General features: G+C 57.5%; 47 protein-coding genes (1 of these 47 cut by a window edge). 29 read left to right on the plus strand and 18 right to left on the minus strand.

Annotation, left to right across the window (positions count from 1 at the left end):
* The 9 genes from AC559G_RS01695 to AC559G_RS01735 form a co-directional block, all read right to left on the minus strand.
* Window positions 1-757, minus strand: the 5' portion of a protein-coding gene (locus tag AC559G_RS01695; RefSeq protein ID WP_498910815.1) for an ABC transporter ATP-binding protein. Its footprint begins 245 nt before the window's first position; the window shows 757 of its 1,002 coding nt (coding positions 1-757); the start codon lies at window positions 755-757; its stop codon lies beyond the left edge, outside the window.
* Complete coding sequence (locus tag AC559G_RS01700; RefSeq protein WP_498910817.1) at window positions 738-2,450, minus strand: ABC transporter permease subunit; 1,713 nt, start codon at window positions 2,448-2,450, stop codon at window positions 738-740. Before AC559G_RS01700 ends, AC559G_RS01695 begins: the two co-directional genes overlap by 20 nt.
* Window positions 2,451-2,526: 76 nt before the next feature.
* Window positions 2,527-3,579, minus strand: coding sequence for an ABC transporter substrate-binding protein (locus AC559G_RS01705; RefSeq protein WP_498910819.1), 1,053 nt, complete (start codon window positions 3,577-3,579; stop codon window positions 2,527-2,529).
* A 392-nt stretch (window positions 3,580-3,971) separates the two neighbouring features.
* Window positions 3,972-5,225 (minus strand): aspartate aminotransferase family protein, encoded by a 1,254-nt coding sequence (locus AC559G_RS01710; RefSeq protein WP_498910821.1) that lies wholly within the window; start codon window positions 5,223-5,225, stop codon window positions 3,972-3,974.
* Window positions 5,222-6,277 carry an aminotransferase class III-fold pyridoxal phosphate-dependent enzyme gene (locus AC559G_RS01715; RefSeq protein WP_498910823.1) on the minus strand — a complete coding sequence of 352 codons (1,056 nt, stop codon included), beginning with the start codon at window positions 6,275-6,277 and terminating at the stop codon, window positions 5,222-5,224. Before AC559G_RS01715 ends, AC559G_RS01710 begins: the two co-directional genes overlap by 4 nt.
* Window positions 6,270-7,007: an SDR family NAD(P)-dependent oxidoreductase gene (locus AC559G_RS01720; RefSeq protein WP_498910825.1), complete on the minus strand. Its 738-nt coding sequence runs from the start codon at window positions 7,005-7,007 to the stop codon at window positions 6,270-6,272. The genes AC559G_RS01715 and AC559G_RS01720 overlap by 8 nt, the downstream gene beginning before the upstream one ends.
* 92 nt (window positions 7,008-7,099) lie before the next feature.
* Window positions 7,100-7,927 carry an ABC transporter permease gene (locus tag AC559G_RS01725; RefSeq protein WP_438598688.1) on the minus strand — a complete coding sequence of 276 codons (828 nt, stop codon included), beginning with the start codon at window positions 7,925-7,927 and terminating at the stop codon, window positions 7,100-7,102.
* Window positions 7,928-7,943: 16 nt separating this feature from the next.
* Window positions 7,944-9,212: an ABC transporter permease gene (locus AC559G_RS01730; RefSeq protein WP_498910827.1), complete on the minus strand. Its 1,269-nt coding sequence runs from the start codon at window positions 9,210-9,212 to the stop codon at window positions 7,944-7,946.
* Between the two features lie 63 nt (window positions 9,213-9,275).
* On the minus strand, window positions 9,276-10,304 hold the full coding sequence (locus AC559G_RS01735) for an ABC transporter substrate-binding protein (RefSeq protein ID WP_498910829.1): 1,029 nt from the start codon (window positions 10,302-10,304) through the stop codon (window positions 9,276-9,278).
* A gap of 332 nt (window positions 10,305-10,636) precedes the next feature.
* Here AC559G_RS01735 and pdxR point away from each other — a divergent pair, with 332 nt between their 5' ends.
* From pdxR to AC559G_RS01800, 13 genes are all read left to right on the plus strand, one after another.
* Window positions 10,637-12,121, plus strand: a complete 1,485-nt coding sequence (pdxR, locus tag AC559G_RS01740; protein ID WP_498910831.1) for an aminotransferase-like domain-containing protein — start codon at window positions 10,637-10,639, stop codon at window positions 12,119-12,121.
* A gap of 280 nt (window positions 12,122-12,401) precedes the next feature.
* Window positions 12,402-13,487, plus strand: coding sequence for an ABC transporter ATP-binding protein (locus AC559G_RS01745; RefSeq protein WP_498910833.1), 1,086 nt, complete (start codon window positions 12,402-12,404; stop codon window positions 13,485-13,487).
* A gap of 369 nt (window positions 13,488-13,856) precedes the next feature.
* Window positions 13,857-15,563: a carbon-nitrogen hydrolase family protein gene (locus AC559G_RS01750; protein ID WP_498910835.1), complete on the plus strand. Its 1,707-nt coding sequence runs from the start codon at window positions 13,857-13,859 to the stop codon at window positions 15,561-15,563.
* An 11-nt stretch (window positions 15,564-15,574) separates the two neighbouring features.
* Window positions 15,575-16,738, plus strand: coding sequence for a transporter substrate-binding domain-containing protein (locus AC559G_RS01755; protein ID WP_346078700.1), 1,164 nt, complete (start codon window positions 15,575-15,577; stop codon window positions 16,736-16,738).
* Between the two features lie 20 nt (window positions 16,739-16,758).
* On the plus strand, window positions 16,759-17,364 hold the full coding sequence (locus tag AC559G_RS01760) for an ANTAR domain-containing response regulator (RefSeq protein ID WP_416261732.1): 606 nt from the start codon (window positions 16,759-16,761) through the stop codon (window positions 17,362-17,364).
* Window positions 17,365-17,770: 406 nt separating this feature from the next.
* Window positions 17,771-18,382 carry a nitrile hydratase subunit alpha gene (gene nthA / locus AC559G_RS01765; RefSeq protein WP_279028228.1) on the plus strand — a complete coding sequence of 204 codons (612 nt, stop codon included), beginning with the start codon at window positions 17,771-17,773 and terminating at the stop codon, window positions 18,380-18,382.
* Between the two features lie 13 nt (window positions 18,383-18,395).
* Complete coding sequence (locus AC559G_RS01770) at window positions 18,396-18,710, plus strand: hypothetical protein (protein ID WP_498910838.1); 315 nt, start codon at window positions 18,396-18,398, stop codon at window positions 18,708-18,710.
* Window positions 18,707-19,078 carry an SH3-like domain-containing protein gene (locus tag AC559G_RS01775; protein WP_498910840.1) on the plus strand — a complete coding sequence of 124 codons (372 nt, stop codon included), beginning with the start codon at window positions 18,707-18,709 and terminating at the stop codon, window positions 19,076-19,078. The genes AC559G_RS01770 and AC559G_RS01775 overlap by 4 nt, the downstream gene beginning before the upstream one ends.
* A 3-nt stretch (window positions 19,079-19,081) precedes the next feature.
* A complete protein-coding gene (locus AC559G_RS01780) occupies window positions 19,082-19,561 on the plus strand; it encodes a nitrile hydratase accessory protein (protein ID WP_498910842.1) in 480 nt (159 codons plus the stop codon).
* 49 nt (window positions 19,562-19,610) lie between these two features.
* Complete coding sequence (locus AC559G_RS01785; RefSeq protein ID WP_438598696.1) at window positions 19,611-20,621, plus strand: ABC transporter permease; 1,011 nt, start codon at window positions 19,611-19,613, stop codon at window positions 20,619-20,621.
* Entirely contained in the window at window positions 20,618-21,652 is a 1,035-nt protein-coding gene (locus AC559G_RS01790) for an ABC transporter permease (RefSeq protein WP_498910845.1), read from the plus strand. Before AC559G_RS01785 ends, AC559G_RS01790 begins: the two co-directional genes overlap by 4 nt.
* 245 nt (window positions 21,653-21,897) lie before the next feature.
* Window positions 21,898-23,121 (plus strand): sugar ABC transporter substrate-binding protein, encoded by a 1,224-nt coding sequence (locus AC559G_RS01795; protein ID WP_438598698.1) that lies wholly within the window; start codon window positions 21,898-21,900, stop codon window positions 23,119-23,121.
* Window positions 23,122-23,171: 50 nt separating this feature from the next.
* Window positions 23,172-24,683 (plus strand): sugar ABC transporter ATP-binding protein, encoded by a 1,512-nt coding sequence (locus AC559G_RS01800; protein WP_498910848.1) that lies wholly within the window; start codon window positions 23,172-23,174, stop codon window positions 24,681-24,683.
* A 45-nt stretch (window positions 24,684-24,728) separates the two neighbouring features.
* Here AC559G_RS01800 and tehB read toward each other — a convergent pair whose 3' ends face one another.
* A complete protein-coding gene (tehB, locus tag AC559G_RS01805; protein ID WP_498910850.1) occupies window positions 24,729-25,586 on the minus strand; it encodes an SAM-dependent methyltransferase TehB in 858 nt (285 codons plus the stop codon).
* Window positions 25,587-25,767: 181 nt separating this feature from the next.
* On the opposite strand from tehB, the gene AC559G_RS01810 reads away from it, so the two are divergent.
* Window positions 25,768-26,868, plus strand: a complete 1,101-nt coding sequence (locus AC559G_RS01810) for a DUF1615 domain-containing protein (RefSeq protein WP_498910852.1) — start codon at window positions 25,768-25,770, stop codon at window positions 26,866-26,868.
* Between the two features lie 4 nt (window positions 26,869-26,872).
* On the opposite strand, the gene AC559G_RS01815 is transcribed toward AC559G_RS01810, so the two are convergent.
* Window positions 26,873-27,592, minus strand: coding sequence for a DUF554 domain-containing protein (locus AC559G_RS01815; RefSeq protein ID WP_498910899.1), 720 nt, complete (start codon window positions 27,590-27,592; stop codon window positions 26,873-26,875).
* A 724-nt stretch (window positions 27,593-28,316) separates the two neighbouring features.
* Here AC559G_RS01815 and pagP point away from each other — a divergent pair.
* The 3 genes from pagP (at window position 28,317) to AC559G_RS01830 (ending at window position 29,970) form a co-directional block, all read left to right on the plus strand.
* On the plus strand, window positions 28,317-28,910 hold the full coding sequence (pagP, locus tag AC559G_RS01820; protein WP_498910854.1) for a lipid IV(A) palmitoyltransferase PagP: 594 nt from the start codon (window positions 28,317-28,319) through the stop codon (window positions 28,908-28,910).
* A 203-nt stretch (window positions 28,911-29,113) separates the two neighbouring features.
* On the plus strand, window positions 29,114-29,602 hold the full coding sequence (locus tag AC559G_RS01825) for a YjjA family protein (protein ID WP_498910856.1): 489 nt from the start codon (window positions 29,114-29,116) through the stop codon (window positions 29,600-29,602).
* Between the two features lie 59 nt (window positions 29,603-29,661).
* Window positions 29,662-29,970 carry a putative hemolysin gene (locus AC559G_RS01830; RefSeq protein ID WP_498910858.1) on the plus strand — a complete coding sequence of 103 codons (309 nt, stop codon included), beginning with the start codon at window positions 29,662-29,664 and terminating at the stop codon, window positions 29,968-29,970.
* 6 nt (window positions 29,971-29,976) lie between these two features.
* Here the strand turns inward: AC559G_RS01830 and AC559G_RS01835 are convergent, their stop codons facing one another.
* Window positions 29,977-30,588 (minus strand): hypothetical protein, encoded by a 612-nt coding sequence (locus AC559G_RS01835; RefSeq protein WP_498910860.1) that lies wholly within the window; start codon window positions 30,586-30,588, stop codon window positions 29,977-29,979.
* A gap of 271 nt (window positions 30,589-30,859) precedes the next feature.
* On the opposite strand from AC559G_RS01835, the gene AC559G_RS01840 reads away from it, so the two are divergent.
* The gene (locus AC559G_RS01840; protein WP_498910862.1) at window positions 30,860-31,123 is read left to right on the plus strand and encodes an ABC transporter ATP-binding protein; all 264 of its coding nucleotides are present in this window, start codon (window positions 30,860-30,862) and stop codon (window positions 31,121-31,123) included.
* Window positions 31,124-31,305: 182 nt separating this feature from the next.
* On the opposite strand, the gene AC559G_RS01845 is transcribed toward AC559G_RS01840, so the two are convergent.
* Complete coding sequence (locus AC559G_RS01845; protein ID WP_498910864.1) at window positions 31,306-31,986, minus strand: DUF2076 domain-containing protein; 681 nt, start codon at window positions 31,984-31,986, stop codon at window positions 31,306-31,308.
* Window positions 31,987-32,109: 123 nt separating this feature from the next.
* On the minus strand, window positions 32,110-32,895 hold the full coding sequence (locus AC559G_RS01850; protein WP_498910866.1) for a helix-turn-helix transcriptional regulator: 786 nt from the start codon (window positions 32,893-32,895) through the stop codon (window positions 32,110-32,112).
* A gap of 99 nt (window positions 32,896-32,994) precedes the next feature.
* Between AC559G_RS01850 and AC559G_RS01855 the strand changes: the two genes are divergently transcribed.
* From AC559G_RS01855 to AC559G_RS01865, 3 genes are all read left to right on the plus strand, one after another.
* On the plus strand, window positions 32,995-33,765 hold the full coding sequence (locus AC559G_RS01855) for a class I SAM-dependent methyltransferase (protein ID WP_498910868.1): 771 nt from the start codon (window positions 32,995-32,997) through the stop codon (window positions 33,763-33,765).
* A gap of 281 nt (window positions 33,766-34,046) precedes the next feature.
* On the plus strand, window positions 34,047-34,328 hold the full coding sequence (locus AC559G_RS01860; RefSeq protein ID WP_438599499.1) for a YdgH/BhsA/McbA-like domain containing protein: 282 nt from the start codon (window positions 34,047-34,049) through the stop codon (window positions 34,326-34,328).
* A gap of 470 nt (window positions 34,329-34,798) precedes the next feature.
* Complete coding sequence (locus AC559G_RS01865; protein WP_438599500.1) at window positions 34,799-35,365, plus strand: class I SAM-dependent methyltransferase; 567 nt, start codon at window positions 34,799-34,801, stop codon at window positions 35,363-35,365.
* Here AC559G_RS01865 and AC559G_RS01870 read toward each other — a convergent pair.
* Window positions 35,352-35,813: a GNAT family N-acetyltransferase gene (locus tag AC559G_RS01870; protein WP_498910871.1), complete on the minus strand. Its 462-nt coding sequence runs from the start codon at window positions 35,811-35,813 to the stop codon at window positions 35,352-35,354. The genes AC559G_RS01865 and AC559G_RS01870 overlap by 14 nt on opposite strands.
* A gap of 149 nt (window positions 35,814-35,962) precedes the next feature.
* Between AC559G_RS01870 and AC559G_RS01875 the strand changes: the two genes are divergently transcribed.
* The 4 genes from AC559G_RS01875 (at window position 35,963) to ppnP (ending at window position 40,761) form a co-directional block, all read left to right on the plus strand.
* Window positions 35,963-37,078: an ABC transporter substrate-binding protein gene (locus tag AC559G_RS01875; RefSeq protein ID WP_498910873.1), complete on the plus strand. Its 1,116-nt coding sequence runs from the start codon at window positions 35,963-35,965 to the stop codon at window positions 37,076-37,078.
* Window positions 37,071-39,188 carry a TonB-dependent siderophore receptor gene (locus tag AC559G_RS01880; RefSeq protein ID WP_438599503.1) on the plus strand — a complete coding sequence of 706 codons (2,118 nt, stop codon included), beginning with the start codon at window positions 37,071-37,073 and terminating at the stop codon, window positions 39,186-39,188. The genes AC559G_RS01875 and AC559G_RS01880 overlap by 8 nt, the downstream gene beginning before the upstream one ends.
* A 214-nt stretch (window positions 39,189-39,402) precedes the next feature.
* Entirely contained in the window at window positions 39,403-39,927 is a 525-nt protein-coding gene (gene aroL / locus AC559G_RS01885; protein ID WP_498910875.1) for a shikimate kinase, read from the plus strand.
* A gap of 543 nt (window positions 39,928-40,470) precedes the next feature.
* Complete coding sequence (ppnP, locus tag AC559G_RS01890; RefSeq protein ID WP_438599505.1) at window positions 40,471-40,761, plus strand: pyrimidine/purine nucleoside phosphorylase; 291 nt, start codon at window positions 40,471-40,473, stop codon at window positions 40,759-40,761.
* 64 nt (window positions 40,762-40,825) lie between these two features.
* Here the strand turns inward: ppnP and rdgC are convergent, their stop codons facing one another.
* The 3 genes from rdgC to eat all read right to left on the minus strand — a co-directional run bounded on the left by rdgC (window position 40,826) and on the right by eat (window position 44,381).
* Entirely contained in the window at window positions 40,826-41,737 is a 912-nt protein-coding gene (gene rdgC / locus AC559G_RS01895) for a recombination-associated protein RdgC (protein ID WP_438599506.1), read from the minus strand.
* 177 nt (window positions 41,738-41,914) lie between these two features.
* Window positions 41,915-42,772 carry a Bg1G family transcriptional antiterminator gene (gene licT / locus AC559G_RS01900; protein ID WP_498910878.1) on the minus strand — a complete coding sequence of 286 codons (858 nt, stop codon included), beginning with the start codon at window positions 42,770-42,772 and terminating at the stop codon, window positions 41,915-41,917.
* A gap of 241 nt (window positions 42,773-43,013) precedes the next feature.
* Entirely contained in the window at window positions 43,014-44,381 is a 1,368-nt protein-coding gene (eat, locus tag AC559G_RS01905; protein WP_095845647.1) for an ethanolamine permease, read from the minus strand.
* A gap of 402 nt (window positions 44,382-44,783) precedes the next feature.
* Here eat and AC559G_RS01910 point away from each other — a divergent pair, with 402 nt between their 5' ends.
* The 4 genes from AC559G_RS01910 (at window position 44,784) to AC559G_RS01925 (ending at window position 49,120) form a co-directional block, all read left to right on the plus strand.
* Window positions 44,784-45,794, plus strand: a complete 1,011-nt coding sequence (locus AC559G_RS01910) for a phosphotransferase enzyme family protein (protein WP_498910880.1) — start codon at window positions 44,784-44,786, stop codon at window positions 45,792-45,794.
* A gap of 225 nt (window positions 45,795-46,019) precedes the next feature.
* Window positions 46,020-47,084, plus strand: coding sequence for an AraC family transcriptional regulator (gene qhpR / locus AC559G_RS01915; RefSeq protein ID WP_498910882.1), 1,065 nt, complete (start codon window positions 46,020-46,022; stop codon window positions 47,082-47,084).
* A gap of 679 nt (window positions 47,085-47,763) precedes the next feature.
* A complete protein-coding gene (locus AC559G_RS01920) occupies window positions 47,764-48,519 on the plus strand; it encodes a DUF8812 domain-containing protein (protein ID WP_498910884.1) in 756 nt (251 codons plus the stop codon).
* A 148-nt stretch (window positions 48,520-48,667) separates the two neighbouring features.
* Window positions 48,668-49,120: a lysozyme inhibitor LprI family protein gene (locus AC559G_RS01925; RefSeq protein WP_498910886.1), complete on the plus strand. Its 453-nt coding sequence runs from the start codon at window positions 48,668-48,670 to the stop codon at window positions 49,118-49,120.
* Window positions 49,121-49,505 lie beyond the last annotated feature (385 nt).

Genomic DNA, 49,505 nt, shown 5'->3' on the forward strand with positions numbered 1-49,505 from the left:
GTGTTTTCCCGTCCGGTGTATCGATAAAGTTGCACTCGCCGAGAAAGCCGGCGATAAAACGGCTATCGGGCTGGCGATACAGCGCCTGCGGGCTACCGGCGCCGACGATTTGGCCTTTATCCATGATCACGATGCGATCCGACAGGTTCATCGCTTCTTCCTGATCGTGGGTGACGAACACCACTGTCAGCCCCAACTCCTGGTGCAACTGTTTGATTTGTAACTGGATGGATTGGCGCAGGTTTTTATCCAGCGCGCCGAGGGGTTCATCCATCAGCAGAATATCCGGGTTAAACACCAGCGCCCGGGCCAGCGCGGCACGCTGCTGTTGGCCGCCGGAAAGTTCGCCGGGCAGCCGCTGCGGGTAATCGCCCAGGCTGACCAGCGCCAGCGCATCAGCCACCCGGCGGTTGATGTCTTCTTTCGCCAGCCGGCGCATACGCAGCGGGAAGGCCACGTTCTCGAAAACCGACATGTGGGGGAACAGCGCGTAGTTCTGGAACACCATGCCGATGTTGCGATCGGCGATGCGATCGCGGGTGACGTTTTTGCCGGCGATGATCACGTTGCCGTCATCCGGCTGTTCAAAGCCGGCGATAATTTTTAGCAAGGTGGTTTTGCCGGAGCCCGAAGCCCCCAGCAGCGTGCAGAATTCCCCGCGCGCGACGGCCAGATTGAGCTGCGGGATCGCCACCGTTTGGCCGTAGGTTTTGCGGATGTTTGCCAACGCGACGTCTTTACCTTGCTGAATCTGCATGTTTGCCTCCGTGAGCGGTCAGCAGGCTCTGCAACAGCAGGATGCCCGCGGTGGCGGCGATCAGCACGCAGGAGGCGGCAATCACCGTCGGATCAAAATCAAACGCCAGCCCTTCATACATCAGTTTGGGCAGCGTGCGGTTGCGGATAGTGGTCAGGAACAGCGCCATGATCACGTCGTCAAACGAGGTGACGAAGGCGAAGATGGCGCCACTGATAAGCCCCGGCAGCAGTGCCGGCAGCATCACCCGGCGGAACATCTGCCACGGCGGCGCGCCCAGGCTGTAGGCGGCCAGCTCCAGGTTTTTATCAAAACTCTTCAGCGCGGCGCTGAGCGTAATGAAGGTGTAGGGGGTCGCCAGGACGGTATGGCCGATGATCAGCGCCACGGAGTTGTTAATCAGCCCCAACGGGCCGCACAGGTAATAGAGCGCCACGGCGATGATAATGGCGGGTACCGACATCGGGATGATAAACAGCGTTTCCAGCCAGCTGCGGCGCGGGCCGCTGAGTTTGTGCAGCCCCAGCGCCGCACTGGCGCCCAGCAGCATCGACAGCAGCGTAACCAGCAGGCCGATATGTACGCTCTGCCCCAGCGCGGCCATCCACTTGGCGTCGGTAAAGAAGTGCACGTACCAGCGCAATCCGTACTGCGGCGGCGGGAAGGTGGGGAATTCGTTGGTGCCGAAGCTCATCGGGATAACAATCACCAGCGGCAGGATCAGAAACACCGCTACCAGGGTGCCGGCCAGAGCGCAGGCCTTGCCGCCGGCGCCGCTCGGCACGGCGTTGATGGCCGACTGGCTGCCTTTGGCGCTGTTGCCCGCCATCAGCGAATTCAGGCCAAACAGGGTGTTGAACACCCAGAGCGCCAACAGCGTTGCCAGCAGCAGTACGCAGGCCAGCGCGGCAGCGATGCCCCAGTTCAACTCTTCCGTAATGTTGTATGAAATCAGGCTGGCCATCATGCGTTGGGCCGGGCCGCCCATCAGAGAGGGGGTGATGTAATAGCCCACCGCATTCATAAACACGATAATGGCGCCGGCCACCATGCCGGGGCGCGTCAGTGGCAGGATCACGCGGAAGAAAATGCCCGGCGCATCGGCACCCAGGCTTTTGGCCGCCAGCAGTAGCGTGCTGTCCAGCGAACGGAAGGAGGCATACAGCGGCAGTACGATAAACGGCATCAGGACGTGCACCATGCCGATCATCACGGCGGTGAAGTTATATAAGAAGGCGATCGGCTGTTGGGTAATGTGCACCGTCATCAGCAGGGTATTGAGCGGGCCGTTTTGCTGCAGCAGCGCTATCCAGCCGGTGGTGCGAACCAGCGCGCTGGACCAGAACGGCAGCAGAATGGCGAAAAACAGGAATTTGGTCATCGCCGGGCGCACGGCGGCCATCAGCCAGGCCAGCGGGTAACTGGTGATGATGCAGCCCAGTGTTACGGCCAGCGCGATAAAAAAGGTGTTCTCCAGCACCAGCCTGTACACCGGCGTGTTCCACAGGTGCAGATAATGCGCCAGGCTCCACTGGCCGTCGACCAGAAAGCCTTCTTTCAGCAGCCCCAGAATCGGCCAGACGAAAAACAGCAGCAGGAACAGCAGCAGCGGCAGCGTTGCCAGGAAGGCCGCCCCCCGCCATCGGGCGCGGGGTGGGGCCGCAGGGGATTGCGCGAAGGTATTCACTACCATAACGGGCTCCGTTTAGAGGGGCGGATACCGCCCCGGTTGCGCAGGGTGGGTTTCAATCGCTGTGAATGAAACGGCGTTATTGCGCGCGGATCTGGTTATAGCGCTCGACGATCGCCGGCCCGTGCTTGTCCCACCAGTCTGCGTTCATAAACAGGGTGTTCGCCAGGCGCTCCGGCGTGGAGGGCAGGCGGGCCTTGCGCGCATCGTCGATGTATTGCATCGCTCCAGTGGTGGTGGGGCCATAGGCGATATATTTGCTGAACTCGGCCTGGTGCTGCGGGGTGATCATGTAGTTCATCAGTTTGATCGCCGCGTCGCGGTGCGGGGCGCCTTTCACCAGCGCAAAATAGCCCACCTGGGCAACGGCGTTATCCCACGACATTTTGATCGGCAGGCCGGAATCGATGCCCGCCTGGAAACGGCCATTCCAGCCCAGCGCCATCTGCACTTCGCCGCTGGCCAGCGCCTGCACCGGCTGAGCACCGTTCTTCCACCACATGGCGACATAGGGTTTGATCTTTTCTATCTGCGCCATCGCGCGATCCACCCCTTGCGGTGTATTCAGCACGTTGTAAACCTCTTCCGGCTTCACGCCGTCGGCGATCAGCGCCGCTTCTATCACCGTGGCCGGTTCATCCTGCAGCGTGCGTTTGCCGGGGAATTTTTCCACGTTCCAGAAGTCGGCAAAGGTTTTGGGCTGCGGTTTGCCGTCGGGGAACGCAGCAGTGGAAAAACCGATCAGCGTGGAGAAAATCTCGGAGGGTACGCCGTAATCGTTACGTGCGCCGGGGATCACGTGATCCTGATTGACCATCTGCGGGGTGATTTTTTCAAACACCCCCAGCTTGATGCCGCGCACCAGCCGCGAGCCATTTTCGGTCACCACGTCCCACTGCACGGTATGGGTGTCCTGCATGGCCTTGAGCTTGCTGACTTGGGGATCGGTATCTTCCACCACGCTAATGCCGGTTTCCTGGCTAAAGGGCGCCAGCCACGCCTGGCTGATGGCTTTTTGATAGGCGCCGCCCCAACTGGCGAAGTTCAACTCTTCAGCGGCAGCGACGGAAAAACTGTGGCATATGGTGAGCAGCCCAAGTGCGAGGCCGCTTGCTTTGATCAACGATTTCATGTGTGCATTTCCCCTGGTGAATGGTGAAGACGCTGAAACGGTCATGTTGTTGGCACTTCTTGTGTATTCAAATGGCATACCAAGTGTATCTTGCTTGTTCTTTGCAAGAAGCAGGCCCTTTTGACGAGCCTACGCGGAATTTCCGGCAACTTTTTTTGCCTGGCGGCAAACAGCCGCGCTGCGGCAGGCTATCGGGCGGGTGAAAAATTGTGCAATGGGGCCGCGGAACGGCGCGCTATCGCAGCAGAGGGCAGCGCCGGCAAAGCGCGTTTTGCACCCCGATTACGCAGCGGGCGCATAAAAATGGTGCAGTGGCGTAGGATAAGGCCGCCGCTGGGGCGGCCTCGTCAGTTTAGCGATGGGGAGGGGATGGCGACGGTGTGGTTAGCGGGTTAATGCAACGTAGCCAGCACGCCTTCCAGCGTTTCCAGGAACAGGCTGCAGTGCTGTTGGTTAAACACCAGCGGCGGGCGGATTTTCAGGATGTTGGCCAGCGGGCCCGTGGTGCTGATTAACACGCCGCGTTCGCGCAGCAGGTTAACCACCTGGGCGGCCAGCAGCGGTGCCGGCGTTTTCTGCGCGCGATCGGTCACCAGCTCCACGCCGATAAACAGCCCGGCGCCCCGCACGTCGCCAATCAGCGGGTAGCGTTCGGCAAGCTTGCGCAGGCCGTGGCGCAGTTTTTCCCCGCTGCTTTCGGCGTTTTGCTGCAGCTTTTCGTTGCGGATCACCTGCAACACCGCCTGCGCGGCGCGGCAGGAGACCGGGTTGCCGCCGAAGGTATTAAAGTAGCGTTGGCGCTGGCCGAATTCGCTGAACAGCGCCGGGCGGCCGACCACCCCGGCCACCGGGTGGCCGTTGCCCATCGGTTTGCCCATGGTCACTATATCCGGCACCACGCCATGGCGGGCGAAGCCCCAGAAATGGCTGCCGGTGCGGGCAAAGCCCGCTTGCACTTCATCGGCGATGAACAGGCCGCCGGCGGCTCGGATCAGCGCTGCGGCCTGCTGCATTTCCCCCGGCAGCGGGCTGAACACGCCATCGCTGGAATAGATGGTATCCATCAGCAGCGCCGCCGGCCGCTGCCCGGCCTGCTGCAACGCATCCAGCACCTGGCGCAGGCTGTTCAACCATTGCCCTGGCTGGCGGTAGCTGTCGGGGGCGTCGATCGTCCGCACCTGGTCGCCCAGCGTGATGCCGAGCGAAGGCGAAAGGGCAGAGATGGCGCTGGTCACGCCGTGATAGGCCCAGCGGGTGACGATGGCGACGGTACCGCCGGTGATCTCGCGGGCGATGCGCAGCGCCAGATCGTTGGCCTCGCTGCCGCTGCAGGTCATGGTCAGGTTGCCCAGCTCGGGCGGGAATTCTTGCAGCAGCGTTTGCGCGTATTCGACGATCGCCTCATGCAGATAGCGGGTATGCGTATTGAGCTGGGCGGCCTGTTGGGCGATCGCTTCCACCACCGCCGGGTGGCAATGGCCGACCGAAGCGACATTGTTATACATATCCAGATAGCGCCGCCCTTCGGCGTCGAACAGCCATACGCCTTCGCCGCGCACCGGGTGCAGCGGGCGTTGATAAAACAGGCGGTAGCCGCCGCCCAGCAGGCGTTCGCGCTGGGCCAACAATTCACTGTCGCTGCTCATGGTGCTTTCTCCTCATGGGCGGCCGCACGCAACTGCGCGCAAATCTGGTAATGCGACAGGCGCATCAGGCGGCTCAGGTTGCGCCAGGCCGGGGGAACATTACGCAGAATATAGTCGCGGTTGCCGGGGTACAGGGTGGCTCGCCAACCGGCAATGGTGATGGTCAGGCACAGACGGGTGGCGATCAGATCCGGCAACACCTGCAGTTCGGTATCGGTGAGCGGCAACGCCTGGTGATAGGCATGGATAAACGGCCTGGCCAGCCGCAGCGGGTCCGCTTCGTCGGTCAACTGATAGGCCAGCGCCGTGGCCAGATCGTTAATCATCGGCGCGTAAAGTGCATCGCCAAAGTCGATAATGCCGCTTACCTGCGTGCCGCTATCGTCGGCCAGCACGTTATGGGGGTTGAGATCGTTGTGGATCACTTGGCGGCGCACCGAAAACTTCAGCGGCGCGACCCGCTCGTGATGGTTTTCCAATACCCGGCGGATCAGGCGCTGCTGTTCCGCATCGTTAATCACCGCCAGCTTGGGCGCCAGCCGTTCCGGGTGGGTGATATCCCACAGCAGATCGCGCTGCGCGCCGGGGTGGCGGAAGCTTTGCAGAGCAAGATCCAACTGCGCCAGCGTGCGGCCAAGCTGCGCCATAAAGGTGGCGTTCGGCGCCTGGCGGTGCTGCGGCGTACCGGGCAGATAGCTCACCACCCGCACCGATAAAGTCACCCCGTTCACCTCGATCTGCGGTTGCAGGCTGCCGTCCAACGCGCTAATCAGGCGTGGCACCGGCAGGCTGCGGTTGTGCGCGGCAACGTGTGCCAGCATCGCGGTTTGAAAATCAATTTCCTGCGCGGCCTCGGCAGGGTTGATGAAGCGCGCCATCATTTGCTGCCCATCGGCGCAGGCCAGGCAAAAGTTGCGGTCGCGCTCACCCGGCAGCGGGGTTACCTGGCCTTCAAGGCCGTAGCTTTCACGCAATAACTGCCCGGCAAGCCGGGCATCAATCGGTGGCACGTCGGTGGTGAACAGCGCCGGCGTGGTGGCAAGATCAGACATGTTGGCCCCCGTCTACGTGGATTTCTGCCCCATTGATATAGGCTGCCCCCTGGGTGCTGAGGAAGTAAATCAGCGAGGCGACTTCTTCCGGCTTGCCCAGCCGCTGCAGCGGCACCGTCTGTTCGACAATTTCCATAGTGCCGGGGGATAAAATCGAGGTTTCAATTTCACCGGGGGCGATCGCATTCACCCGCACGCCCTGTTGGCCGAAGTCATGGGCCATTTCACGCGTCAGTGCTGAAAGCGCCGCCTTGGATGTGGCATACGCCACGCCGGCGAACGGGTGCACTTTGCTGCCGGCAATCGAGGTGACATTGGTGATGCTGCCGTGCGCGGCTTTGAGCTCATCAAACAGCCCGCGGGCCAGAATGGCAGTGGAAAATAGATTGACGTTAAATACCTGGAGCCAGGTGGCGTAATCGGTTTCAAGCACGCCAAGCCGCCCGCCTTGATCGTTTTTTGGCGAAATGCCGGCGTTGTTCACCAGCGCATCAAGGCGGCCGCCGAGCAGACTTTTGATCATCGGCAGGCTTTGCTGCAGTTGATCGATGTCGGCCAGATCGAGGTGAATATGGTTCAGTAGCCCTTCGGCCCAGGGGCACTCTTCCGCCCAGCTTTGGCGCGAGGCGGTATAAATTTTCCAGCCCGCGGCGTGAAAGTGTTTAACCGTGGCGTGGCCGATACCCCGGCTGGCGCCCGTGAGCAGGAGCGTTTTTTTTGGCTGTTGCATCGCGAAACCTCCCTATGATGTTTGCTGCAGTAAAGGCGCAGCCCCACGTTAACGGCACGCGGGGCTGGCTGAAAACGGAGCATTGTTCGCGTTTAATGCGCCGGGTGCGCCAGGCGCATGCGTTCTCCACGGCGGCGCAGCATCTCCATAACGATCAACAGCAGCAGCGATGCGCCAATCATTAAGGTTGCGGCCGCGGCGATGGTTGGGTCAAGGTTTTCACGGATGCCGGCGAACATTTGTATCGGCAATGTGCGCTGGCGCGGGCTGGCGAGAAACAGCGTGACCACCACTTCATCAAACGAGGCGGCAAAGGCGAACAGCGCACCGGAAAACACCCCTGGCGCGATCAGCGGCAGGGTGATTTTACGGAACACCAGGAACGGGTTGGCGCCCAGGCTGGCGGCGGCGCGTGACAGCGTGGTGTCGTAGCTTTTCAGCACCGCGGTGACGGTGATCACCACAAACGGCACCCCGAGCAACGCGTGCGCCAGCACCAGGCCCAGATAACTGTTGAGCAGTGAAATGCGGGCGAAGAAAAAGAACATGCCGACGGCCACGATCACCACCGGCGCCACCATTGGCGAAATGATGATCGCCATCGCCAGGTTCTTGCCGCGGAACTCGGTGTGCGCCAGCCCCATCGAGGCCAGCACGCCCAGCACCGTCGCCAGCAGGGTGGCGAGTGGCGCCACCATCAGGCTGTTGCCCAGCGCGCCAATCCACTCGGGCGAGTTGAAGAACGAACTGTACCAGCGCAGGGAAAACCCGGCTAACGGGTAGCTGAGGAACGAGCCGCTGTTAAAGGAAAGCGGCACGATGATCAGCACTGGCACTATCAGGAACAGCAACACCGCCGCGCTGTAGAAGTTAAAGATCACTCGCCAAAAGTTGAGTAAGAAAGCCCCTTCCTGTTTCATCACTGTTCTCCTCGCCTTAATGGGCTGCCGCTTCGGCAGATGTGCGCGTGACGCGGATATACACCACATACAGCAGCATCACGATCACCAGCAGTTGTGTACCGAGCGCCGCGGCCATACCCCAGTTCATGGTGGTATTGGTAAAGAAGGCCACGAAATAGCTCACCATTTGATCTTCCGGCCCGCCGAGCAGCGCCGGGGTAACGTAGTAGCCGATCGCCATCATGAACACCAGCAGCGCGCCGGCGGTGACACCGGCATAAGTTTGCGGCACGTAAACCCGCCAGAACGCGCTGAAAGGGTGGGCGCCGAGCGAGATGGCGGCACGGACATAGTTGGGGGAAATGCCTTTCATGACCGCATACAGCGGCAGCACGATAAACGGCATCAGGATATGGGTCATCGAGATATAAACCCCGATGCGGTTGAACACCAGCGTCAGCGGATGATCGATGATATTCAGCCCCAGCAGGGCGCGGTTAATCAGGCCGCCCGACTGCAGCAGCACAATCCAACTGGCGGTACGTACGATAAGCGACGTCCAGAAAGGCAGCAGCACCAGGATCATCAGTACGTTGGCGCGACCGGTAGGCTGCTTCGACAGCCAATAGGCTAGCGGGTAGCCAAAGCCGACGCACAGCAACGTTACCACCGTTGCCATCCACAGGGTGCGCAGCAGCACATTGACATACAGCGCCTGGTCGGCCGGCAGCTTCTCGATACTGCCGTTGTCGATATTCACCTTACGGTCGAATACCGCCAGCAGGTAATACGGCGTCACCGGCGCCGCCGCACGTTGCAGCGCATGCCAGGTGCTCAGCTCGCCCCACTGCGGCAGGGCTTTTATCAGCGTGCTCTTCACGTCGTTGCCGTCTTTGGGCATGGCGCGCGGGGTGGCGGTGATCAGCCGGCGGAAACTGCTGTCTTCATAGCTCATGCGTTTGGCGATGGTGGCGATTTTGCCGCTTTCACGCGCGGCGATCAGATCCTGGCCGACGCTGGCGAACAATGTTTCGTCAGGCAGCATTTGGCCGTCCCACTTTTCCAGCGCCACCAACGTATTGGGCATGGTTTCCTGCAGCTCCGGGTTTTGCACGCTTTTGATCAGGATCGCGCCAATTGGGAACAGGAAGCAGACCACGACAAAAATCAGCAAAGGGGCAATCAGCCACAGCGAACGGCGCGTCTTGGCGCCGTTGCCTTTGCTAAACCGCTGGGTCTGCGGAGGGGCCTGAGTTTTTGGGTTATTGTCCACGGTATTGTCCATGAGGGTATTTTGGCTCATTGGCGGCAGGCTCCCTGATGTAGGTGATTCGGCAACTGCGGCCATTGCTGGCCGCATCAGGTGTTATTTCGACGCCCAGGCGTTGAAGCGTTGTTCCAGATCTTCGCCATGTTCAATCCAGAAGTTGGTATCGACCTGCAGCGAATTGGCCAGGTTATCCGGGGCGGTCGGCAACTGAGCCAACAGGCCGGGTTCAATCAGCTTGCTGGTGTTTTTGTTGGTCGGGCCGTAAGGGATATTTTCAGCAAATACCTTCTGGTTTTCCGGCTGGTTGGCGAAGGCGATGAACTGCTCCGCCAATGCCTTGTGCTTGGAGCCTTTGATGATGGCCCAACTGTCCAGATCGTAAATGCTGTTGTTCCAGATGATGTTGAAGTCGTGGCCTTCTTTCTGCGCGGCGCTGATACGGCCGTTGTAGGCGCTGGTCATCACTACGTCGCCCGACACCAGCCACTGCAGCGGCTGCGCGCCGGATTCCCACCACTGAATATTCGGTTTGATCTGATCCAGCTTTTTAAAGGCGCGATCGACGCCGGCCGGCGTCGCCAGCACTTTGTAGATATCCTCGCGTTTTACGCCGTCCGCCAGCAGGGCGATTTCCAGCGTGAACTTGGCGCTTTTACGCAGCGCGCGTTTGCCGGGGAATTTTTTCGTGTCCCAGAAGTCGTTCCAGCCGGTCGGGGGCTGTTTCAGCTTCTTCGCATCGTAGGTCAGTACCGTTGACCACAGGAAAATCCCGGCGCCGCATTCGCTCACCGCGCCCGGCACAAAATCGCTCTCGTTGCCGAGCTTGCTCCAGTCGAGCTGTTCAAACAGCCCTTCATCGCAGCCGCGCAACAGCTCGGGGCCTTCCACTTCGACCACGTCCCAACCCACTTGGCCGGTTTCGACCATCGCGCGGATGCGCGCCATTTCGCCGTTGTATTCGCCGGGTTCGATGGTGCCTTTGCCTGCGGCGGCAAACGGTTTGTAGAAAGCCTTATCCTGAGCATCCTTGTTCACGCCGCCAAATGACACCACGGTTAAGGTTTCAGCCTGGGCGGTGAATGCCATCATGGTTAAAACGGCAAGAGCAGCAATTTTCTTATGCATACGGTGACTCCTTGATAACGCGTAGTTGGAAGGGAAGACCCGAAATCAGTTGTACATATTTTGAAATATCATGGTTGGAAACCATGCAGTTTATGTGCCATGCCAGCCAGACTGGCTGGGGCCGTATTGCTGTGATAACACGGTTTATTCGCGTTGTTCTGGTGCGGCATGGCCTGGCGCGGCTAAACTGGCATTGTTTCACGTTTCCGGCACGTCATTCCGGTAAGCGCTGCTGTACCGGGATGCCTGCGTTGTTCCGTTGCCCCCTTGCTTTTTAGCTTTTTGACGGTTTTATTATCCAGTGCCAGTTTTAACTATTTTGAGGTACCAATTTGCGATCGTTACTGGGTGACTTCCTTGCGCATCGGTTAAGCCAGCGGGAAAGCGGTGCGCTTGGCAAGCGCTTATACGATGCATTGCAACAGGCGATTGAAGAGGGGGCAATTGCGCCGGCAACCCGGCTGCCCGCCTCGCGCGATCTGGCCCGGGAATTGTCCATTTCCCGTAACACCGTGCTGACCGCCTACGAACAGCTGCAGTCAGAAGGGTATCTGCAAACCCGCACCGGCAGCGGCACCTTCGTCAGCGAGCACTTGCCGGAGCCGCACCCGAACGCCGAAGCCTATGCCGCTGAGGATCAGGGCGCGCCATTTGGCCTGTTGTCGCTGTCCAAGCGCGGCACGCGCCTGTTGAGCCGCCGCGGCGCCAGCCCGTACCAGTGGGGGGCGTTTATGCCTGGCGTACCGGACGTCAGCCACTTTCCCCATGACACCTGGCGCAAGATCCAAAACCGCCTGAGCCGACGGTTGCCGGTGGAATCGCTGAGTTACTCACACCCCAGCGGCTGTGTGCCGTTGCAGCAGGCGCTGGCCGAATACCTGCGGGTGGTGCGCTCGGTGGTGTGCAGCGCGGATCAGATCGTCATCACCGCCGGCACCCACCAGTCGCTGGATTTTCTGGCGAAGATGCTGTGCGATCACGGCGATGTGGCCTGGATGGAAGAGCCCGGCTACTGGGGCATCCGCAATGTGCTGTCGGTCAACGGCGTGGACATCGTGCCGATCCCGGTTGACGCCAATGGCCTGAACCCGCCGGCGCTGCGCGGCGACGATATTCCGCCGCGCCTGATTTGCGTCACGCCTTCCCACCAGTACCCGATGGGCATGGTGATGAGCCTGGAGCGCCGCCACCAACTGCTTGAACTGGCCCAGACCTGGGGCAGCTGGGTGGTGGAGGATGATTACGACAGCGAGTTCCGCTTCAGTGAAAGCCCGATCCAGGCGCTGCAGGGGATGGTGCCCAGAGCGCCGGTGATTTACCTCGGCACGTTCAGCAAAACGCTGTATCCGGGTATCCGCATTAGCTACATGGTGCTGCCGAAACCGCTGGCGGCGCGCATGAAAATGGCGCATTCCGAGCTGTACCGTGGCGGCAATGGCCTGATGCAGCTGACGTTGGCGGAGTTTATCCGCGAGGGGCACTACGGTGCGCACGTTCGGCGTATGCGCCAGTTGTACAACAAGCGCCGTGCGGCGTTGATTGAGGTGATCACCCGTGAACTGGGGCCGGAATTTCTGGCGCCGTACAACAACGCCGGGCTGCACCTGATTCTGGCGTTGCCGGACGGCATCGATGATGTGGCGGTGAGCGCTGAGCTGGAACAGGCTGGGGTGCTGACGCGCCCGCTGTCGGCCTACTACCTGGCCGGCGCCCAGCGGCGGGGGTTGCTGCTGGGCTATGCCTGCGTGGATGAAGCGCACATTGAGACGGCGTTCGCCCACGTGGTGCGCTGCCTGAAGCGGCGCCTGCCGCATTGATCGCCGCTTTGCACCAGCGGCGTGCGCGGGCCTGTGGTTGCCTAATCCTGTTGGTTGGTTTCTGTTTTAAAAACAATAAAAAATAAAAACACAAATAAAACAATCACCTGGTTGGATATCCAACAGGTGTTTTTTCTTTTGTCTTGTCAAAAGCTGCTTGCTTTCGGAAATCCGCGGTGGTAATGCTTTAAAAAGAGCCCTCCACCGGAAGCTCGCTCTATGAGATTTATGCACGATTCGTGCCTGAACCGCTAGCGAACGATTTGATGAGAGAATACCCATGAGGACGTTTGTCAGTTTTCGCAATGTTAAAAAGAGTTACGACGGCGATAAGTTGGTGGTTCGTAATCTCAATCTGGATGTGGAAGAAGGGGAGTTTTTAACCCTGCTGGGGCCTTCCGGTTCGGGCAAAACTACCAGCTTGATGATGCTGGCCGGTTTTGAAAACCCCACCGAAGGGGAGATATTGCTGCGCGATCGGCCGTTGCATAATTTGCCGCCGCATCAACGGGATATCGGCATGGTATTCCAGAACTACGCGCTGTTCCCGCACATGACGGTGGCGCAAAATCTGGCGTTCCCACTGACCATTCGCCGTATGAATAAATCGGATATTACCGACCGCGTTAAGCGCGTGCTGAACATGGTGAAACTGACCGATCTGGCGGATCGCTACCCGGCGCAGATGTCCGGCGGCCAGCAGCAGCGCGTGGCGCTGGCGCGGGCGCTGGTGTTTGAACCCAAGCTGGTGCTGATGGATGAGCCGCTGGGCGCGCTGGATAAACAGCTGCGTGAACATATGCAGATGGAAATCAAGCAGTTGCATGAGATGCTCAACCTGACGGTGGTCTATGTCACCCACGATCAGAGTGAAGCCATGACCATGTCGAACCGGGTGGCGGTGTTCAACGACGGCATGATCCAGCAGATGGACAGCCCGAATAAACTTTACGAAGAGCCGGAAAATGCCTTTGTGGCGCAGTTTATCGGCGAAAACAACAGCTTGTTGGCCACCCAGGCGGGCAAAGAGGGCGATTTTTACCTGGTGAAACTGGACGACGGCACGCAATTGAGCGCGCTGAAAGTACGGCCAAGCTCACCGGGCAAGAAAATCCAGCTTAGCATCCGCCCGGAACGCATCAACGTTAACGCGCAGGAGCCGGGGGATGAGCAGGTTCGCGCCAAGATTCAGCAATTTATCTATCTGGGCGATCACGTCCGCATGTTGACGGAAGTGGCCGGCCAGGGCAATTTTATGGTGAAGCTGGCGCCGGCGAAAATGGACAACAGCTGGCGCGCTGGCAGTGAGGTGTTGCTTTCCTGGCAGCCGAAGCACCTGCGTGCGCTGGACGTGATGCTGCAGTAACCGCGCCTGACGCTGTGCATCGAACCCCGCCAGCGGCTAACGCCGGCGGGGTTTTGTTTTATGGCGGCGCTTGTGCACAACAGTGGTGCAAGCCCGTCCGTTATGGTGCGCGCCGGCTGCGGCAAGGCGCTTGGGCGAGCCGGGCAACCATCTGCTAGCAATTATTAATCATTTTATATCCAATGAGTTAACAATATACAAACAAGCTGGTACATAAATTGCTTTAATCCGTTCAGTAGTTCGTATATCACCTGAAATCTCTGTTGCCCCGGTGGCCAGAGCAAGGTGGCGCCACAGATGATCCGGCAAAGATGCCCCGTCAACTCTCGCAGTTGATGGGGCTTTTTTTTACCCAAGGAGCGCGTGAGCATGATTAAGCAGCCAGTTTCCGTTGCGGCAATACAATTTGAACCGACCCAGTTCTGTAAAGAAGAAAATATTCTCCAGTTGCTGGCACTTACCGAAGAGGCGGCGGCGCAGGGCGCACGCCTGATCGTGATGCCGGAAATGGGCACCACCGGATATTGTTGGCTGGATCGCGATGAAGTGGCGCCCTATGTGGAGCCGGTGCCCGGCCCCACCACCGAACGTTTCGGCAAGATTGCGGCGCGCCACCAGTGCTACCTGGTGCTCGGGTTGCCCGAAGTCGATGAATATAGCGGGCTTTACTACAATTGCGCGGTGTTGATCGGCCCGGACGGCGTGATCGGCAAACACCGCAAAACTCATCCGTACATCTCTGAACCCAAATGGGCGGCCAACGGCGATCTGGGGCACCAGGTTTTCCCCACCCCGATCGGCAATATCGCGCTGTTGATCTGCATGGACATTCATTTTATTGAAACCGCGCGTCTGGCCGGGTTGCAGCAGGCAGACGTGATATGCCACGTCAGCAACTGGCTGGCGGAGCGTACCCCGGCGCCTTATTGGATCAACCGCGCCTATGAAAACGGCTGCTATCTGATTGAAAGCAACCGCTGGGGGCTGGAACGCGGCGTGCAGTTCAGCGGCGGCAGTTGCATCATTGAACCTGACGGCCAGGTGCAGGCCTGGCGCGATACCGGCGATGGGATCGTGTATGGCGAACTGCGCCCGGCCGGCCAGCGCCAGAGCTTTTTGCCGCAGCGCCGGCCGGAATTGTACAAAGAGCTGATGACGCATACGTTTATGTGGAACCCACTGGATTTCTTCGGCCTGTACGCGACCAAATCGTTGCCGGCCGGCAAGCGTTCGCGTATTGCCGTCGGCCAGTTCCAGCCGGGCGGCGATCTGGCGGCCAACCTTAGCCGGATTGAACGGCTGGCCGAACAGGCCAGCGCGCAGGGCGCGGAATTGCTCACGCTGCCGGAACTGTGCCTGGCGGGCGCCGACGCGCCGATTAGCCTGCAGCACCCGGCGATCGCCAGTTTGATGGCGCTGGCCGCGCGCCTGCGTTTGTATTTGGTGGCCGGCACGGCGGAGCAGGGCGAGGACGATCGCCGTTACAATGCCGCCCTGCTGATTGGCCCGGACGGCCTGGCGGGGGTATACCGCAAAATCCACCTGACCGCCGGGGATAAAACCTGGGCCACGCCGGGGGATGAGTGGAAAACCTTTGATATTCCTTGTGGCCGCATAGGGTTGTTGATCGGCCATGATATCCACTTCCCGGAGGCGGGGCGCATTTTGGCCATGCGCGGCTGCGACATCATCGCCTGCCCGGCGGCGTTGGATCTGCCCGGCCCGATGGCGCACCCAGGCACAGCCGTGCCCCATAATTACCCGATCGCCACCGGCGCGACGCGCTATCACTGGTTGCTACCGCGGGTACGCGCCGGCGAAAACAACGTTTATCTTGGCTACGCCAACGCCAATCTGTCTGGGCTGAGCGGCCTGTTTGGGCCGGATACCTTTGTCTGGCCACGCAGCGAAGCGCTGATCACCACCGAACAGGGTCTGGCGGTGCTGGATATTGATACCAGCAACCTGGATTCCGTTTACCCCACCAATGTGGTGCGGCGTAAGGATCTGGTCGCCATGCGCCAGCCGCACTACTACCGGCCATTGATCAATCCGATTGGCAGCGAATGTGAGTAAACGGGAGAACTATGTTTTCGACAGACAGCTACCCTTTGGCACGCGATCATCAGCATAAAACCACCATCCCGGTCGGCGTGCTCTATTCCGTATCCGGCCAATATGGCGGTATCGGCCGGGAAATGCTCAACGGCATTATGTTGGCGATTGAAGAAGTTAACGCCGATAACCGGCTGAATTTCACCCTGGCGCCAGTGATTTACGATCCGGCCTGCGATCTGGACAACTACTACCGTTACTGCCGTGATCTGTTGCACCGGCATGGGGTAAAGCACATTGTCGGCTGCTATACCTCGGCATCGCGCAAGATCATTTTGCCGCTAGTGGAGGGCGCCAATGCGCTTTTGTGGCATAGCGCCCGTTATGAAGGCTTTGAAAGCAGCAGTAACGTGATGTATCTGGGCGCGGTGCCCAACCAGCACGTGTTGCCGATGCTCAGCTATGTGATGAACCACTATCCGGGAGAAATTTATCACGTCGGTTCGCACTATATCTGGTCGGAAGAGATCGACCGCATCACGCGCGATGCGCTGGATTGCCAGGGCGGCACCCTGATCCGCAGCCAGTTCCTGCCGCTGGGTGATACCGATGTTGAAGCGGTGATCCTGGATATTATCCGCCGGCGCCCGCCGGTGATCCTGGTCACACTGGTGGGGATCTCGGCCTATCGCTTTTACCGCGTGTGGAAAAGCATGGCGCAGGATCATGAATTTCTGCGCTCAACGCATATTGCGCGGCTTAGCCTGACGTTGTGCGAATCGGAAGTGGCGATGGTGGGGGCTGACGCGCTGGAAGGCTATCTGGTTTCCGCGGTCTATTTTCAAAGCATCGACAACGAACAGAACCGCCAGTTTATTCAGCGTTACCGGCGCCGCTTCGGTGACAGCGCAACCCCGACGGTGGATGCGGAAGCGGCCTGGATGTGCGGGCACTTTTTGGCCCGGGCGATCAACCGCTGCGGCAGCGACGATATTTCGCTAGTGCGCGAGGCGGCATACGGTGAAAGCCTGGCGGCGCCGAACGGCACCACCCGCATCAATCGGGAAAATAACCACGCCAGCCTGACGCCGCGTTTGGCCCGGCTGCGCAAAGACGGCAGCTTCGAGATTCTGTGGCAGTCGCCGGAGCCGGTAAAAGCGGATCCGTGGTTAACCTGGTCTGACTTTTCGCTATAGAACACGCTGCGAGGTGCAATGTGCAGAAAAAACGACTGATAGTGCGTGGTTTGAAAATTGCGCTGTTCGGCTGCTCGCCTCGTGACGAAAAGCACTTGCTGCTGCAGTTTCAGCGGCTTGGCATACAGGGAAACAGCTTCGGCGATTTTCATCATGATGTGTTCAGCGAGCCTTACGACGGCGTGATTTTTGATTCGGACAATAGCCAACTTATTCGGCAAATCGGCCAGAGCAGTTGGCCCGAGCTGCCGAAAATCGCCCTGATGGGCCTGGAAACGCCCTCCCGCCTGGCGTGGGTGATCGATCAGGAGGTGGACGGCTGCCTGCGCAAACCGGTAAAAACCGACGGTATTTTATCGACGATTATTCTGGCGCGGCACCATTTTGAGCGCCAGCGCGCACATAAGGATACGCTGCAACAACAGGAGCTGCGTATTCGTTCACGGCGTTTTTTATTGTCGGCGCAGCTGTCCTTAATTCAGGAATTGAAATGCAGCGAGCAGCAGTCTTATGAATTACTGCGGCGCTTGGCGACCGAGCAACAGCAGACGGTAGAAGAATTCAGCATTATTTTTCTGGCGCGTAAGCAGGAGTGGTTATCAACGCTCAAGTCTCGCTGCGGATAATATACCCTTCAGTTAACCTAGGGCGTATCCCAGGTTTATTAGCAAGGCTTGCCGCACCACGATGGGGAAAAGAATGCACTTAAACAGGTCGTCTGAATGCAGCGTTAATCAACGCCGCTCAGCGAAGAAAAATAAAATTAATCGATAATTTAACGGGTTAGGATATAAATAAAATAAACCGGGAGAATGGCATCACTTTTGCAACATACTGTTTACCAGTTAAGCTTTTCATTTTGTCGTCCCGTAAATTACCGTTTGATTGTGCATTGATTGTAATGCAGTAGTATAAACAGGACACCGGCAAAGATGCCCCGCAACTCGCAAGAGTTGACGGGGTTTTTTTTTTGCGCGGTATCCGCAACACCAGGCACGTTATCCGGCATTAAGTAAAAAAAGAGGAAAGACCATGAGCGATATTCTGGAGCCAACCACACCACCGAATATTCCGACCTTACGGATTAAAGCCATCCAGTCTTTATTGATTGAGAAGGGCTACCTGAAAGCGGAAGCGGTGGATGAAATTATCGATATTTTTGAGCACCGCTTTGGGCCGAAGAACGGCGCCAGAGTGGTCGCCAAAGCCTGGAGCGATCCGGCCTATAAGGCACGCCTGCTGGATGATGCCACGGCGGCCATCGCCGAGCTTGGTTTTACCGGCCTCGAAGGCGCCCACATGTTCGTGGCGGAAAACACCGCGGATGTCCACAACATGGTGGTGTGCACCCTGTGTTCCTGCTACCCGTGGCCGACGCTCGGGTTGCCGCCCACCTGGTATAAGGCGCCGCAATACCGTTCACGCGCGGTGATCGAACCCCGTGCGGTGCTGGAAGAGTTCGGCGTGCAGCTGCCGGCCAGCGTGGAAGTGCGGGTTTGGGACAGTAACGCCGAAATCCGTTACATGGTGCTGCCGCAGCGGCCGGCCGGCAGTGAGAACCTGAGCGAAGACCAACTGGCCGCGCTGGTGACGCGCGATTCGATGATTGGCACTGCGGTGCTGCCGCCGGTAGCCAAAGCCTGAACAGGAGAAAACGATGAACTCAATTCATGATGTCGGCGGTATGCATAATCTTGGTCCGGTGGCGATCAACCCCGGAGAACCGGTGTTTAAAGCCGAATGGGAGAAACAGGTATTTTCAACCATTGCGCTGTATTTTGCCGGCGGCCTGTGCCCGATTGACGAATTCCGCCATGCCATCGAGGTGATGGACCCGGCGGAGTACCTGAGCACGCCTTATTACGTGCACTGGTATCACGCGATGGAAACCCTGGGGCTGGATAACGGCCTGTTCACCGCCAACGAGTTGGAAGCGAAAGTTCAGCAACTGGCGCAGCAGGAGAAAGCATGATGAAAATTTTAGAAAAAGATCAGGTCTATGGCGCAGTGAAAACCAACCCGGTTTACGTGCGCCCCACTGAGCGCCCGGTGCGCTTTGCCGCCGGCGATAAAGTGCAGGCCAAAAATATTAACCCGCTGGGGCATACCCGCTTGCCGCGCTATGTGCGCGGCCGGATCGGCACCGTGGTGCGCCACCAGGGTTCCTTTGTGTTCCCGGACACCTACGCCCACGGCAAGGGTGAAAACCCGCAGCATGTTTACAGCGTGCGTTTTGAAGCGCAGGCGTTGTGGGGCGAAGAAACGCAGAGCAAAGACGCGGTATACCTCGATCTGTGGGATGACTACATTGAGCCGGCCAACGGCGCCAAGGGGGAGTAAGCGATGATCAGCATGACCTTACAGACCACAGGCCAGGCCGATGAGCCGGAAATCGCTTTCGGCGAGCCGTGGCAGGCCGAAGCCTTCGCCACGGCGCTGCAACTGTCGCGCAATGGCCTGTATCGCTGGAGCGAATGGGTGCAGACGTTTGCCGACACCATCCGCCAGCAGCCACAGCGTGAAGATGAAACCGCCGGCGAAGCCTACTATCGCCAGTGGCTGAGCGCGCTGGAAACCTTGTTGCAACAAAAGGCGCTGCTAAGCGGCGAGGATGTAAGCGAGCGGCAGGCGCTGTGGCACCTGGCCTATCTGCACACGCCGCATGGCCAGCCGGTTTCCCTGCATCGCGTGGCGCATATTGCCGATCCCTGCACCACGCTCGATCGGGTGGCGCAGGATCATCACGCGCATCACCATCACCACCATGACGGCCACGGGCACCTGGCGCCCAAGCCGATCACCGTGGTGCCGGGGCTACGTTAAGCGGGAACCGCCTTTGCATTCCGCAATCAGCTAAACAGGACGCTCGACCATGAGTGACGTATCACAGGGCCTTCACCACAAGGCCCCGGGCTCCTTACGGCCCAAAAAAGGCAAAATCCCGCCGCTGCGCGGGGCCGCGCTGGCGGTGGTGGTCTATCTGATCATGTATGTGCTGTACGGCTGGTCGGAACCCAGCGCCTTCAGCGCCTACGCCATCGCGAACCTGATCAACAACGCCGCGCCGTTGGCGCTGGCGGCGGCCGGGCAAACGTTGGTGGTGCTGACGCGTGGGTTCGATCTGTCGCTGGCCGGGGTGATCTCCATCGCCAACGTACTGACCGCCCTGGTGCCGTTTGAAGGGCCGGGCGGCGCGCTGATTACGCTGCTGCTTTGCATGGGCGTCGGCGCGCTGTTTGGCCTGGTGAACGGCTACCTGGTGGCCTACCGCGGCATCCAAAGCATTGCCGCGACGCTCGGCACCATGATTATCGGCCAGGGGATCGCCCTGATCCTGATGCCGGTGCCCGGTGGTTCGGTTGCCGAGTTCGTCAGCGATACGTTGACGGATACGCTATGGCAGACCATTCCGGTATCGGCGCTGGTGCTGGCGGTATTTGCGCTGGTGTGGTTGGCGATCAAACGCACCGATACCGGCATTGCGTTGTATGCCATCGGCGCGGATGACACTGCCGCCGGGCTGTCCGGCATCGGCGTGAAGTGGGCGCGCTGTAAGGCTTTCATCCTGGCGGGCTGCTTTTACGGCGCCGCCGGATTTATGCTCAGCGCGCAAACGGCCACCGGCGATCCCAACTCCGGGCTGCCTTTTTTGCTGCTGTCGTTTGCCTCGGTGGCGCTGGGCGGCACCAGCCTCAGCGGCGGGCGTGGCGGCGCTTTCGGTTCGATGGTGGGGGCGGCGGTATTGCTGCTGATGCAAAAGATGCTGTTCGCGATGGGCGTTTCATCCTTCTACATCGGCTTTTTCCAGGGGGTATTGCTGATTTTCGCGATCGTCTGCGAAAAGCTGCTTAATCGCCCGACACGCGCAGGAGCACGCTCATGAATAAATCAACCCTCACGGCGCCCGGCGAAGGCCGTGTCGATCAGCGCGGTAGCAGCCGCTTCAACCCGGAAGCCGTGGCGCCATTGCTGCTGCTGGCGGTGACCGTGTTGATGATCCTGTTCTCCCGCGTGATTAGCCCCGCGCTGGGCTCCTGGGCGCAGGTATTGATGATCATTACCCTGACCTCGTTCCTGCTGGTGGTGGCGTTTGGCCAGGGGCTGGTGATCCTGGCCGGCGGCATGGATTTGTCGGTGGCTTCACTGTTTATGTACGGCGGCGTGATGTCGGCGGGCATGATCGGCAGCAGTGGCGACAACGTCGCCTATATGCTGCCCTTTATCCTGCTGTCCGCGGCGGCCATCGGCGCCATCAGCGGGCTGGGGATCACGCTGCTGCGCATCCCGCCGTTCATCATGACGATGGGCACCGGGATTATCGTGGCCTCACTGGCGCTGGGTGCCAGCGGCGGCAGTACCCTGGGCGCATCGCCCCGGCTGCTGACTGAGCTGGTGAAAGGCAACCTGTTCGGCATTCCGTGCATTGTGCTGTTCTTTATCGTCTTTAGTCTGCTGGGGCTGGCGATACAAACCCGCACGGTGTTTGGGCGCAATTTGTATGCGCTGGGCGGCAGTGCGGGGGCGGCGAAGGTCAGCGGTATCCCGGTGGGGATGACTACCGTGGGGGCGTACGCACTGAGCGGCCTGTGTGCGGCGCTGGGCGGGGCATTGCTCACGGGCTATTCCGACGGCGCAACCCTGCGCATGGGCGATCCCTACCTGTTGCCTTCCATCGCCGCGGTGGTGGTAGGGGGATCGTCGATTCTCGGCGGTAAGGGCACGTTTATCGGCACCATTGCCGGGGCGTTGTTTTTAGTCACCGTGGATTCGGTTATTGCCGCCACCGGCCTCGATCAAGGGTGGCGGTTAATTGTCTCCGGCGCCATTATCACCGTGGCGTTATTGTTCCAGTCCGGTTCGGCGAATTCATTTATTTTTCTGACCGGCAAAACCAGGGCGTTATACCCAAAATAATTCGAGTTGCAGGAAGGCGGCAACGCAGTGAATCCCCAGGAGCTTACTCCAGTAAGTGACTGGGGTGAGCGAGGAAAGCCAACACACCTGCAGCTTGAAGTATGAAGGGTATATTTACGCGTTAATAAAACGACGTTGTTTCATTCACAATAACAGTGCAATCCAATATATTTCCGGCAGCGGCCCGGCGGGATCCGCGCGTGCTTAATGCTTGATGTATAACGGGTGAATATTAGGAGTTAATTATGTTTCTGCATACACGTCTTAAAAGATGTGCGGCCGCGGCCGCCCTCACGCTGGGGTTACTGGGTTATTTTTCAGCGGCGCACGCCGAGGAAGAACCAAAGAAATATAAAATCTACCTGAGTTTAAGCTATAGCGGGAATAACTGGATGAGTGAAACCGCCAATATCATCAAGTCGCTGGCGAAAACGCCGCCTTACGACAAAATGGTCGAATTGACCGAGGTTATTTCCGGCACCGATCCGCAGGCGCAAATATCGGCTTATGAAAGCATGATAGCGGCTAAAGCCGACGGCATTATCAGCTTCCCGATTTCACCCACCGCGCTCAACCGGGTGGTGCGGCGCGGTTGCAGCCAGGGGGTGAAGTTCTTCATGTTTGACTCCACGGTAACGGAAAAATGCGCCTACAACGTGAGTTATATTTCCGCCGGCGCCGGCGAGAATATGGCGCAGGAATTGGTTAATCAGCTCGGCGGCAAAGGGAAGATATTTATGAACCGCGGCGTGCCGGGCACATCGGTCGATAAGCGCCACTATGACGGCGCCATGCATATCTTCTCGAAATACCCGCAGATCCAGGTGGTGTCCGAATACTACGGCTACTGGGACGATCGCATCAGCCAGCGTGAAACCGCCAAAGCGCTGGCGGCGCACCCGGATGTTGACGGTATCTGGTCGGAACTGGGCGAGGCCGGCGTGCTGAACGCGGTGGCCGATCGTAAAGGCCGCATGATGCCGATCATGGGCGAAAACATGAACGGTTTCCGTCTGGGCTTCCTCAACGCCGATTATCGCCAGCGCGGTCTGAACGGCGTTTCCGCCGGTTCACCGCCCGCTACTGCCGGTTATGCTTTCAAGCTGATGATGGAAGTGCTTACCGGCAAGCGCAAGCTGGAGCCCACCAATATCGAATATCCATTGCCGTGGGTCACCGCCGATCAGATCAAACTCTGCCAGGGCGGCACCATCGCCAATGGCTGCAACGTGTTTGAAAAAAATCTGGTGCCGGAAGGTTTCTCCACTGAAATCTACCATCCGCAATACCTGCCCGAGATCTCGCTGGATTCGGCGCTGAAAGGCATCCCGACGCCGGGCACCACCATCCAACCGTTGCCGGCGGAGATCGTTAAAGCGGCGGATGAGCCGGGCATTAACTGCGAACGCTGCCAGGCGGCACCGGATCAGTACAAGCTGACCAAAGTGCAGCCGACCGTTCAACCCTGATCCCCATATCCCGGTGGTGCCGGTCACCACCGAGAAGGAGGTACCCGACCATGCAACAACTGATGTCAGAAGGTATGCAGCTTTCGGCGGTCGCCAAATCCTATGGGGCGACCGTGGCGCTGGAAAGTGTCTCAATGCACATTGCGCCAGGGCAGGTTCAGGCGATTTTGGGGGAGAACGGGGCGGGAAAATCGACGCTGGTGAAAATCTTGTCCGGCGTAGTGGCGCCCAACGCCGGCAGCATCACGCTGGAGGGTAAGGCCTACACGCCGCGCTCGTTGGTGCAGGCGCGCCATACCGGCGTCAGCACCGCCTTTCAGGAGCTTAGTCTGTTGCCCAACCTGAGCGTGGCGCAGAACTTTTTTCTGCCGAAGTCATTGAAGCAGCAGATCGTCTTTAGTTCCCCCAAACGGATGTTGAGCCAGGCGGAGCAGATCCTGGCGGATCACAATGTGTTTGATATCCCGGCCGGCGCCAGCGTCGACAGCCTTTCCCTGGCAGCGCGCCAGCGGATCGAGATCGTGCGGGCCATGCATTACCGCCCGCGGCTGCTGATCCTGGATGAGCCGACCGGCGCGTTGGCCGATGTGGACTGGCTGTTTGCCTTGATTCGTCGCCTGACGGCGATGGGCACCGCGGTGCTGTATATTTCCCACCGTCTGGCCGAGATCCGTGCGATCGCCAGCCATGCCACGGTACTGCGCAGCGGCAAAACCATCTCGACGGTGCAACTGGCGCAGGTCACCAATGGCGATATCTTTGAAATGATGGTGGGCCGGCGCTCTGCGCGCGGCCAGGCCGCCACGCGGGTGGCGCCGCAGCGGCAGCAGGAGGCGCTGGTGGCCAACGATCTGTGCGGGCAAAATTTCCGCGATGTGTCTTTCCAACTGTTTAAAGGTGAGATCCTCGGTGTGGCCGGCCTGGAGGGGCAGGGCCAGCGCGAACTGTTCCGCACGCTGGCGGGCCTGATGCGCCCGCAGGGCGGGCAAATGCTGTTGCAGGATCATGAAGTTACGCTACGTAACCCGCGCGACGCGTTGCATAAACATGGCGGCATCGCCTTTGTGGCCGAGGATCGTAAAAGCGAGGGGATTTTCCCCACGCTCTCGACGGCGGCAAATGTCACCCAACCGGTTTTGCAACGTTTTGCCCGCGTGGGGCTGATTTTCGGCGATCGCGAGCGACGATCGATCCACGGCGTTGCGCCCGAAGTGGAATTGAGCGAGCGTTATTTGAACTTCAAAATCAGCAACCTTTCCGGCGGCAATCAGCAAAAGGCGTTGATTGCCCGTGCGCTGCTGACTGGCGCAGAAACGCTGCTACTGTTTGATCCCACCCGTGGCGTTGACGTGGGCACCAAAGAGATCATCTACCAGGCGATCAATCGCTTTGCCGCTAAAGGCGGGGCGGTGCTGGTGTATTCCACGGATCTGGCCGAATTGCAGGCGCTGGTGGATCGCTGCCTGATCATGTATAGCAGGCGGATCGTCGCCGATCTGCCGCGGGAGCAGCTTGATGAAGGGGAGATGGTCGGTTTTATGACCGGTAACCGTGCGGGCTAGGGGGATTTCCCGCGCCGATGGGCCGCGGGAATGCAATCGCGGGCGTTATTTCCGCGCCAGCAGGGTGGCGAAGCGCAGGCGGATACGGTTGCCTTCGGCATCGGTTTTATGCAAGGCGCCCACGTCCTCGTTGTATTTGATGATATCCCAGCCCTGGTAGGCGTTTTTCAGCTCGCTGGGCTTAAAGGTGAACGGGAATGGCAGCGGGCACGGGTAGTCAGGGGTATCCATTGCGGCGACGATCAGGTTATAGCCGCCGGGCACGGTGCTGGCCTGCATGTCCAGCAGCAGGCGCGGTATGGTGGCGGGTTCCAGGAACATCATCACTACCGTCGAGAGAATAAAATCGTACTGGCCGCTAAGGCGCAGGCTGTTGAGATCCCGCTCGGCGGCGGTGATGTTGCTCAGCCTTTCTTGATCGATAATGCCATTGAGCGTGGCGATGCTCAGTGGGTTTTTATCCCAGGCGGTTATGTCGAAGCCTTTCAGGTTCAGATACAGTGCGTTGCGCCCGCTGCCGCAGCCCAGATCCAACGCGTTGCCGGGGGCGATCTGCTCGGCGGCAGCAATAACTTCAGAGTGGGTGCGCGTCAGGCCGTATTTTTTCTGGTAGTAGTCTTCCGCGCTGCAGTAAAACGCCAGTTGGCAGAGCATATCGGCGGAGCAGGAAACGATGCGGTGCCATTGCTGCGGCTCCACGAACGGCGGCTGGCTTTCCGGGGTGAACTGCAGGGTTTGGGTGGTTTCCCCGGCTTCGGTCATCAGCGCAAAATCCAGCGTGCCGCGCAGTACCCGCAGCCTGGCCCAGGTGCCGGCCTGCGTGTTGTGCTTTTGGCGGAAAGCCGCGGGCAGCGTGGCGTTGTCCCATTGCGGCATGGTTTTATAGCAGAGTAGTGTTTCCATGGGTTTTCCCCTGATGTGGCGCCGGTTTCGGCCTGGTGATGATTGATAAGATTCATATAAAATACATCTTATTGCCGATGATTAACATGGCCGGCAGGTGTTTTTCCGCCGTGCGGGCTGGATCATAATGCCCGGCTGGGATAACGTCACCGCAGTCTATTCAATGATCTTCAGGGAAAAAATGCCACATTACCGTTTTTTTGCGCCGCGTGGCTACGTGCTGGCCGCGTTGCTGGCGCTGGCCGGCTGTACCAGCAAAGCCCCCGAGGCGCCAGCGCCGCGCCCGGCGGACGTTAAAGCGCAATTAGGCCGGCTGCTGCCGGCAAATGCCAGCGATCGCCAGGGCTGGGCCACTGACATTACCGCCGCCTTTGTGGCGCAGGGTATCCCTGCCAGCAATGAGAACCTGTGCGCGGTATTGGCCGTTACCGAGCAGGAGTCCACCTTCCAGGCTAACCCGCAGGTGCCGGGGCTGGCGAAAATCGCCTGGCAAGAGATCGATCGCCGTGCCGGCCAAATGCATATTCCGCCGTTTTTAGTGCACACCGCGTTGTTGATCACATCGCCAAACGGCAAAAGCTACAGCGAACGTTTGGACAAAGTGCGTAGCGAAAAAGAGCTGAGCGAGATCTTTGATGACTTCATCGATATGGTGCCGATGGGGCAGAAGCTGTTTGGCCGCCTGAACCCGGTGCGCACCGGCGGGCCGATGCAGGTTAGCATTGCGTTCGCCGAGGCGCACGCCAAAGGCTACCCCTACGCCATCAACGGCTCTATTCGCCATGAAGTGTTCAGCCGCCGCGGCGGCATGTATTTCGGCATTATGCACTTGCTTGGCTACCCGGCTGATTACAGCCAACCGATTTATCGCTTTGCCGATTTCAACGCCGGTTGGTACGCCAGCCGCAATGCCGCTTTCCAAAGCGCGGTCAGCCGCCTGAGCGGCATCCCGCTGGCGTTGGACGGCGATGTGATCAATTACGGCACGGACAAGCCCGGTTCAACCGAACTGGCGGTGCGCTCGTTGGGCAAGCGCCTAGCGATGAGCGATTCGGCGATCCGTCGTGCGTTGGAAAAGGGCAATGAACAGGCGTTTGAAGACACTACGCTCTACCAGCGGGTGTATGCGCAGGCGGATAAGACTGCCGGGAAAACGCTGCCGCGGGCGATACTGCCAGGCATCTCGTTGGAAAGCCCGAAAATCACCCGCAAACTGACCACCGCCTGGTTTGCCAAGCGGGTGGACGAGCGCTACCAGCGCTGCCTGGCCAGGGCGCAATAGCCGGCTAAAAGAAGGCTGACCACAGCGCTGAAATGGGCATCGCCAGCACCAGCGCTGGCAGCATGTTCGCCACCGGGAACAGTTTGATGCCGCAGATGCGTAGCCCGGTCGCCAGCATCATCAGCCCGCCAACGGCAGAGAAATCCGCCTGCATGGCGGCGGTGGTGAGCGGCAGAATAAACACGGCGCCGAATGCCAGCAGCAGTTGGATCGCCATTTGGGGAATGGCGATCAGCGCCACGGCGATCCCCAGCGAGGCGGCGAAAATGGTGGCGGTGAACAGATCGAGAAACGATTTGGCTATCAGCACGCTGGCATCGCCGGTCATGCCTTCGTGCATCGATCCGAAAATGCCGGTGCCGCTGGCGCAAAACAGCACCACAATGGCGACGAACGCGTCCAAAAACTCCTGTTGGCCGCCGGCCGGCGCAGAGCGCGCGGATGAACGCGGAGCGATAAGCCCGCGTGCCCAACCGGCAAGGCGACCAATGCCGCGCTCAATGTAGCAAAGCTCGCCAATCAGGGCGCCAAGCACCAGGGAAAGTACCATAACCGGCATGTGCGCAACTTTGACAATCAGCACCACGCCCATGCCCATTGAGGCAATGCCGAATGTTAAAGGCAACGCCAGGCGCACCCGCTCCGGCAGTTTGTTGCTCAGTACGGCGCCGGCGATGCCGCCCAGCATAATTGCCGCCGCATTGATAAATGGCCCAACAACCATCATTCCCGTCTCCCAAAATTAAAATATTGCCCCTGCCATACGCTAAATAATTCGAGTTGCAGGAAGGCGGCGACGCAGCGAATCCCCAGGAGCTTACTCTGGTAAGTGACTGGGGTGAGTGAGGAAAGCCAACACACCTGCAACTTGAAGTATGACGAGTATATACGCCTGCGCGTTGTAGCCGCTACTTTACACAAAATCATTCAAGGTGCCTCGAGGCGGCAAGCGAAGAAATCCCCGGGAGCATAGATAACTCGGTGGCCGGGGTTGCTGAACGCAGCCAACAAAGCGGCAGCTTGAAGGATGACGTGTATATATCTGCCGGCATTAAAATTACCCGCCTGCTGGTGGTGCGCTAAACTTTTGTCATAAACGCGTTGGTTTTGCCCGTTATCCTGCAAATTATTTCGAGTATAGGTTTTTTCTGATAGAGCGCGGTACCGGATATGGGCAGAATCGCTGACACCCGAGATATTGCACATGCCGCCAGGTGAAGCCATACCTAATATCACACGATGTCAGCCGGCTGGGATCGAGTAACCACCCGCATGCCTGCAACGTGCAGTATGACGGGGATAGGCCGTTGATATTCATGCCTCTGGCGATAACTAAACTTAATAGACCGTCAACAAGTGATAAAAGTCGCTGGATAAAGAAAATACAGTTCTTGATATTCTCCATACGATCGGTAAGAATCCCCGGCCTTAATTTATGCAGGAGTTCTATGATGTTTTTTAAACGGACACTTTTGGCTTGCTCCCTGGCGTTGATATTTCCTGCACTGCCTTCTCATGCCGAGGTTGGTGCAGAAAATGGCAACGTGCAGCAGACGGAGAATCCGGGGTTGTGGCAACGCTTCAAAAGCAATGTGGCGGAAACCTGGAACAACTCGCCGAATCATGACGTATACCTGCCGGCGATTACCTGGCATAACCGTTGGACCTACGATCAGGAAAAGATCGACAAGTACAATGAGCGGCCCTGGGGCGCAGGCTATGGTATTTCGCGTTTCGATCAGGACGGTGATTGGCACGGTATTTATATCATGGCATTCAAGGATTCCTTCAATAAATGGGAACCGATTGGCGGCTATGCCTATGAGAAAATCTGGCGCCCGCTGGATGATAAGGATTTTCGGCTGGGGTTAGGCTTTACCACCAGTGTTACCGCGCGCCATAACTGGGACTATATTCCGATCCCGGCGCCGCTGCCGTTGGCTTCTATCGGCTATAAGCGGTTGACCTTTCAGGCCACGTATATTCCGGGCACATACAATAACGGCAACGTATTCTTCGCGTGGCTGCGCTGGCAGTTTTAATCCAGCAGGGGCTGGTAACACGGCCCCTGTGATATCGCCTGATATTTTCTTCCTCTATTCCTAAAATACTGCGTTGGCCAAGATAAAAGGAACTTGTCGGCGTGGTGGGCGTCCATATAGCGCTTAATAGGATTATTTGGCTTTTAACGTATAACGCTGATTTTTGGCCGTTATCATGAAGAAAAAACAGGAGTTTTCGCATTATGAGCAACAAATATCGTGTATTGCTGGCGCTGGCATTGAGCGCAACCATGGGCTGCGGCGCCGCCCAGGCGGCTGGCCTGATGGATTCCCTCAGCAGTGCGGCGGGTGAGTTGAGCAAATCAGGCAGCAGCGATAGCAGCAGTACCTCTCTGTCTTCATTAACCGGCCTGCTGAACGGCGGCAATAACGCATTGAGTTCTGGCAGCATGACCAATGCCGCCGGCGTTCTGCAATATTGTGTGAAGAACAACGTGCTGTCGCAAAGCAGCACCGAAACGGTCAAAGACAAACTGTTGGGTAAGCTGGGCATCAGCAGCAGCGAAAACGCCAATAGCCAGGATTACCAGCAAGGGCTGGGTGGCCTGTTGCAGACCCGCGAAGGCAAGAGTGTGGATCTCAACAGCCTGGGCAGTTCGCAACTGACAGAGAAAGTGAAACAAAAAGCCTGCGATCTGGTATTACAGCAGGGCAAAGCTTTTATTTCCTGATAATGGACGGCGCGGCCGCCGCGCCGGTAATTCAGACGCTTTTAGCCAAGGTGGGCAACATGAATAAAACGTTGGTTCCTTCACGCATTTCCCCCGCGCGGCGCGCGATTGCCGCCTACTGCCTGCCGCTGTTGGCGGCCGTTACATTGCTGCCAGGGTGCAGCCGTGCGCCAAACCGCGAAGCACCGCCGCCGCCGCGGGCGACGATCGGCATGGCGAACCCCGCAGACGTTTATTGTACGCAAATTGGCGGTACGCTCTCCGCCAAAACAAATGACCAAGGGCAGTACAGTATTTGCACGTTGCCAAACGGTGAATCGCTCGACAGCTGGGCGCTGTTCCGCCGCGATCAACCGGTGAAAAAATAGCCGCAGTTAAAACCCGCCGTTGCCGATCGGGTGGAACGGTATTCCCTCCGCCGCCGCCAGTTGCAGGGAAAGCCGCTGCTGCGGCGTTTTATCCAGGGTAACGGGCGGGGACTGGAAAAAACAGCCGCTGTTAATATCCTTGATTTTCACCACATATTCCTGCGCTGGCGTGATTTTTATATTGAAACGGCCGCTGGCGGGAATGAAAACCTCGGCCGATTGCTGTGGCGCGTTCTGAGGTTCCAGTTTCACCACCACGGGGAAGTTGTTGTGTTGATTATCCAACGTCAACGACTGCGCATTGGCGCCGGCCTGGCGCATGGGGTGGTGCAGGTAGCCGGGGGCGCTCGGCCAGGGTTGACCGTTGTTATCCTGCAGCGGCCCGTCGCAGTGTTCACGCGCTTCACGGTGCGGCAACTCACGCGTAATGGCGTAATGGCGTAATGGCGCGGCGGCCAGTTCGTCGCTGGGCTGGGGCGCGCGAAGGTAGTGCTTGATGCCGAACAGCACGGCCGCCAGCAGCATAAAGAAAATAAAAATCGTCAGGCGATTTTTGAAGATCCCTCCAGCCAACCTGCCGGGCAATTGGAACAGCCATTTTACGATTTCTACCAGCATCGTTTTTCCTTCGTCCTTAAGTCGTTACGTCTGGGTAACGTTATTTCACCAGTATAGCCAACATCTTTATTTGCAACGTTTTTTCTGCCGGCGGCATACAGCGCCTGCCAGTGCTGGCCAGCGTCGCTAGCACTGCCTGTCACCCTGCATAGGCAACTGAATGAAATACCGGGGGAAAAACGCGATATTTACGCATCTTTACCTTAAAAGTGATTGAAATATCAACAGACCGGCCCAATATAATAGCCTGTTCAGCCAACAAGGAGTATGTATGGGCATCAGTGAAGAAGAGTCTATCCGCCGGCTTAGCAACGAAAAGAACGCGGTGGGGAATATGGCAAAGTGGGTGGCGATTGTTTCTGCGGTTTATTTTATTTTGATGGTGTTTTATGGCCATCCAGTTGACGTTTTGGCGATGTCCGGCACGGTGTTTGTGGTTTCAGCCGTCACCTGGCTGCGCAAACGGCGGAAGGTGAAAATCTATCGGCAGGCGCTGGCGAAAATCGACGGCGCGGAGACCGCACAGCAGCCCTGAGCGCTGCCACCTGCTAATTATCGGCATTTTGCCAGCGTTTTGCGCCGGCTGGGCCGCGTTATTGCTGTTTGTTGCCCTTGCGTAAGTTTTCACATTGATAGATGCCAGCGGCAAAGCCCATACCCTGCGCGCCGAACACCCTTTATTCCCCCTCTGACCTTTTTGGCGCTACGCCGCTCACATCAAAGAAATGAACCGTCGTCATCGTTGAAGCCGTTATCGAAGCCGTCATCGGTCAAATCATCGTTGTTTGAATAATCCGCCTGCTGGAACCCCGCATCGCCATTATTGAACGTATCCAGATTGTTGGCGGCGTCAAATTGCTGCATCGCGCTGTTATCAGCCGGGGTTTCATTGATGATGTTAACGATTTCTTCCGGTTGGGCATGGTGGAACATACCGGTCAGCATGTCGGCCAGCATCACGCCGCCGGCCACACCCGCCGCGGTTTGTAACGCGCCGCCAAGGAAACCCGCCGCCCGGGAAGGTGCGGCCTGCGGCTGGCTGTATTGTGGGTTGCCCCAGCCCGCGTTATTTGGCTGGGTTGGTTGCGGCGCCTGGGGCGCACGGTTACCGCCGCCGAACAGCCCGGCCAGAAAGCCGCCGCTGCTCTGCTGGCCGGCATTATTTTGCTGCAGCTGCGCCACCTGGTTTTCCAGCGCTTTCACCCGTTGATCCATTTGCTTCAGCGCCGCTTCCTGAATGATCAGCGCTTGCGCCATATAATACGGGGCGGCCGGCTGTGCGCGGATATATTGGCTAATTTGCTGTTCAGCCTGGCGATCCCGCGGGCCTGTTTTTTGCTCTGTGTCTTTCAGGCGGCTAAACAGACCATCGATAAGGCGTTGTTCTTCCGTTTGCATAAGTTAACCTCGCGAAGATGCAAATCACGTGATGAAAATCATCATGGATAACGTCCACCCTAGCGCGTTCATGCGGCGTGATAAATCGCACGTAGGTAAAGCTATTTGTGAATTTGTTACCAGTTACGGCAGCGGGATTAACATCACCAGTTTCAACCCGCTGTTTTCCGCCGGGTGGAAGGTCATTTGCCGAAAGCGCAACCGGCCTTGACGGGCGTGAATAAACTCTCGTTCGCCGCCTTCGCGCGCCATCACATCGTGCTGTTGCCACCAGTGGTTAAAGGCTTCGCTGTTCTGCGTCATGTGGCGCACAAACGCACGCATCTCTTCGGTGCCTTGGTGGTGGCTGGTTTCGGCGCGAAACTCGGCCACAATACGTTTGGCGCGCTCATCCCAACTGCTTACCAGGGTTTTTGCCAACGGATGGAAAAACATAAAGTGCAGCAGGTTCGGCGTATCGGCACGATCGAGCCAGCCGCAGAACAACTGCTCGGCCTGCCCGTTCCAGGCCACAATATTCCAGGTGTTGCCCAACAGGTAACTGGGCACGGCGATCTGCTGCACGCTTTGCAGCAGCGCGTCGTTGGTGGTTTCGTGCTGCTGTTCCTGAGCTGGATCGGCCATGCGCGCCAAGGTAAACAGATAGTGGCGTTCGGCCGGCCCCAGGCGCAGCGCTTGCGCAATACGCGCCAGGGTCTCTGGGGAGATGGAGACATCGCGCCCTTGTTCAATCCAGGTATACCAGGTGGCGCTGATGCCGCTGATTTGCGCCAGCTCTTCGCGGCGCAGCCCGCTGGTACGGCGCCGGGGCGCGCTGGGCAGGCCGAGCATCTCCGGCGTAATACGTTCACGGTGTGCGCGTAAAAACGCGCCCAGGGCCTTGGGGCCGGATAAAGCGTCTGTTGGCATGAGGGTAGTACCTATTCATACTAGGATAACTGGTTATATTGTACCCGTATAATCCCCCGATTATAGTGTTTACACACCATTAAAACAGGGGAAGCAAACATGAGCACCAGTAACAGCCATAAAAACGCGGTCGATCGCCAGTTCGGGGAACAGGCCGGCGCCTATCTGACCAGCGCGGTGCATGCGCAGGGGAAAGATCTGCAGCGCCTGGCTGCGCTGCTGGCAGCCGAGCCGGGCGGGCGCGTGCTTGATCTGGGCTGCGGCGCCGGGCATGCCAGTTTCACCGCCGCGGCCAGTGCGGCACAGGTAGTGGCATACGATCTGTCTGCCCAGATGCTGGAGGTGGTGCGCCAGGCTGCGGCGGAAAAAGGGTTAGGCAACATTGTGCAGCAGCAGGGCGTGGCTGAATCCTTGCCGTTCGACGATGCCAGTTTTGATATTGTGATCAGCCGCTACTCCGCCCACCATTGGCATGATGTCGGCCAGGCGCTGCGTGAAGTGAAACGTGTGCTGAAGCCAGGCGGCAAAGTGGTGCTGATGGATGTGGTATCGCCGGGGCACCCGTTGCTGGATGTTTACCTGCAAACGGTTGAGGTGCTGCGCGACACCTCACACGTGCGTGATTACTCGCCGGGTGAATGGCTGAGCATGTTTACCGAAGCCGGGCTTACCATCAGCGGTGTGACGGCAGACCGTTTGTTGCTGGAATTTAGCAGTTGGGTGGCGAGGATGCGCACGCCGGAGCACTTTGTAACGGCGATTCGCGCGCTGCAGCAGGGGTCTTCGCAAGAGGTAATTAACCATTTCGCTATCCAACCGGACGGTTCGTTTTCCACGGACATCATGATGATTACCGCCAGTAAGGGGTAAGCGCCAACGGGCAGCCATCGCGGCTGCCCGCTGCTATGTTATAATATCCAGGGAAAATAAATTGTTTCCCAGCGATGATCAATCTTTGCCGATAAATGTTACCCGTTGAATAATTATATTATTTCGCCTGTGGGTTTCTCCCGCTGGCAGGTTTGACGTATTTTCTCCTTATTTCTCTCACAATAATTGATGTTCTTTACATTGAATGACGTCGGTTTTCATTGGCTGGTTAATAATTAATATCACTGACGTTTAGTCAGCCAGAAAAATAGGAGCCGATTATGAAATTATTACCTACCATCGCCGCCGTTGTGTTCGCGACAGCCTCCTTCTCCAGCCTCGCGGCGTCTTTATCGCCAAAGCAGGTTGATAGCGAACAGGCGCGTAACCTGCAAAGTATCGGGGTTGTTTCTGTTTCCGGCATCACCGGTTCTACCGATGATGCAATCCATATGCTGAGAGAGAAAGCAGCGCAAGACGGCGCTTCCTATTATCGCGTCATTGGGGTAGATACCCCAGGGGATTCCAGTAATTGGCGCGGCAATGCGGAAATTTATCGTTAATAAATCAGGGAAGGTATTTCCCTCGCTATTAACAACCCGCCATAATATATACCCAAAATAATTCGAGTTGCAGGACAAAAACGCAAAAGCGTTTTTGAACAGCGCTAGCGCTGGCCCCGAAGGGGTGAGGCCGTGTGGCCGAATCATGCGGCAACGCAGCGTTCAAATCGGCCGGGAGCAGATTTGAACGCTGTTGGCAACGGCCCCTTTGGGGCGAGACCCAAGGATGGGCCGAATAATAAAGCCAACACACCTGCAACTTGAAGTATGAAGGGTATAAAACGGTTGTGAATAATACCCGGCACGGTTAACGTTAGACAGCCCGAGGGTTATTATTGCAGCCGTTTCTTTCTGTCTAAAATATGCCTGTTGCATTTTATTACAACTGTTTGGGCCGCTTTCGGATTTATTTTAATGAAACGCTAAGAATTTCGGCTCAGATTAGAGACTTCCAACCAGAGGAGGCTCGAATGTTAAATGCGACGCGGCTGCAGTTGAAGAACCATTTTTCCTATATCCAGCAGTTTATGGCAGCACCTCGCACCGTTGGCACCTTAATGCCTTCCTCCCCCTGGCTTTGCCAGGCGATGCTCAATCAGGTGGAATGGACCCGCGCCTTGTCGATTGCAGAGTTGGGCGCCGCCGATGGGGTATTGACCAAGCGTATTCTGGCCCGTATGCGTGCGGATGCGATGTTGGACGCCTACGAAATCCAACCCGGCTTTGTGCGCCAACTGCGCCAGATTGACGAGCGCCGCCTGCGGGTGATGGCGCATTCCGCAGAGCAACTGCGCCAGGACTATGACGTGATTTTCTCCTGCCTGCCGCTGCTGTCGATGCCGGTAAAAGTCAGTATGCGCATTTTGCAGCAGGCGCAGGCCAGGCTAAATGCACGGGCGGGGGTATTGGTGCTATTCCAATACAGCCCACTGTCTGAGAAATTGCTGTCGCGTTATTTTTATTGGAAAAAGCTGCGCGTGGTGCGCAACTTCCCACCGGCGCTGGTGTACGTTTGCACCCCGATTAAAGGCGTTTGACCATGATCACGACGTTGCCGCCAGCTTGCGTACGGCGTTCGATCGCCTGCCAGCCCCAACGGGCATAGAGCATTTCCGCTGAATCCGTTTTCAGAAATAACGCCGGGTGATGCCGTTGCCGCGCCAGGCGTTCGATAGCCTGCGTCAGGCATTGCGCAATGCCCTGCCGCCGATAGTTCGGGTGGACAAACAGCCCCGTCAGCCAGGGTGAAGGGGGCATGCGCTGATGATCGTCGCTGGGCCACAGGCTGGCCATCGCCAGTGGAGTAGGGCCGGCCACCATCAGCAGCGTGGCATGATCGGCGCTTTGCCGCGCGCACAGCCGAAAGCGCTGGCGCGCCTGTTCCAGCGTACCGCCGTGTTGCGAACCCCATTGTTCAAACGCCCAGGCGGCGCAAACGTCAATAAACTGGGGAACGTCGGCCAGGGGCACAATGCGTTGCGGCATCTTTTTCTCCCGTTTTCCCGCTATTTCTTCCGCTTTACCACTGCATATTGCGTTTTTTTAACTTTCTAAATCGGTTTAAGATTGCCGCTTATTGAAAGCGTTAATATGAATGATTATTATGCGCAAAATTTTTCTTATTGATATAAATCATGCGAAATCCCCTCATTTTATGCCTCTTTTCCCTGCTATTCGCTGTAATCAACGTACAGGCGAAAACCGTTACCGATATTCTGGGCCGCCAGGTCAATGTGCCGGACAATCCGCAGCGTATTGTTTTAGGGGAAAGCCGCATGCTGTATACGCTGGCGCTGCTGGAGCCGGGGAACCCGGCGCAGCGGGTCGTCGGTTGGCCGGGTGATCTGGCGCGTTATGATGCGCAAAGCTGGCAGCTTTACACCGAAAAATTCCCTGCAATTAAACAGATCCCATTAATTAGCCCGGGCAATCTGCGCCAGATTAATACAGAAAGCCTGCTGCAACTGCGCCCCGATCTGGTCATTCTGCCGCGCTTTGCGCGCGAAGAGGGCGACAGCGACATGCTGCTCAAAGGGTTAATGCGCGCCAATATCCCGGTGGTTTACGTCGATCTGCGGGTAGATCTGCTGCACAACACGGTGCCCAGCGTGCGCCTGCTGGGGGAAGTGCTCAACCGGCAGCAGCGGGCTGAGCAGTTCATTGCGTTCTATCAGCAGCATATGGCGGTGGTCCAGCAGCGGCTGGCCGGTTATCAGGGCAGCAAGCCCACCGTGTTTCTGCACCTGCATCTGGGGCGGCGCGAGACGTGCTGCACCACGGCTGCCCACGGCAATCTGGGCGATCTGGTGGCGTTCGCCGGCGGCGATAATATCGCCAATGCCAGCATTAAAGGGGTTTATGGCGAGCTGAACCCGGAAACCCTCCTGGCCGCCAATCCACAAATTTATATTGGCACTGGGATGGCCGGGCCACAAGGCAAACGCTATTCCAGCCTGCTACTGGGGCCGCAGGTAATACAACAGGAGGCGGATGAAAGCTTCCACCAACTGATGCAAAACCAGCCCTTGCTTGCCAACCTGCGCGCCGTGAAGGACCACAAAGCCTGGAGTATCTGGCACAACTTTTATCTCAGCCCCTACCACGTGGTGGCGGTAGAGATGTTTGCCAAAGCCTTCTACCCGGCGCTGTTTGCCGATATTGATCCTGAACAGACGTTCAAGCAGCTCTACCAACAATTCTTACCATTGCCTTTTTCTGGGACTTATTGGAGTCAGTTAACAAATGAATAATGATAAGCGCCGCCTATGGTGCGCAATACCTCTGGCTGTCTGTGTTTCGTCGCCGGCGTTCGGCGAAGAGCAAAAGACAGAGGAAAAACTGGTGGTTACCGCCCAGAAAGACGGAGCCGGGGCACAAAGTTATCAGCCGGTCACCAGCGTAACGGGCACCCGCAGTGAAACCCGTTTGCTGGACGTTCCGCAGGCGATTGACGTGGTGCCGCAGCAGGTGATCGCCGATCAGGCGGTAAGCAATCTGGATGAGGCGTTGTATAACGTCAGCGGTATTACCCAGGCCAACACCTTGGGGGGAACACAGGACGCGATAATGAAGCGCGGCTTTGGCGATAACCGCGACGGCTCGATCCTGCGTGATGGCATCCGTTCGGTGCAGGCGCGTAACTTCACGCCGACCACCGAGCGCGTAGAAGTGCTGAAAGGGCCGGCTTCCATGCTGTATGGCATGGGGGAACCCGGCGGTATGATCAACATGATCACCAAAAAGCCGCAGTTGCAGCAGCATACTCATGTGGAAGGCTGGGGCAGCAGCTTTAACGGCGGTGGCGGCCAGTTGGACGTGACCGGCCCGATCGGCACCTCCGGTTTTGCTTACCGGATGATCGTCGATCATGACGAAACCGATTACTGGCGTAACTTTGGCCGCAACCGCCAAACCGTGATCGCGCCATCGTTGATGTGGTATGGCGAGACCACCACGGTGCGCCTGGCCTATGAGCACATGGAATACCTGACGCCGTTCGATCGCGGCACCATTATCGATTCGCGCACTGGCAAACCGGTCAATACGCCGCGCGATCGCCGTTTTGACGAGAGCTACAACGCCACGCGCGGCGATCAGGACAGCGTGACGCTGCAGGTCGATCAGACGCTTAATGAGAATTGGAAAACCTCATTAACTTATTCCTATAACCGCAACGCCTATAGCGATAATCAGGCGCGAGCAACCGCGCTCAACCCAACCACCGGGGTTCTGACACGCCAGGCGGATTCGACGGCCCACGCCGTAAGCCGCGCACATGCCGCGCAACTGACCCTGAACGGCGATGTGGACTGGGGGAGCGTTAACCACCAGATGCTGTTCGGCTTTGATTTTGAAGACAACCGTACCTTCCGCGGCGATATGATCCGCGGCACCCGCGACACCAACTTTAATATCTATAATCCGGTGTACGGCCTGATGCCGGCTTCCACCGCGGTGAGCGCCGCAGACAGCGATCAGCGTGAAAACCTAACCAGCTACGGTTGGTTTATGCAGGACTCAATCCAACTGAATGAAAAATGGTTGCTGATCGGCGGCCTGCGTTACGACTCCTTTGACGTGTACGCCGGCAAAGGGCGGCCATTCGTCGTGGGTGCCGACAGTTCTGACAGTAAGCTGGTGCCGCGTGCCGGCGTGGTGTACAAGCTGACGCCGAACGTTTCGCTCTACAGCAGCTACACCGAATCGTTTAAACCGAACTCGTCGATTGCCACGCAGATCGGCGCGTTGCCGCCGGAGCAGGGCAAGGCTTGGGAAGTGGGCAGCAAGGTTGAACTGCCTAACGGCGTGACCGGTACGCTGGCGCTATTCGATATCACCAAGCGCAACGTGATGGTCAGTGAGCTGGTGGGCGGCGAGACGGTTACGCGTACCGCTGGGCGCGTGCGTTCACAGGGCGTGGAGTTGGACGTTGCCGGCAATATTACCGATTCTCTTAGCGTTATCGGTACTTATGCCTATACCGATGCGCGCGTCGTGGACGATCCAGACAACAAGGGCAAGGAAATGACCAACGTGGCGCGCCATACCGCTTCGCTGTTCCTGACCCAAAACCTGGGTTCGCTCGGGCTGTACAGCGGCGATGAACTGCGTGTGGGCGCGGGGGCGCGTTACGTCGGCCGCCGGCCGGGGGATGCAGCGAACAGTTTCTATCTGGACAACTATACCGTCGCCGATGCATTTGCGGCCTATACCATGCCGGTTAACGGTTACCGGGTGAAATGGCAGTTGAACGTGAAGAACCTGTTCGATAAAACCTATTATCCGTCCAGCGGCAACAACCTGCGTGTAGCCATCGGCGAGCCGCGCGAAGTGGTGCTGCGCGCCAGCGTCGATTTCTAACCCCACCGGCGGCGTGTTTTGCCGCCGGGCTCTGCGGGCCGCGCGCTGTTCAGCGCCCACCGGCCCGCGAACCGTGGTATTTACGCCGTTGTAAAGATTGAAATACAGGCTGATGACGGTATGATGCAGCAACCATATCATCAAGTGAAGCGTGCACTGGTTAAGCGGTGTACAGGCTTGTGCTCAAGCCATCGTAATCAAGGGACAACCCGTCATGACACAACCCATTTTCATGGTAGGCGCGCGCGGAGCCGGTAAAACGACCGTGGGGCGCGCACTGGCGCAGACGCTGGGCTATCATTTTGTCGACACCGATCTGTTTATGCAGCAGACCGCACAGATGAGTGTGATGGAAATGGTTGAGAAAGAGGGGTGGCCAGGCTTTCGTCAGCGTGAAACCCTCGCACTGCAGGCGGTTACCCAACCGCACACCGTTATCGCCACCGGCGGCGGCGTGATTCTGGCGGAAGAGAACCGCCGCTTTATGCAACAGCAGGGCACCGTAATCTATCTTTGTTCACCTGCCGGGGTATTGGCCCAGCGGCTGCAGGTTTCCCCGCAAGATGCACAGCGCCCAACGCTGACAGGCCGGCCGATTGCAGAAGAAATGCGTGACGTACTGGCTGCGCGTGAAGCGCTGTATCAGGAAGCCGCCCACCACGTTATGGATGGCACTACCCATCCGGCGCAGGTGGTGGCGCAGATCCTGGCCGTGCTACAGCGCGAGACGGTAAAGTAACTTCCCCGGCCGCCGCGGCCAATCCATGGTGTTTTTCCTCTTGAACCGGCTTCGTGCCGGTTCGCCTGCTTGCGCCCGCGGAGGGTGGCGCGTAAAGTAAACAACAGCGTGGCAGTTCTTGCATCTCCTGCATCAATCAGGTTGTTCAACGGGCCAGCGGGCCTGACGGGTAAATCGACTATGAAAACGCTTCAGCGGTTTTTTCACCAGCATGCCAAAGCCTTACCGGCCTTTTGGGCGCTGTTGATTATCCTGTTTGAGGCTTCAATCGCGCTCTACATTCTGCGTAATCTATAGTTCTCTTCAACTGCGGTTGAACGCTAATCCTCGATTTAACGCGCAATAAAATTTTCTTATCCCAGGCCGCCGTGGGATGATTTCATGCCTTTTCCCCCAGCGCTGCCGCAATGCCTGCCTGAACACCGCGGTTTCAATAGCATTTTTCGCTATGGCCTGGCGCTATTCGTGCGTGAAAAACCAGTGACAGGGCGCGCTCAATCCCCCAATATGGCCGTTCCACAAAGATAATTAGCGGGACGCGTTATGCTGAATGTAAATGAGTATTTTGGCGGGAAAGTGAAGTCGATTGGTTTTGACAGCGATAGCATTGGCCTGGCAAGCGTTGGGGTGATGGCCAAAGGGGAATACACTTTTGGCACTGGCAAGCCGGAAGAGATGACGGTCGTCAGCGGCGCGCTGAATGTGTTGCTGCCGGGCGCCACCGAGTGGCAAGAGTTTAACGCCGGCGAATCCTTCCGGGTGCCGGGCAACAGTGAATTCAATTTGCAGGTGGCTGAAGCCACCTCGTATCTGTGCCGCTACCTGAGTGAGTAAGCCAGAAAGGTTCCAGTAACCGCCGCAACGTGGGCTGGCAAGCCGCCGGCCCACGTTGGCTGAGTTAGCGCTGGGTTTCGCCGCCCAGGGCTTCAATCAGGTTCTGGATCAACGCCGCCAGTTCGCTGGTCATCAGAATAAAATCGGCGTCAAAGCGTTGGGCGAAGTCGTCGCGGTCAATATCGTCGTTTTGATCGCGCAGCGTATCGGCAAACTTCAGGCGCTTAATCGAACCGTCGTCGGCAATCACCAGTTGGATCCGCTCCTGCCAGTCAACCGCCAGCTTGGTCACCAGCTTGCCGGCTTCAATATGCACCGCGATTTCGTCGCTGATCAGGTTTTGCTTTTTGCAGCGGATCACGCCGCCTTCTTCCAGTATCGCCTTCAGCTCGGCTTCATCCTGAATGATAAAACCGGCCGGTAGCTCGCCGGAACGCACCCATTCGGTCAGCGTCAGTTCGATCGGGCTTTCCATGGTCAGCGGCACCACCGGCAATGAACCCAGGCTCTTGCGCAGCAGCGCCAGCGTGTCCTCGGCGCGTTTGGCGCTAGCGGCATCGACCATGATCAGGTTGTTGACGGTGTCGATCCACATAAAGGTCTGGTTGAAACGGCTGAAGGCCCGCGGCAGCAGGCTATGCAGCACTTCATCTTTCAGCGAGTCTTTCTCGGTTTTCTTCAGCTTGCGATGCTGCTCGCCTTCCAGCTTGTCGATCTTGGCCTGCAGTTCCTGCTTGATGACCGGCGAGGGGAGGATTTTCTCTTCCTTGCGGGCGCAGATCACGATCTGGCCGTTGACCGCATGGGTCAGCGCGTCGCTGTGGGAGCCCATTGGGGAAACCCAGCCCGTTTTTGCCATATCCTGGCTACCGCATGGTGTGAACGAAAAGGCGCTGAGCTGTTTTTCCATTTCATCCGCGTTCAGCGCCACGTCGCTGTTCAAACGGTAAACCATCAAATTCTTAAACCACAGCATATTGTTATCCCAGGCTGGGCGTGCATTTTACACGCTGATTCATCAAAAGCAGGGCGGCATGATAACCAATCAGCCGTGAAAAATCGCCCTCTTCCAACGCATTCTCTCCCCGGCGGGTTCAGCGGTGGGATGGGCGCCAGGGCGTGTGGTGATGCGCAAACGGCCAGCGGCCGCCGCTTAGCCGGCGTCGGGGGCGGGCGTTTCGCTTTCGCTGCGCACCCGCTCAATATGAATCGTCAGGAACAGCATTTCCTCGGTCGTGAGCTGGTGCTGGTAGTGTTTCTCTATGTGCTGGTTGATTTTGCCGGCGCAGGCGAACGAGGCGCGGTATTTTTCTTTCACCATCTGGTAGAGCGAATCATCGGCGCTGTCGACGTAGTTTTTACCCAACAGGCGTTGGGCGAAGAACTTCAGGTGGGTAACAAAGCGGTGGTAGCTTAACGCTTCTTCGTTGTAATCAAATTGGAAATGGTATTTGACGATGTTGAGGATTTCCTGCATCACGCGGGTGATATGCAAGGTGTTTTGCATTTCGTCGTTCAACTGGGCGTTGACCAGGTGCAACGCGATAAACCCTGCTTCATCTTCAGGCAGCGTGGCGCCAAGCCGCTGGGCAATCAGCGCCAGCGCCTCCCGCCCGATCGTGAACTCATTCGGGTAAAGCTTTTTGATATCCCATAGCAACGCGTTGCGGATATTAATCCCTTGTTCATGGCGCTGCAGCGCGGAATGAATGTGATCGGTCAGGGTGATGTAAACAATGTTGTGCAGCTTGCCCGGCAGGCGCTCGCGGGCGAGGGTAATAATTTTATCCGCTGTAGTGACGCAGGCTAAAGGGATCTCCGCCAGCAACTGTTTGAAATGCTCGCTCACTTCCCCCTGGTTCAGGGTGAAGACTTTTTCAATCAGGCTCTCATCTACGCTGTCGCCGACTTTCTTTTTAAAGCCGATGCCGCAGCCCATTACTACCGTTTCTTCCGTATGCGCATCAAGCGTAATCACCACGTTATTATTTAGTATCTTAGCGATCTTCATGGCTTTTCCCGGCGTTGTTGCCCGCTGAAAACAAAAAAACCTGACGCCCAGGTATAGCCCCGGATGTCAGGTTTTGCCTGCGCCCCCGCGCTCTTCTTCGCTACGCAGGCATGCTGCCTTTTTGCTAATGCGCGTGATGCAGGGGATTTACACAGTGACAATCCTGTAACTGCCACATGATAACGGTTCTCCGTGGTGGTTCAACGCTTTTCACCATGGACTGCCGTCGTGATCACATTTATCAGTCGCTGCCCGACAGCATCATATCCTGCGGTGCGTTGCGGCGCTGAGTTTTGGTCAGCAGGAAGTAAACGTAGCCACAGGCCATCAGGGCGATGAACAGGCCGCCTATGATCGGGTTAAACCACAGCATGGCGATCAGGCAAACAAAGGCCAGTACCAGCGCGATGGCCGGCACTACCGGGTAGCCAGGCGCCCGGAAGCTGCGCTCCAGATCCGGCGCGCTGCGGCGCAGTTTGAACAGGCTGAGCATGCTCATCAGGTACATCACGATGGCGCCGAATACCGCCATGGTGATCATCGCGGCGGTCAGGCTCATCCCCTGCAGGTTGATCACGCCGTCGCTGAAGATCGCGGCAATCCCGATGACCCCGCCGGCAAGAATGGCGCGGTGCGGCGTTCTAAACCGCGACAGCTTCGCCAGCGACGTGGGCAGGTAGCCTGCGCGCGCCAGGGCGAAGAACTGGCGGGAATAGCCGAGGATAATGCCGTGGAAGCTGGCCACCAGCCCGAACAGGCCGATCCACACCAGCATGTGCATCCAGCCGGAATTCTCGCCCACGATCATTTTCATCGCCTGGGGCAGCGGATCGTTAATGTTGGCGAGCTTGCTCCAGTCGCCGGCACCGCCGGCCAGCAGCATCACGCCCAGCGCCAGCAGCACCAGCGTCATAATGCCGGAGATATAGGCGCGTGGAATGGTGCGTTTGGGATCCTTGGCCTCTTCGGCGGCCATTGCGGCGCCTTCAATGGCCAGGAAGAACCAAATGGCGAACGGAATGGCGGCGAATATGCCTGCCACGGCCGTGCCGCTGAATGTATTGCTGCCGGCCCAGCCGTTGAGCACAAAGTTGCTGAAGCTGAAGCCTGGCGCCACTACCCCCATGAACACCAGCAGTTCGAACACCGCCAGTACGGTAACGCACAGTTCGAACAGCGCCGCCAGTTTAACGCCGAGGATATTCAGCGTCATGAAGATCGCATAGGCGCCAACGGCCGCCACCTTGGGGTTCAGCGCCGGGTACTGCACGTTGAGGTAGGCGCCGATCGCCATGGCGATGGCCGGCGGAGCAAACACAAACTCGACCAGTGTGGCCAGCCCGGCGATCAGGCCGCCGGTTTCGCCGAAAGCGCGGCGGCTGTAGGCGAACGGACCGCCGGCGTGTGGGATGGCGGTGGTCAGTTCGGTGAAGCTAAAGATAAAGCAACTGTACATGGTCGCCACTAATAGCGTGGTGATCAGGAACCCGAGGGTGCCCGCAACGCCCCAGCCGTAGCTCCAGCCAAAGTATTCCCCTGAAATTACCAGCCCGACGGCAATCCCCCATAGATGCAAGGTGTTTAGCGTGGGTTTGAGTTGCATGGTCATTGGTGTTCTCCCGATCGAAACGGTGCATAGCCGCCAGGCGCCGATCAAACGGCGCAGGCGGACGTCATTTCCACCGGTCTGGGCCTGCCAGACCGCCCTGCAAGATATCCGGGTGCTATCAATGCACCGAAAAAGTATGTTTTTCAAAATGATATTGGCCATCTTGGTGCGTGCGGCCTTATGGGTAGGGTGTGCTGCTCACGCAGCCCTTGGGGGGATAATGCCTGTGCAACTAAGGGGAAACTTGACCACGGAATAACGAAAAGGGCCATTTACGGTCAACTTTTGCCATTGGGAAACGCGCCTGCAACCTAAAGTCAACATTTTGCGCTCTGCGGTCAAGCGGGGTGGGCTCGGTCACATCATGCTGGAAGCCTGTTGACCGCTATGGAGTGACGCGCGATGACCGCAACACAGTACGATACGTTGGATAATCATACCCTGCAGCAGATTGCCGAGCGCGGGCTGCAGCGTTACGCAGCCACCCTGAACGGCGTTCTGACGCTGCTATGCCGTTCCGAAAACGCCACTTTCAAGCTTGATAGCGCCGACGGCCGGCGTTATGCCCTGCGCATTCACCGCGCCAACTACCACCAGCGCGATGAGATCGCCAGTGAGCTGGACTGGCTGGATGCGCTGCGTGAACACGGCATCGTGGTGCCGCAGGCGGTCTATGGCGAAGACGGCGAGCGGGTACAAACCATCACCTTGGCCAACGGTGAAGCACGGCATCTGGTGGTGTTCCACTGGATCGAGGGCGATATGCCGACCACCGAGGTGGATCCACGCGCCTTTCAGCGGTTGGGGGAAATTACCGCCCAACTGCATCAGCACAGCCGCCGCTGGCAGCAGCCGGCGGGTTTTCGGCGCATTATCTGGGATCATCCTTCAATGGTGGGGGAAGCGGGCCACTGGGGGCGTTGGCAGGATGCGCCTAACCTGGCGCAGGCCGATCATCCGGTGATCGAAGCCACGCTGGCACGCGTTGGCCGGGAACTGGCGCAGTACGGGCAAGATCGCCAGCGTTATGGGTTGATCCACGCCGATCTGCGCCTGACCAACCTGTTGTTGCAAGGTGATGAAACGCGGGTGATCGATTTTGATGACTGCGGCTTCGGCTGGTATCTGCACGATCTGGCGGCGGCGATCAGCTTTGTGGAGCACCACCCGCGGGCGGCAGAGTGGGTGGAGCACTGGCTGGCCGGTTATCAGCGCGTTTGCTCCCTGAGCGAACAAGATCTGGCGATGGTGCCGACCTTTATCATTCAGCGCCGCATCCAGATGCTGGCCTGGATAGGCTCGCATGCCGAAACGGAAATGGCGCTAAGCCTGGGCGATCGTTGGGCGGCGGAAAGCGTGCGTTTGTGCCGCCGCTATCTGGAAACCGATCTGCTGCCGGTGGGCGCTGCCTAGGCGCACCAAAACCGGGCGGCCTGCTGGCGGTGATGTATCGCGGTGGTGAAAGGTTAACCGGCAACGGCCAACAGTGGGCGCGTGCTGGCGTGCTTTAACGTGCCCTGTACGCCGCAATTTGCCGGCTGCGTGCAATGTTGGCTCGGTTAACCCGGCGCCGCGGGCAATCTGGTACAGAAGTTGCTTCATTCCCTGAATCATTTTACAACCACAGTGGGATGAATCATGCAGATAGCACTTTCCAGCCAGCCGGGGTTGTTCTCACATTTGGATGCCGGTTTGGCACAAGGCAACCGTGGCGTTCTGGCTGCCGCCGCCAGCGGCCTGAGCGAGTTCATACAGAATAAGGGCGGCGATGTTGATCGGATTTTCGGCATTTCCGGCATTGATGCGGAACAGTTGGCCTGCCCGACGCTCAGTATCGGCCTGACCAACTATTGCCAGGTGCTGGAGCAGGCAGCGCGCCATTCCGGTTGTGATAACTTCGGTTTGCACTACGGCCAGCAGTTTAAACCGCAGTCATTAGGCCTGATTGGCTATGTCGGCCTGTGTTCGCCAACGCTGGAAATGGCGTTGAAGAATCTGGTGATGGCATTTCCCTATCACCAGCACAGTACGCTGACGCGGCTGGTCGATAAGGGGGAATATTATCGCTTCGATTATCAGGTGCAGCACGGCGCTATCCTGTGCAAGCGCCAGGATGCCGAACTGACGCTCGGCATGGTGATGAACCTGATCCGCCACGTGCTCGGTAGCCGTTGGGCGCCGCGCGAGGTGCATTTTGAACATCCGCGGCCGGAGAGCTGGCATGAGCACTGCAAGCTGTTCGATGCCCCGGTGTACTTTGATCAGCCTTACAATTCCCTGATCCTGCCCAAGCGCGATCTGGCCCGTGCGATGCCGGAGCGTGACGCGACGTTGCTGATGGTGGTGCAGGATGCGATCCGCCGGCTTAACGCGCAGGAGCCGCACCAGACTCTGGTGGACGGCGCGCGCGCCCAGGTGCGCCATGCGTTGCTCAGTGGTGAGCCCGCGCTGGAAATCATTGCGGAAAAAATGGGGATGTCTGCCGGTTCGCTACAGCGTCGGCTGCGCGATCAGGGGCTGACTTTTACTGCGCTGGTGGATAAGGTGCGCTGTGAGCTGGCGACGTACTATTTGCAGCAGCGCCATTTGCCGATTTCCGAGCTGGCGTTGTTGTTGGGGTATTCGGAGGTGAGTGCGTTTTCACGTGCTTTTCGGCGTTGGTTTGGTATCAGTCCGCGGCAGTGGCGGCAGGTGCCAAATTGAGGGGGAGGGCGTTTCGTTAATGTTGTTGTTGGGGTCGTGGAGGGTTTTGGGCGCTATAACGTCGTCGTTTTCTATAACACCGGATCTTGTACCAGGCGTTCGGGCTGCTAATTTGCTGTTGGTGCGAACCGTTACAGTCTGGTGGCAACGGCCCATCAACCATCAGTAAGATCCGTACTTTCGGTTCCATACCCGGCGGATTTGTCACTCACCTCAGTCAATTACCTGAGTAAACTCTCGGGGACTCGCTGCGGCGCTGCCTTCCTGTAACTTAAATTATTTAGAGTATGGCCCCATATGTTTCAACAATGATCAATATATTGACCGGTACAGGTAACAGCTTCCGCCCAAAATCGGATTTATCATAGAAAGTATTAGGGCGTGTTATGCGGTGCCTAACAGGGTAATATCGCTTATATACCCGTCATACTTCAAGTTGCAGGTGTGTTGGCCGCACTCAGTCACCCGAATCACTTACCGGAGTAAACTCATCGGGATTCCTCCCTTGCCGCCATCCTGCAACTCGAATTATCTTAGGTATAGGATTGACTGGAATTTCTGTAAGTAATATAAAAATGGTAGGAAGCATCAACTGGCAGGAATACCAAAGAAAACTGCGAAATGTAATGGAATACATACCGTGATCAGTAGCGCGGTTGTCAGAAAGGTGTCATACATCATGTCATACCACCCACCCCGTGTATTTCGCCCCACTGGATCTATTGGTGTCTTTGGCGCCAATGCGCCGGAAGAGGTGAAAACGCTACAGAAGATGATGATCAACGCGGGTTACAACAACATTCGCGGTAACAACCTCCGCGTTACCGGCCATTGTGACCCGGAAACCAAAGCGGCGATTATCTGGTATCAGCGCTTACTGAATATGTCGCCCTCTGGCCTGATTCATCCCCAGGAAACGTGGTTTTTCACTATGTTCAGCCAGACCATGGCCCCGCACTGGCGGCCGCGTGATACCGGTCCGCTTCACGTTCGTGAAGGGCAGGTCACCTTTGATGCTGAAGGCGTGGATTATTTAAACGGCCCAGAGCCATTCAGACAGCCTACCAGAATGCCGGCTTTTTCGCGTATCCTGCATTGGCCTGAATCTTCTTCCGGAGTTACCATCGGCCGCGGTTATGACATGAAAGACCGTAGTGCAGGCCAAATAATGTCAGAACTACGTCAAGCCGAATTTGAAGAATATAAGGTGGTGATCTGCTCCAAAGCAGCAGGATTATACGGGCGTCATGCTCGTGAATTTGTAGATACCTATCGCCCTCTAGTTGGCGAAATTACGCACCAGCAACAGATAAGGATTTTTGAAATTTCTTATCAGCAGAAGCGAGATTATGCAAGAATTTTTTACATACGTTTCTCGGGGGAAATACCTGGTGCACCGTCATGGGAAAACCTGGAACAATGTATTAAAGACTAGTAGTAGATATATTTTATCAAAGTGTCCATAACGCGCGTAAACTGATTGAGGCTGCGGCTCAAGGTAAGGTTGCGCTGATTAAACATATTAAGGATGATAGCCAGTATATGAAGTATGAAACTCATAGGAAAAGGATAAGTTATCTGAAATGAATAGAATATTATATATTGTAGCCTTTTTTATTATCCTGTTGTCTACCAAAACATGGGCTGATCTAAGTCAGGGGATAGAGAATGATGTTTGTTTCAAAAAAAATAATAACGATTATCATAAGGCTCATGACTGTCTATCTGTAATGAAACGCGAGTCAGAGACCAGATTAGAGAAATTAATTCAAGCCATTAATGATCTTATCGTTAAAAACAATGACGTTCCAGTTTTCCAGAGTGACGATCCGAATCTGACCATTGGCGATGTTTACAGTAAACACTTTCTGGCTTCACAAAAAGATTGGCAAAAGTACAAAAAAAACCTTTGCCTTGGCGTAGCGTCTGAGGTTGGTACGGGCACGTATGATTATCAGGCATCAATAGACCAATGTGAAATAAATCTCAACAAGCGACACATGGAAGAAATTAATATGATGGGGATAACACCTTAGGTTGTGTTTCGCAAATAAGTCGTGGTGCCGTCTTTGTGTTCAAAGCCCGTTATCACGCCAGCGGTGCCATGTGCAATTGTTGCAGATAAACGCGGGGGTGATTAAGGCAACTGCCGTTGAGATCCGCGTCGGTAGATTACTGTTTAAGCAACGTTCTTTGTCGGGTTCGGAGAGGGTTTCGGGCGCCATCATATCGTGGCTTTTTGCGGCACCGTAGCTCGTGCCCGAGTTAGGGGCCGTGGGCGCGGCCCCTAACGAGTTAGGGATCCCCACAAATAACGCCTGTTTCGTAATTTTTCTGCCAGCTATCAAAGGCGCGGTTAAGGTTTGTTTCCGTGATGAAATCAGGCTCGTGGCGCAACACATTTCGTGCTAATGTCTGAAA

Source organism: Gibbsiella greigii (assembly GCF_039540155.1).
GTDB lineage: Bacteria > Pseudomonadota > Gammaproteobacteria > Enterobacterales > Enterobacteriaceae > Gibbsiella > Gibbsiella quercinecans.

What these genes read in the sequence shown, in the direction of transcription:
- AC559G_RS01780 (WP_498910842.1), top strand. Translation starts at nt 19,082, where the DNA reads ATGATCAGCATGACCTTACAGACCACAGGCCAGGCCGATGAGCCGGAA.
- ppnP (WP_438599505.1), top strand. Translation starts at nt 40,471, where the DNA reads ATGCTGAATGTAAATGAGTATTTTGGCGGGAAAGTGAAGTCGATTGGT.
- AC559G_RS01875 (WP_498910873.1), top strand. Translation starts at nt 35,963, where the DNA reads ATGCGAAATCCCCTCATTTTATGCCTCTTTTCCCTGCTATTCGCTGTA.
- AC559G_RS01755 (WP_346078700.1), top strand. Translation starts at nt 15,575, where the DNA reads ATGTTTTCGACAGACAGCTACCCTTTGGCACGCGATCATCAGCATAAA.
- licT (WP_498910878.1), bottom strand. Translation starts at nt 42,772, where the DNA reads ATGAAGATCGCTAAGATACTAAATAATAACGTGGTGATTACGCTTGAT.
- AC559G_RS01815 (WP_498910899.1), bottom strand. Translation starts at nt 27,592, where the DNA reads ATGGTTGTTGGGCCATTTATCAATGCGGCGGCAATTATGCTGGGCGGC.
- AC559G_RS01735 (WP_498910829.1), bottom strand. Translation starts at nt 10,304, where the DNA reads ATGCATAAGAAAATTGCTGCTCTTGCCGTTTTAACCATGATGGCATTC.
- rdgC (WP_438599506.1), bottom strand. Translation starts at nt 41,737, where the DNA reads ATGCTGTGGTTTAAGAATTTGATGGTTTACCGTTTGAACAGCGACGTG.
- AC559G_RS01720 (WP_498910825.1), bottom strand. Translation starts at nt 7,007, where the DNA reads ATGCAACAGCCAAAAAAAACGCTCCTGCTCACGGGCGCCAGCCGGGGT.
- AC559G_RS01715 (WP_498910823.1), bottom strand. Translation starts at nt 6,277, where the DNA reads ATGTCTGATCTTGCCACCACGCCGGCGCTGTTCACCACCGACGTGCCA.
- AC559G_RS01845 (WP_498910864.1), bottom strand. Translation starts at nt 31,986, where the DNA reads ATGCAAACGGAAGAACAACGCCTTATCGATGGTCTGTTTAGCCGCCTG.
- nthA (WP_279028228.1), top strand. Translation starts at nt 17,771, where the DNA reads ATGAGCGATATTCTGGAGCCAACCACACCACCGAATATTCCGACCTTA.
- AC559G_RS01710 (WP_498910821.1), bottom strand. Translation starts at nt 5,225, where the DNA reads ATGAGCAGCGACAGTGAATTGTTGGCCCAGCGCGAACGCCTGCTGGGC.
- AC559G_RS01790 (WP_498910845.1), top strand. Translation starts at nt 20,618, where the DNA reads ATGAATAAATCAACCCTCACGGCGCCCGGCGAAGGCCGTGTCGATCAG.
- AC559G_RS01725 (WP_438598688.1), bottom strand. Translation starts at nt 7,927, where the DNA reads ATGAAACAGGAAGGGGCTTTCTTACTCAACTTTTGGCGAGTGATCTTT.
- AC559G_RS01920 (WP_498910884.1), top strand. Translation starts at nt 47,764, where the DNA reads ATGTCATACCACCCACCCCGTGTATTTCGCCCCACTGGATCTATTGGT.
- AC559G_RS01855 (WP_498910868.1), top strand. Translation starts at nt 32,995, where the DNA reads ATGAGCACCAGTAACAGCCATAAAAACGCGGTCGATCGCCAGTTCGGG.
- AC559G_RS01785 (WP_438598696.1), top strand. Translation starts at nt 19,611, where the DNA reads ATGAGTGACGTATCACAGGGCCTTCACCACAAGGCCCCGGGCTCCTTA.
- qhpR (WP_498910882.1), top strand. Translation starts at nt 46,020, where the DNA reads ATGCAGATAGCACTTTCCAGCCAGCCGGGGTTGTTCTCACATTTGGAT.
- AC559G_RS01880 (WP_438599503.1), top strand. Translation starts at nt 37,071, where the DNA reads ATGAATAATGATAAGCGCCGCCTATGGTGCGCAATACCTCTGGCTGTC.
- AC559G_RS01745 (WP_498910833.1), top strand. Translation starts at nt 12,402, where the DNA reads ATGAGGACGTTTGTCAGTTTTCGCAATGTTAAAAAGAGTTACGACGGC.
- eat (WP_095845647.1), bottom strand. Translation starts at nt 44,381, where the DNA reads ATGACCATGCAACTCAAACCCACGCTAAACACCTTGCATCTATGGGGG.
- AC559G_RS01795 (WP_438598698.1), top strand. Translation starts at nt 21,898, where the DNA reads ATGTTTCTGCATACACGTCTTAAAAGATGTGCGGCCGCGGCCGCCCTC.
- AC559G_RS01775 (WP_498910840.1), top strand. Translation starts at nt 18,707, where the DNA reads ATGATGAAAATTTTAGAAAAAGATCAGGTCTATGGCGCAGTGAAAACC.
- AC559G_RS01810 (WP_498910852.1), top strand. Translation starts at nt 25,768, where the DNA reads ATGCCACATTACCGTTTTTTTGCGCCGCGTGGCTACGTGCTGGCCGCG.
- AC559G_RS01860 (WP_438599499.1), top strand. Translation starts at nt 34,047, where the DNA reads ATGAAATTATTACCTACCATCGCCGCCGTTGTGTTCGCGACAGCCTCC.
- AC559G_RS01910 (WP_498910880.1), top strand. Translation starts at nt 44,784, where the DNA reads ATGACCGCAACACAGTACGATACGTTGGATAATCATACCCTGCAGCAG.
- AC559G_RS01870 (WP_498910871.1), bottom strand. Translation starts at nt 35,813, where the DNA reads ATGCCGCAACGCATTGTGCCCCTGGCCGACGTTCCCCAGTTTATTGAC.
- AC559G_RS01865 (WP_438599500.1), top strand. Translation starts at nt 34,799, where the DNA reads ATGTTAAATGCGACGCGGCTGCAGTTGAAGAACCATTTTTCCTATATC.
- AC559G_RS01850 (WP_498910866.1), bottom strand. Translation starts at nt 32,895, where the DNA reads ATGCCAACAGACGCTTTATCCGGCCCCAAGGCCCTGGGCGCGTTTTTA.
- AC559G_RS01825 (WP_498910856.1), top strand. Translation starts at nt 29,114, where the DNA reads ATGAGCAACAAATATCGTGTATTGCTGGCGCTGGCATTGAGCGCAACC.
- AC559G_RS01705 (WP_498910819.1), bottom strand. Translation starts at nt 3,579, where the DNA reads ATGAAATCGTTGATCAAAGCAAGCGGCCTCGCACTTGGGCTGCTCACC.
- pagP (WP_498910854.1), top strand. Translation starts at nt 28,317, where the DNA reads ATGATGTTTTTTAAACGGACACTTTTGGCTTGCTCCCTGGCGTTGATA.
- AC559G_RS01770 (WP_498910838.1), top strand. Translation starts at nt 18,396, where the DNA reads ATGAACTCAATTCATGATGTCGGCGGTATGCATAATCTTGGTCCGGTG.
- AC559G_RS01730 (WP_498910827.1), bottom strand. Translation starts at nt 9,212, where the DNA reads ATGAGCCAAAATACCCTCATGGACAATACCGTGGACAATAACCCAAAA.
- tehB (WP_498910850.1), bottom strand. Translation starts at nt 25,586, where the DNA reads ATGGAAACACTACTCTGCTATAAAACCATGCCGCAATGGGACAACGCC.
- AC559G_RS01800 (WP_498910848.1), top strand. Translation starts at nt 23,172, where the DNA reads ATGCAACAACTGATGTCAGAAGGTATGCAGCTTTCGGCGGTCGCCAAA.
- AC559G_RS01830 (WP_498910858.1), top strand. Translation starts at nt 29,662, where the DNA reads ATGAATAAAACGTTGGTTCCTTCACGCATTTCCCCCGCGCGGCGCGCG.
- AC559G_RS01925 (WP_498910886.1), top strand. Translation starts at nt 48,668, where the DNA reads ATGAATAGAATATTATATATTGTAGCCTTTTTTATTATCCTGTTGTCT.
- AC559G_RS01750 (WP_498910835.1), top strand. Translation starts at nt 13,857, where the DNA reads ATGATTAAGCAGCCAGTTTCCGTTGCGGCAATACAATTTGAACCGACC.
- AC559G_RS01840 (WP_498910862.1), top strand. Translation starts at nt 30,860, where the DNA reads ATGGGCATCAGTGAAGAAGAGTCTATCCGCCGGCTTAGCAACGAAAAG.
- AC559G_RS01835 (WP_498910860.1), bottom strand. Translation starts at nt 30,588, where the DNA reads ATGCTGGTAGAAATCGTAAAATGGCTGTTCCAATTGCCCGGCAGGTTG.
- AC559G_RS01700 (WP_498910817.1), bottom strand. Translation starts at nt 2,450, where the DNA reads ATGGTAGTGAATACCTTCGCGCAATCCCCTGCGGCCCCACCCCGCGCC.
- aroL (WP_498910875.1), top strand. Translation starts at nt 39,403, where the DNA reads ATGACACAACCCATTTTCATGGTAGGCGCGCGCGGAGCCGGTAAAACG.